Source organism: Paenibacillus allorhizoplanae, from assembly GCF_927798215.1.
Classification (GTDB): domain Bacteria; phylum Bacillota; class Bacilli; order Paenibacillales; family NBRC-103111; genus Paenibacillus_E; species Paenibacillus_E allorhizoplanae.
The window spans coordinates 57,672-100,916 of sequence record NZ_CAKMMW010000029.1; the positions used below are offsets into that span (position 1 = coordinate 57,672).

The 43,245-nt window shown below is 43.4% G+C and carries 40 protein-coding genes and 1 other annotated feature (1 of these 41 cut by a window edge); of the genes, 8 read left to right on the top strand and 32 right to left on the bottom strand.

Annotated features, from left to right (window positions below):
- The 7 genes from L6I86_RS30895 to L6I86_RS30925 all read right to left on the bottom strand — a co-directional run.
- Positions 1-807 carry the 5' portion of an SGNH/GDSL hydrolase family protein gene (locus tag L6I86_RS30895; protein WP_236292429.1) on the bottom strand. Its footprint begins 186 nt before the window's first position, so the window shows 807 of its 993 coding nt (coding positions 1-807); the start codon lies at positions 805-807; its stop codon lies off the left edge, out of view.
- Between the two features lie 20 nt (positions 808-827).
- Entirely contained in the window at positions 828-2,228 is a 1,401-nt protein-coding gene (locus L6I86_RS30900) for a sulfatase family protein (RefSeq protein WP_236292430.1), read from the bottom strand.
- A 51-nt stretch (positions 2,229-2,279) separates the two neighbouring features.
- A complete protein-coding gene (locus L6I86_RS30905; protein WP_236292432.1) occupies positions 2,280-3,923 on the bottom strand; it encodes an ABC transporter substrate-binding protein in 1,644 nt (547 codons plus the stop codon).
- A gap of 14 nt (positions 3,924-3,937) precedes the next feature.
- Complete coding sequence (locus L6I86_RS30910; RefSeq protein ID WP_173109054.1) at positions 3,938-4,831, bottom strand: carbohydrate ABC transporter permease; 894 nt, start codon at positions 4,829-4,831, stop codon at positions 3,938-3,940.
- A gap of 13 nt (positions 4,832-4,844) precedes the next feature.
- A complete protein-coding gene (locus L6I86_RS30915; protein ID WP_236292433.1) occupies positions 4,845-5,819 on the bottom strand; it encodes an ABC transporter permease in 975 nt (324 codons plus the stop codon).
- A gap of 96 nt (positions 5,820-5,915) precedes the next feature.
- Positions 5,916-7,721: a sensor histidine kinase gene (locus L6I86_RS30920; protein ID WP_236292434.1), complete on the bottom strand. Its 1,806-nt coding sequence runs from the start codon at positions 7,719-7,721 to the stop codon at positions 5,916-5,918.
- On the bottom strand, positions 7,721-8,743 hold the full coding sequence (locus tag L6I86_RS30925; RefSeq protein WP_236292436.1) for a response regulator: 1,023 nt from the start codon (positions 8,741-8,743) through the stop codon (positions 7,721-7,723). The genes L6I86_RS30920 and L6I86_RS30925 overlap by 1 nt, the downstream gene beginning before the upstream one ends.
- Before the next feature lie 522 nt (positions 8,744-9,265).
- On the opposite strand from L6I86_RS30925, the gene L6I86_RS30930 reads away from it, so the two are divergent.
- Entirely contained in the window at positions 9,266-10,237 is a 972-nt protein-coding gene (locus tag L6I86_RS30930) for a helveticin J family class III bacteriocin (protein ID WP_236292438.1), read from the top strand.
- A gap of 159 nt (positions 10,238-10,396) precedes the next feature.
- Here the strand turns inward: L6I86_RS30930 and L6I86_RS30935 are convergent, their stop codons facing one another.
- Positions 10,397-11,317, bottom strand: a complete 921-nt coding sequence (locus L6I86_RS30935; protein ID WP_236292440.1) for an NHL repeat-containing protein — start codon at positions 11,315-11,317, stop codon at positions 10,397-10,399.
- Between the two features lie 203 nt (positions 11,318-11,520).
- Here L6I86_RS30935 and L6I86_RS30940 point away from each other — a divergent pair, with 203 nt between their 5' ends.
- Positions 11,521-12,585 (top strand): LLM class flavin-dependent oxidoreductase, encoded by a 1,065-nt coding sequence (locus tag L6I86_RS30940; protein ID WP_236292443.1) that lies wholly within the window; start codon positions 11,521-11,523, stop codon positions 12,583-12,585.
- A gap of 369 nt (positions 12,586-12,954) precedes the next feature.
- On the opposite strand, the gene L6I86_RS30945 is transcribed toward L6I86_RS30940, so the two are convergent.
- Both L6I86_RS30945 and L6I86_RS30950 read right to left on the bottom strand, forming a co-directional pair.
- Complete coding sequence (locus L6I86_RS30945) at positions 12,955-13,887, bottom strand: D-2-hydroxyacid dehydrogenase (protein ID WP_236292444.1); 933 nt, start codon at positions 13,885-13,887, stop codon at positions 12,955-12,957.
- A gap of 175 nt (positions 13,888-14,062) precedes the next feature.
- The gene (locus tag L6I86_RS30950) at positions 14,063-15,130 is read right to left on the bottom strand and encodes a metallophosphoesterase family protein (RefSeq protein WP_236292453.1); all 1,068 of its coding nucleotides are present in this window, start codon (positions 15,128-15,130) and stop codon (positions 14,063-14,065) included.
- Between the two features lie 242 nt (positions 15,131-15,372).
- Between L6I86_RS30950 and L6I86_RS30955 the strand changes: the two genes are divergently transcribed.
- Positions 15,373-15,810, top strand: a complete 438-nt coding sequence (locus L6I86_RS30955; protein WP_236292456.1) for a DUF6376 family protein — start codon at positions 15,373-15,375, stop codon at positions 15,808-15,810.
- A 91-nt stretch (positions 15,811-15,901) separates the two neighbouring features.
- On the opposite strand, the gene L6I86_RS30960 is transcribed toward L6I86_RS30955, so the two are convergent.
- The 7 genes from L6I86_RS30960 to L6I86_RS30990 all read right to left on the bottom strand — a co-directional run bounded on the left by L6I86_RS30960 (position 15,902) and on the right by L6I86_RS30990 (position 22,550).
- Positions 15,902-16,342: an SRPBCC family protein gene (locus L6I86_RS30960; protein WP_236292458.1), complete on the bottom strand. Its 441-nt coding sequence runs from the start codon at positions 16,340-16,342 to the stop codon at positions 15,902-15,904.
- Positions 16,343-16,347: 5 nt separating this feature from the next.
- Positions 16,348-16,845, bottom strand: coding sequence for a MerR family transcriptional regulator (locus L6I86_RS30965; protein WP_236292460.1), 498 nt, complete (start codon positions 16,843-16,845; stop codon positions 16,348-16,350).
- Positions 16,846-16,986: 141 nt separating this feature from the next.
- Complete coding sequence (locus tag L6I86_RS30970; protein ID WP_236292462.1) at positions 16,987-17,505, bottom strand: SRPBCC family protein; 519 nt, start codon at positions 17,503-17,505, stop codon at positions 16,987-16,989.
- 48 nt (positions 17,506-17,553) lie between these two features.
- Positions 17,554-17,895, bottom strand: coding sequence for an ArsR/SmtB family transcription factor (locus L6I86_RS30975; protein WP_236292508.1), 342 nt, complete (start codon positions 17,893-17,895; stop codon positions 17,554-17,556).
- A 157-nt stretch (positions 17,896-18,052) separates the two neighbouring features.
- Positions 18,053-21,220, bottom strand: coding sequence for an ATP-binding cassette domain-containing protein (locus tag L6I86_RS30980; protein WP_236292463.1), 3,168 nt, complete (start codon positions 21,218-21,220; stop codon positions 18,053-18,055).
- Positions 21,221-21,268: 48 nt separating this feature from the next.
- The gene (locus L6I86_RS30985) at positions 21,269-21,799 is read right to left on the bottom strand and encodes a DinB family protein (protein ID WP_420851956.1); all 531 of its coding nucleotides are present in this window, start codon (positions 21,797-21,799) and stop codon (positions 21,269-21,271) included.
- A gap of 16 nt (positions 21,800-21,815) precedes the next feature.
- Positions 21,816-22,550, bottom strand: coding sequence for an MBL fold metallo-hydrolase (locus L6I86_RS30990; protein ID WP_236292464.1), 735 nt, complete (start codon positions 22,548-22,550; stop codon positions 21,816-21,818).
- A gap of 228 nt (positions 22,551-22,778) precedes the next feature.
- Here L6I86_RS30990 and L6I86_RS30995 point away from each other — a divergent pair, with 228 nt between their 5' ends.
- On the top strand, positions 22,779-24,002 hold the full coding sequence (locus L6I86_RS30995; RefSeq protein WP_236292465.1) for an epoxide hydrolase family protein: 1,224 nt from the start codon (positions 22,779-22,781) through the stop codon (positions 24,000-24,002).
- A 58-nt stretch (positions 24,003-24,060) separates the two neighbouring features.
- Here L6I86_RS30995 and L6I86_RS31000 read toward each other — a convergent pair whose 3' ends face one another.
- The 11 genes from L6I86_RS31000 to L6I86_RS31050 all read right to left on the bottom strand — a co-directional run bounded on the left by L6I86_RS31000 (position 24,061) and on the right by L6I86_RS31050 (position 31,521).
- A complete protein-coding gene (locus L6I86_RS31000; protein WP_236292466.1) occupies positions 24,061-24,672 on the bottom strand; it encodes a class I SAM-dependent methyltransferase in 612 nt (203 codons plus the stop codon).
- A gap of 166 nt (positions 24,673-24,838) precedes the next feature.
- Positions 24,839-25,561 carry a DNA alkylation repair protein gene (locus L6I86_RS31005; protein WP_236292467.1) on the bottom strand — a complete coding sequence of 241 codons (723 nt, stop codon included), beginning with the start codon at positions 25,559-25,561 and terminating at the stop codon, positions 24,839-24,841.
- Positions 25,562-25,644: 83 nt separating this feature from the next.
- Positions 25,645-26,121, bottom strand: a complete 477-nt coding sequence (locus L6I86_RS31010; RefSeq protein WP_236292468.1) for a MarR family winged helix-turn-helix transcriptional regulator — start codon at positions 26,119-26,121, stop codon at positions 25,645-25,647.
- Between the two features lie 12 nt (positions 26,122-26,133).
- The gene (locus L6I86_RS31015) at positions 26,134-26,907 is read right to left on the bottom strand and encodes a pirin family protein (protein ID WP_236292470.1); all 774 of its coding nucleotides are present in this window, start codon (positions 26,905-26,907) and stop codon (positions 26,134-26,136) included.
- A gap of 220 nt (positions 26,908-27,127) precedes the next feature.
- Complete coding sequence (locus L6I86_RS31020) at positions 27,128-28,264, bottom strand: NAD(P)H-dependent flavin oxidoreductase (RefSeq protein WP_236292471.1); 1,137 nt, start codon at positions 28,262-28,264, stop codon at positions 27,128-27,130.
- Positions 28,230-28,463 (bottom strand): tautomerase family protein, encoded by a 234-nt coding sequence (locus L6I86_RS31025; protein ID WP_236292473.1) that lies wholly within the window; start codon positions 28,461-28,463, stop codon positions 28,230-28,232. The genes L6I86_RS31020 and L6I86_RS31025 overlap by 35 nt, the downstream gene beginning before the upstream one ends.
- Positions 28,464-28,525: 62 nt before the next feature.
- A complete protein-coding gene (locus L6I86_RS31030) occupies positions 28,526-29,158 on the bottom strand; it encodes a DsbA family oxidoreductase (protein WP_236292475.1) in 633 nt (210 codons plus the stop codon).
- Entirely contained in the window at positions 29,155-29,697 is a 543-nt protein-coding gene (locus L6I86_RS31035; RefSeq protein WP_236292477.1) for an NAD(P)H-dependent oxidoreductase, read from the bottom strand. The genes L6I86_RS31030 and L6I86_RS31035 overlap by 4 nt, the downstream gene beginning before the upstream one ends.
- A gap of 59 nt (positions 29,698-29,756) precedes the next feature.
- Positions 29,757-30,080: an NIPSNAP family protein gene (locus L6I86_RS31040; protein ID WP_236292479.1), complete on the bottom strand. Its 324-nt coding sequence runs from the start codon at positions 30,078-30,080 to the stop codon at positions 29,757-29,759.
- Positions 30,081-30,128: 48 nt separating this feature from the next.
- Positions 30,129-30,872 carry an SDR family NAD(P)-dependent oxidoreductase gene (locus tag L6I86_RS31045; RefSeq protein WP_236292481.1) on the bottom strand — a complete coding sequence of 248 codons (744 nt, stop codon included), beginning with the start codon at positions 30,870-30,872 and terminating at the stop codon, positions 30,129-30,131.
- Positions 30,873-30,942: 70 nt separating this feature from the next.
- Positions 30,943-31,521, bottom strand: coding sequence for a TetR/AcrR family transcriptional regulator (locus L6I86_RS31050; RefSeq protein WP_236292483.1), 579 nt, complete (start codon positions 31,519-31,521; stop codon positions 30,943-30,945).
- Positions 31,522-31,645: 124 nt separating this feature from the next.
- Here L6I86_RS31050 and L6I86_RS31055 point away from each other — a divergent pair, with 124 nt between their 5' ends.
- Both L6I86_RS31055 and L6I86_RS31060 read left to right on the top strand, forming a co-directional pair.
- Positions 31,646-33,031, top strand: coding sequence for a catalase (locus tag L6I86_RS31055; protein ID WP_236292485.1), 1,386 nt, complete (start codon positions 31,646-31,648; stop codon positions 33,029-33,031).
- A gap of 442 nt (positions 33,032-33,473) precedes the next feature.
- A complete protein-coding gene (locus L6I86_RS31060; RefSeq protein ID WP_236292487.1) occupies positions 33,474-34,334 on the top strand; it encodes a phosphodiester glycosidase family protein in 861 nt (286 codons plus the stop codon).
- A 61-nt stretch (positions 34,335-34,395) separates the two neighbouring features.
- Here L6I86_RS31060 and L6I86_RS31065 read toward each other — a convergent pair whose 3' ends face one another.
- Together L6I86_RS31065 and L6I86_RS31070 are read right to left on the bottom strand one after the other, a co-directional pair.
- Positions 34,396-34,839, bottom strand: coding sequence for a cell wall hydrolase (locus L6I86_RS31065; RefSeq protein WP_173109105.1), 444 nt, complete (start codon positions 34,837-34,839; stop codon positions 34,396-34,398).
- Positions 34,840-34,902: 63 nt separating this feature from the next.
- Complete coding sequence (locus L6I86_RS31070) at positions 34,903-36,477, bottom strand: hypothetical protein (RefSeq protein ID WP_236292489.1); 1,575 nt, start codon at positions 36,475-36,477, stop codon at positions 34,903-34,905.
- 116 nt (positions 36,478-36,593) lie between these two features.
- On the opposite strand from L6I86_RS31070, the gene L6I86_RS31075 reads away from it, so the two are divergent.
- On the top strand, positions 36,594-37,436 hold the full coding sequence (locus L6I86_RS31075) for an AraC family transcriptional regulator (protein WP_236292491.1): 843 nt from the start codon (positions 36,594-36,596) through the stop codon (positions 37,434-37,436).
- A 41-nt stretch (positions 37,437-37,477) separates the two neighbouring features.
- Here L6I86_RS31075 and ileS read toward each other — a convergent pair whose 3' ends face one another.
- On the bottom strand, positions 37,478-40,558 hold the full coding sequence (gene ileS, locus L6I86_RS31080) for an isoleucine--tRNA ligase (protein ID WP_236292492.1): 3,081 nt from the start codon (positions 40,556-40,558) through the stop codon (positions 37,478-37,480).
- Positions 40,559-40,640: 82 nt separating this feature from the next.
- Positions 40,641-40,897: a binding site (T-box leader), on the bottom strand.
- A gap of 54 nt (positions 40,898-40,951) precedes the next feature.
- Positions 40,952-41,953: a glycoside hydrolase family 130 protein gene (locus tag L6I86_RS31085; protein ID WP_236292494.1), complete on the bottom strand. Its 1,002-nt coding sequence runs from the start codon at positions 41,951-41,953 to the stop codon at positions 40,952-40,954.
- A 108-nt stretch (positions 41,954-42,061) separates the two neighbouring features.
- Between L6I86_RS31085 and L6I86_RS31090 the strand changes: the two genes are divergently transcribed.
- Positions 42,062-42,928, top strand: coding sequence for a helix-turn-helix transcriptional regulator (locus L6I86_RS31090; protein ID WP_236292496.1), 867 nt, complete (start codon positions 42,062-42,064; stop codon positions 42,926-42,928).
- The last annotated feature ends 317 nt before the right edge of the window (positions 42,929-43,245 follow it).

Genomic DNA, 43,245 nt, shown 5'->3' on the forward strand with positions numbered 1-43,245 from the left:
TTGGATTTCCTTCCTCATTGTAACCAAGTTCATCCCTACTACGTTCTCGTCCGTTTCCCTGTGGGGACAATAGATAGGAGAAAATAAATAGAGTGGCGTGAAGGGATGTTTTTCCCGAATGATCGATACCATGCCAATAATGGCAGAACGAAACGTCCGGATATTTAAAGTATTGCCCCCCATCACATTAATGCCGAGACACAAGGAGATGACGTCAGCTGGAAGATCACGAATGACACGAGCAACCATGGGTTCCAAATGACATTGTCCAGCGAATCCCAAACAAGTCAGATCCCAACTTTTCTGGCGTGCAACGATTGCCGGCCACGTTTGAGCAGGACTTTCTGCTGTGGTGCATTGTGTTATGGAGCTGCCGTAAGTAACCCACCGGGGCTGATTATTCGGCGCGGGAACGGCAGAGGTTCCGACATCGATCTTTATTGCTTTCACCATGACGGCAGCATTTTGCGGGAAATATAATTCAACACGCTTCCTACTACCTGGTAAGTTTGTAAATAAACAACTGTCATCACCTGCAAAAAGAGATTTGGTACCAATGAATTCATCTTCAATAACGATGTCAAATTGTCTATCTTGTTCCGCTGAAGCGACAAGCAGCTCCACTGAGGTGGAATCGGTTAGAAAGGCAAGTCTTACACCCGCTGCTTCTCCAGCTTTCTCCACTACCTTCAATGCAAATAAGTTAAGCAGATTGTGAGGTAAACGCCAAGGCTGAAGTCCGTTTTCCTTCGTTTCAATGGAAACGGCACCCCGAAACCAAGCGTTATTGATTTCAATTGTTTGCATGTTTCATTTCACCTTTCAATCTATACGGGAACTGGAATCACGGGCTTATCTTGCAGAATATCACTGGAAGCATGCATCCATGCTGCTAATTCGGAGGCAAGCCGTTCAATGTGCTCGGCATACTGAGGCTCTGCCGACAAATCTTGCGTTTCCCATGGATCGTCTTGTAGATCGAACAACTGGATTCGTTCCGTCCCTGTGAATGTAATTGGCGAGCGATAATATCGGATCAACTTCCACCTTCCGTCCGTTACCATCCGCTGTAAATCTCGATAAACGGAGCCTACGATTCCACGTTCACCAACGCTGTCTCCTGAAAAGATTGGATGAAGCGAGATGCCTTCAGTTTCTACTGGCAGGTCGACTTCGCATAACCCAGCAACTGTGGGGAAAATATCGATATTACTTGCCAGCGCATGCACCTGCTTGCCTTGCGGTACACCTGGTCCATGGAAAATAAGCGGTATGCGCACGCTATGTTCGTAAAGGTTCTGTTTGCCCATCAATCCGTGTTGCCCGACTGCCAAACCATGGTCCGCCGTATAAACGATGAGCGTATTGTCATAGATGCCCTTCGTTTTCAGCGCTTCGATGACCCTACCAATTTGCGTGTCCAAGTGGCTTATCATCGCGTAGTAATCAGCCATGTGCTGCCGAATTTCGTCCTCGTCCCTCGGCCACCCCGCAAGCTTCTCGTCCCGCACAACCATATCCCCTGTATCGAATGGATGTTCTCGCATAAAATTCGGAGGCAGCGTTATATCAGACTTTTCGTACATACTTGCATACGGTTCAGGTGCGGTTCGTGGATCATGCGGCGCCGTATAAGCGACATACAGGAAAAACGGCTGTTTCTCCTCATAATCCTCGATAAAGTTAACGGCTGCGTTGGTAAATAGCTCGGTAGAGAACGTATGTTCCATATACTCTTGTTCCTTCGGATATAGCCCTGTCGGGTCATAATCATATACAGGAACCTGGGTATGATCGCTCATCCCATGAAAGTGCAGCTTATCTCCCCCTTCGAAACTCCGGGCGAGGCTTGCCTTGTCGTTATGCCATTTGCCAACCGCATGTGAGTGATACCCGGCATCGCGCATCGTCTGCGGCATGAGCCGAACATCCGAGCGAATTACGCTCGAATGTTCCCGATTCGTCATATCCTTGCCGATCGTCGCCCGGAAGAGCGGAATACCGGTATGGACGCATGCTCGGCTCGGCGCGCAGACCGCTCCAGTTAAAGCACCGAATATATGCGTATTCCGACATGCTGTCCCGCTGCTAACAAGCGAATCCAGTACCGGCGTCTGAACGTCTTCAGTGCCAAAGGCTCCGATAGCTTCTCCACGATGATCGTCTGCTATGAGGAATACGACATGAGGTCGTTCAGCTACATGCTTCTTGATGGTTTTCTCTTTCATGTTAAACACTCACTCCTATGCGATAACTTTGTCTATGAATCTGGCTGTGATCTATTTTTTCGCTTTAAATTGGTCATAGGCTTGTTGATAAATTTCCAAATAGCGCTTAATATTCATTTTATCCAGTGTGCTTAAGTAGTTGTTCCATTCCTTCTCAACATCCAGTGAGCCTGTAACTGTTTTGGCAAAAAATTCAGTTCTGTAATCGGTCAATGTCTTCTCAAGCGTAGAAAGCTCCTCGGCCTGTTCGTTGGTGAAAAACAATGGTGGTACAATCTTGCTCGGATTAGTTCCAAAAGGTTCGTACTTTTTCGTTTCATTATATAAGATAAGCTCAAGTGAATTTTTCGGGTCTGCTGCCACGCTTAATCGCAATTCGTTTGTTCGAAGTGACGGCCCTGCCTGCGCCCAATGTATGTTTTGCAGCTTGCCAAACGAAACGATCGGTTTCCATACCGCTTGCTTCCCGTTAACGCCAAGCTCGCCTTGAGCTGGACGCACCCACTCTTGATCTGGTCGTCCCTGTGTACTGCGGAGTGTCGCTTCTTCCGAAAGCAGCAAGTCAGCCATACGGAATGCGGCAGCAGGATTTTTCGCTTTATTCGTGACGACGTATTGACCTGCGGAAACCGCATAAGGATTGTAGGCCGTAGAACGTATTCCCGTCGGCCCTTTAAGAGGAGGTACGGAGACATAATCTTTAAATCTCGCGTTATCAACTTCGACAAATACCGTTTGATTTTGTGACGCAATAGCTCCCAGGATTGGAATCTCCGGGTTCATCCCCATCTGTTTCAGCTGGTTTCTATCTTGTGTAAATGTTTGCGGAGAAATTAAGCCCTCGGCGAACATTTTATTCAAGTACTTCAAAGCTTCTTTCCACTCTGGTTGATTATAGGCAACTCGAACTTTTCCATCCTTCACAAAGCGCAAGTTGAAATCCTTCTCGATAAAAGCGCTAGGCAGGAATAGATCTAACGTCGAGGATGGTCCATTCGTTGCACCAACAAGCGGGATCTCATCTGCTTTACCGTTGCCATTCGGATCTTTCTCTTTAAATGCTTTGAGTACCTGATAAAACTCTTCTGTCGTTTCAGGCATTTTTAATCCAAGCTTGTCAAGCCATGGTTTATAAATCCACATTTTTTGACCAAGCGAGCAATGGTAACAATCATTTACCTGCGGGACGGAATAAATTTTACCATCAGGCATCGTAATCAGATCTTTTACATAAGTGACCTGTTCGAACATCTTTTTCATTTCGACACCATATTTGTCGATATACGGATTCAGTGGAATAAAGACGCCGTCTTTCCCATAAATCGATTGCTGAACCGGCGATACACTCATGTTAAGCAGTACGTCTGGGTAATCACCACTTGCGAGTGAAACGTTAAGCTTCTCTGCAAACGTTTTCTCCGGAGCGACTTCCCAGTCGATATGAATGTTCGTTTTCTCCTCCAGCCACTTGGTGAACTCATTTGTGGCGAAGTTTTCGACAATGCTGGAGCCTTTAACCATAACTTTGAGCGTTGTCTTTTCTTTCGTGATCGGGAATTGCCCAGCTGGCGTTACTTGATCATCGATAATTGCTTCCGTCTGTTTAGCAGCCTCCTTCGATCCGCTGTCCGAACAAGCGCTTAGAAGTACTACAGATGCCGTAATTGCTACTAATGCTTTTAACCCTCTTTTCATGTAAAAACCTCCCTTTAGCCTTTTAATGAGCCAATCATCATGCCTTTGACGAAATGCCTTTGTATGAATGGATAGATGATGAGCACGGGAAGCGTAGACACGACGATAAGGGAAAACTTCAACAACTCCCGCAGACCATCTCTTGCCGCTTGATCAGCAATGTCGGTTATCATCGACGCGTCGACCTCGTTTTGCACCAAAATATCCCTTAACACCAATTGAATTGGGTACAACTCCTGATGTTTCAAATAAAGCAATGCGCTGAAATATTGGTTCCAATGTCCTACTGCGTAGAACAAGGAAATCACAGCTATGATGGGGCCTGACAATGGAAGTACGATCTTTCGTACAAACGTAAAATCACTACAGCCATCCATTTGAGATGCCTCAAGCAATTCTTCGGGAATAGTCGTTTGAAAATACGTGCGGGCAATAATCATATTCATAACACCAAGAGCTCCCGGAATAATTAAAGACCACCTGGTGTCGATCATACCGAGTTCTTTCACAACCAGATAAGACGGGATCAATCCCCCTGAAAACATCATGGTGAATACGAACAACGCCATGACGGCATTGCGTGGCATAAAATCTTTTCTCGACAGCGGATAAGCCGCAATGAGTGTAAACAGGACATTAATTGTCGTTCCTACTACGGTATAAAATACGGAATTCAAGAAGCTCGACATAATCAAGCGATGCTTAAATACCGCTTCATATCCCGCTAGCGTAGGCTCAACCGGATACAACCAGACTTTGCCGGAAATAACCGCGGTCGATGAGCTGAAGGAAGCACTGACAATATAAATGAGCGGATAAAGAATCGTAATGGTAAAAATGAATAGAATGATGTAATTCAGAATTGTAAATAGTCTGTCATCTGCACTTTCCTTTATACTTCCCGTCATTGACGCGCCTCCTTTACCACAGACTGGTTTGCCCTAACTGTCTAGCTATCCGATTAACGAGAACCAGCAGGATCAAATTAATAACCGATTTAAATAACCCGATGGCTGATGAATAGGAATAATTGATTGCAGTTGAAGCCAAACCGACTTTGTACACAAAGGTATCGATGACCTCAGATGAGCTCATATTTAGCGGATTCTGCAACAGCAAGACCTTCTCGAAGCCGATGTCTAACACATGTCCGGTGTTCATGATTAACAGAATCACGGCAACCGGCAGAATACCTGGAATGTCCACGTGCCACATGCGTTGCACCTTATTGGCTCCATCAACAACAGCAGCCTCGTGGAGCGAAGGATCAACGGCTGCAAGCGCTGCCAAGTAAATGATGCAAGAAAATCCAACATTTTGCCAAATACCGGACCAGACAAAAACATGTGAAAACCATTCGGGTATGCCCATGAAATTGATGGTAGGGAGTCCGATAAATTTCATAATCTTCTGAATGAGGCCAACCCGAGGGTCCATCATTTGCAAAATGATACCTACCATAACGACCACAGAAATAAAATGCGGCGCATAGGTGATCATTTGCACGGATTTCTTAAAGAAACGAGAATTGACGTAATTCAGTGAAAGCGCCAGTATGATGGGAAACGGAAACCCCGCAAGTAAACTATAGATGCTGAGCAAGACTGTGTTTTTCATAATCCGAACAAATTCATAAGAATGGAAAAAGCGATCGAAATGCTTCAGTCCCACCCATTCGCTGCCCCAGACACCTTTTGTCGGAAGATAATTTTTGAACGCAATCAAAGCGCCATACATCGGCACATACTTGAAAATGATCAAATAAACAATTGGCAGCAGCATCAGCACGTAGAGCTGCCAATGGTTGCCTGCATTTTTTTTAAGCCTAAACAAGTAATTTTCTTTTTTAACGACAACTGAAGAAAGTGTGTCACTCTTGCTAGCCGATATGTCCATAAATCCCTCCCTATTTCGATGACCATGACTCGGTATGTGTAATGTACTTCTGTATACAGCATACAAAAAGCGAGGTGTGCCGAGCATTGTGTTCATTTACACTGCTATGACTTTTTTTGCACTAGAAGATGGCATGTGAATCGTAACTTTCGTACCGACCCCCTGCTCGCTTTGAACAGAAAGACCATATTGCTGCCCGAACACCATCTGAATCCGGTTATGCACATTGAGCAGCCCGATGCTGCCTTCAAATGTGGGTTGCGAATCCACCAGCTTCTCTTGTCGACTGTTCAGGAGTCGTGTGTTTAATTGCTGTAGGGATTCCGCGTCAATACCGCAGCCATTATCTTGTACCACGACATAGAAATCCGCTTCTTCCTTCCATGCGTCAATAATTATTGTGTGCGTATCCTCGATTCCATAGGGAAATGCATGTTTAAATACATTTTCGACCAAGGGCTGAAGCGTCAAGCGAACCATGCTGTCCAGTAAATAATCCGTAGAGATCCGAACATCAATCTCGAATTCGCGTTGGTTGCGATATTTCATAATCGACATGAAGTACAGAATGTGTTTAAGCTCATTCGCCACCGTAATTTCCTCCAAATCAGTACGGATGGAATAACGCAGCATGTATGACAGGGAACGAACGATGTCTTTGATTTCGCTTGATTTTTGGATGACGGCGTAGCAAATAATAATTTCCAACGTGTTGTACAAGAAATGCGGGTTAATCTGTAATTGCAGCGATTGAAACTCGGCCTGCTGCCGTTTCATTAAATTATCCTGATTGCGCAGCTCGGTTTCGTAAACTCGCTCAACAAGCTCTTCGAGCCTAGAGACCATCGTATTGTAACTGATTATAAGCTGATCCATCTCATCAAGACTTCCAGTGAGAGGTACTCGAGTCCATAACCCTTTTGCCGTCTGACGCATCCCATTCTCTAGTAGTCGAACCGGACGAACAATCGATTGACCGAAACGATAAGCTAGGAATGTGGCCAAGAATAAGGTGATGATACCTACGATTAATATCGTTTGCCGCAAGTCTGAAATAGGTTGACGTTGTTCAGAAATCGACATACTTGCCACTAGTGTCCATCCGGAGTAGTCAGACTTACGACTAAAGAATACTCTCCCCGGTTCTCCGGGCAATTCAAATACTTGATTTGTTTTGGCTTCAACCGTATTGAAATGCATACCATCAAGCTGTTTCCCGACCCGGTTCGAATCCGGATGATACAGTATTTTCCCACGATCGTTTACGATAAAAAAATACCCTGAGTTTCCCAGTTTGATGCCCTTCCAGAGCGTGTTTAACTCCCCTATCTTTAGTTCAAGACCCATAAGTCCTTTAAAAGTAGTTGATGAGGTTCTATCCGCTAATTTGCGAATTAGTGTGAGATGACCGTCCAGAAATCCGGAATCTTTGATCGTCAGCTTCCCATTAATCGTATCGTCTTCCTTCATCTGTTCGACATATTCATCAAAACCTTTGTAATTAAAAGGGACAATGTGTGCATTGAAATCCGTGGCTTGGAACCCGTTATAACCGACGATGTATGTCATTGAGATTTCAGGGTTGTTAATGAGAACGGGTTGAAATACTCCCTTCATCGCCAGTTCGGATGAATAAAACCCAGAAGTGGCATGGAATGGCAGATCTAGCGCCTCTTTAACTACTGGTGAGATTAGAATAGAAAGTGTTGCCCTCTCGTAGCTTTTCAGAAATAGATCAGTTTCATGTAGGACATTATCAACGATTTGAGTCAATAGCCCTTCATACTGCTTCTCCAGTTCGTTGGACGACCGCCAATAGCCGGTAACCCCCACCGTCACCAAGGCTAACGTGATAATGATAACGAAGTAGATGTAAACCTTGCGTACAAGTCTGCTATTCATTACTTGATCCCGAGCAGTCCGCGATATTCGGTGGGGGAATATCCCGTTGCCTTTTTAAATACTCTGGTAAAATGCGGGTAGCTCTCGTAACCAACTTCAGCTACAATGTCGATAATTTTGTAATGAGGTACGGCAAGCAGTTGTTTAGCTCGATCGATTCGTTTGCGCATCCGGTGTTGCACGAAGGTTTCGTTCGTATGTTTCTTAAAATAATGGCTGAAATAGGTCGGCGTTAATCCTAGCTTCCCTGCAACTTTCTCCAGTGAAAGCTCATCCTCGAATAGGTGCTCATCAATGTATTGAATCGCAGCCTCCAATACATCGATTCTCTCATGATTGCGATACTCGCTCAGTCGCTGAATCCAGCTTCTTATTTCGGACTGAAACCTTTCGTACGTAATCGTGATGCCTGTACTCTCCTCTACAAACGGTTTCACCTCAATCCTGTAAGCCCCTCTGGCATTCAGTTTCTTGTGAAGCAGCCTGACAGCGTCGGATACTCTCAGGTGTTGTTGGATCTCCGTATCAACATCGAACAACTCCCGTTTGCCCTCCTCAAGTAATTCATCGACCCGAACCCTGTCCATGATCCAAATCGCTTCCTCTAAATGATCGATCCACTGTTCAAAATGGGTGAAGGAAATAAGTGCAGCTTCCCGCATGGAAAGCATTTTATCCAATATTGGAAAAAGCTCAATTTCAGTAATTGGCTTGAGTAGATATTCCTGTACGCCGTACGACATACATTTTTGTGCATAGGCAAAATCTCCGTATCCGGAAAGCACGACAACTTTGGTGGAGAGCCTTAGCTGCTGAATATGTCGGCAAAGCTCTAGACCATCCATTCGAGGCATTCGTATATCTGTCAACACAACGTCAGGAGGGTTGGCTATAATGTTCGACAATGCTGACTCACCGTCAGTAAATGTATCAATCTCACTAAACCGGCTATATTCCCCGATAAGAATTTTTAGGCCAACACCGATGATAGGTTCATCATCAACAATACAGATTCTAGCCATTCGATTGCCCCCTCGTGTTTCAAAAATGAAAACCCTCGATCGCCTCCGACAAGAGGGCACGCCTTAATTATGTTCCGATATCCTATCCTCTGAATACCCATCAAAACATGAACAACGTCATCAAAATCGAAACAAATAACCTTTACTTATCCGACTGGGTGTTCAAAATACGGACTGACATCTACATTTGAAAGTTATCGAATATATTTTGTGAATGTGTGAACAAACACCTTCGCTATGGCTCGTTGACTTTCTAGAAAGAACCTGTTAGGATGAATTTGTGAGCACTTTGGAAGCGCTTACCATTTATTATTTACTGAATTCTAAATGTGACGGTTGGAGTCCTTGAGAAAACCCGAACAATTTGATTCGCTCGCTTGCGAGCATATCTTATTGTTCGGGTTTTTATTTTTTTACCGGGTCTCTATCAAGGAGGTGGTACTTTTTTACAGCTAAAGGATATGTATCAGGTAACGTTAAATCGAGTTGATATGGTTTGCAAATTAAAGGAGGTATTCCCGTATGATTCAAGGTAAAAACCGATTAAAACTACTCCTTTCTATCTTTCTCTCCTTTCTTATTTCGGCCATGTATGTCGGGCCTGTATTTGCTGCAACGCCACAAAATACGTTAAATGCATCAGCTGCACTTGCTTATAACCTCAAAGGACTTAATCACAACGTCGCTGTTCAAAAAGCTTACATCGCATCAACCTATGTTTATGTAACTCAGCGGTCTGGGGGAACCTGTTATCTTTCAAGATTGCTAATAAACGGAAGTGACGCAACGTATGTTGACGAAATGACCGTGACGAATGCCGGACATTGCCAAACCCTTGATATGTACACATACAATGGTATCAATTATTTTTATTTCAGTTCGAAAGCAGATTCCTCAACTAGTAATTACTGGTCACTCCAAGTAGCTAGACTTCAATACGCAGCCGGCACGACTTATGATTATACCGATTTACACCGCTTCTCCTATATGAATTATGCCAATACAACCGGTACAAGTCTAGGTGAGACATACCGTGTTGATGCCGGCGGCAATAGTACGCATACTGTCTTCCGTGTCCAAACAAAAGAAGGAACCGTTACGTGGTCCATTTATGACACGGTAGCATTGAATCAATTGCTCGATAACAATGAACTCGTACAAATGGACAGTGCTGCAGCAGTAAGCGCCTGTGTTTCCAGCTTTACGCAGTCAGGCACTGCAATCGTGAGACCAAATGATTCTTTCCAAGGTGCTGATATGCTCGATAATACGGAAATATATACGTCTGGCGGCGCGGAAGGTGAGACTCCACAAATCGCTATGATGTCAAACACAGGCACATACAAAACCCTTGTTAAAATCACAAACGTGGGAACACACGAAATCGAAGGTGTACAGACTAAAAACAATAATGTTTATTTTATTATCGTGGCAGACCCTGTTAATAAAACGAATACGCAGAAGCTTTATTACGTGCCTGATAGTATTTTTTAAAAACAATACTACTTGGAGTAAAAGCCACAACCTTAACAAAAAGAAGTGCTGCCTCGATCAAGGCAGCACTTCTTTTTATTTTATTAGCGATAAAAACTACATTTAAAACGCGGTCGCTCATCCTCGAACGACATCGATAGAAGCTTTTCTCATATTTCGTTATACGCGACTTAACTTCGTTATACGGCCATCGATTATCCACTCGGCGACATAGACATCCCCCAATGAATCTACGCAGACGCCATGAGGTGAGCTGAAACGATGATCCCGATAGTATTCCTTGGGCAAATTAGGCCAACCCTGCTGTTTGTAGGCTAATTGATCCTCACCAAGATGAGCGACAAGCGAATCATCCTCCGAGTTGAAAACGGTCACCCTACTATGTAGGTCAGGGAAGAACATGAGCCCCTCATGAAAATAGAAAGAGCATGGCATATCCATATCGTTATCGATAAATCGCTTGAAATCTCCACTCAGAGTGAATACTTGAATGCGATGATTCCCTCGATCAGCAACATAAAGCTCAGGTTCGCTTCCTGTGAGTTTGACTGAAATGCCATGTGGGCATTTCATTAAACCTGGTTCACTTCCTGTTCCACCCCAAGAGTGGATTCGGTCTCCTTGGGCATTATACTGATGAATCCAATGCTGACCGTAGCCGTCTGTTACATAAATGTCGCCATTAGGTGCAACAGCTAGATCTGTTGGCTTATATTTTTTTTCATCAGAATAAATGTCACCTAGATCAGGGGGAGCCAAACGAAGAATGACTTCACCTTTAAGTGTCGTTTTGACTACCGTCCCAAGTCCACAATCCGTCATGTATAAATATTCACCGTCATGCTCTTTATGGAGGTATAAACCGTGTGCATTGGCCTCAATACCTTCTACAGAGAACGATTTGAGCCATTCGCCTGAACGACTGAAAACCGTCATATTCGGCACGCCTGTATGGAGTACATAAATATTGTCTTCCGAATCGGCAACAATGCCATGCGTATAACCAAAAGTCTGACCTTCCGGAAGTCGTCCCCACCCATTTACCACTTCTGTTCGAAACATGCGATTTCCTGTTTGCATACTTAACCTCCTGAGCGATATGTGAATTTGATATACAACATGTATTATCACACATCACTTTGAGACATTTGTAAAGCTTTTTCGATCTTGCAGTACTAGATAACTGGAAATTGTGTTAATTCGGTTATGATATTCGCTTACTTTTGTTGAGTTACAATATATAATATAGTATAATAGCTATAACCTGAAAGGAGCGATTCATTATGTCCAACCATACAACTTCAACTATTGAAATAGGAATAAGTACGTTTCTCGAGGCTGCTCCGAGAGCTAATGGCATCACGCACGCTGAAAGGCTCCGACAAGCGGTAGAGGAAATTAATTTGGCCGATCAGGTTGGCCTAGACGTATATGCCATTGGTGAACATCATCGAGCGGATTATGCGAGCTCAGCGCCGGCCGTTATTCTGGCAGCAGCAGCTTCCACAACCAAACGAATCCGGCTTTCGAGCGCTGTGACCGTGTTATCGTCGGATGATCCAGTACGCGTTTATCAGGCGTTCTCCACATTGGACGGATTATCCAATGGACGTGCAGAAATTATGGCGGGCCGCGGATCTTTTATCGAATCCTTCCCACTATTTGGATACGACTTGAATCACTACGACAGTCTATTTGAGGAAAAACTGGAGCTTCTGCTCGCGATCCGCGAATCGGAGAAAGTAAGCTGGAAAGGCGGCCATCGCCCTGGCATTAACAATTTAGGCGTTTATCCGCGAGCTGTACAAGAGCCATTACCCGTATGGATCGGAACTGGCGGAAATCCGGATTCCGCGATTCGCGCGGGAATGCTAGGATTGCCTGTTGTCTTTGCGATTATTGGCGGCATGCCGGAGAGGTTCGCTTCGTTAGTCAACCTCTATAAAGAATCAGCCGCTAAAGCGGGACACGACGTAAGCAAACTGCAGATCGCGACGCATTCGCACGGCTTCATATCGGATACTAGTGAGAAAGCCGCCGACTTGTTCTACCCGGCAACGGAAGCCATGATGAACACGATTGGCCGTGAGCGCGGCTGGGCGCCCTACACGCGTGACACGTTCGATGCCGCAAGAAGCCTGCGCGGTGCACTGTATGTCGGCGATCCCGAGTATGTCGCGGAGAAGATCGTACTGCTCCGCAAGAACCTCGGCATAACACGTTTCCTTCTGCATGTGGACGTCAGCACCCTGCCGCACCATGAATTGTTGCGCACGATCGAGCTGCTCGGCACGAAAGTCGCGCCAATTGTTCGCAAGGAACTGGAGCGCGAGGCAGCACAAGAGTAAAGTTAATTAAGAATGCCGATTCGTATATCGGGATTCATTAGGCTAACGCAGCACGTAGTTGCTGGTATGCCTTTCTACTTACAAGAAAGAGGGTTTTCCTAGCCAAGTAAATGGCTGGGGACACCCTCTTTGTGCGAATTGGTGGCGTTGATCACACTAAGTATCACATCTCCCTTCATTATAGTGTTGCATACAGGCACGGAGCTTACTCGTCATGAGCCATCTTGATCCAAATAACTGACGGCCCAACTTTTCATAGAAATTCTAATCTAGCCAACGTTAAAAAAGAGCCCTAATTGGGCTCTATTACAAGGTTGTATAAATGTTAGATGGGCTCATTTCTGTGTAGGGATACTCCTTTAATAGGACCTAATATCCTCGCTTTACGTCCACCGATTGGCTAACTTTCTCTTGTCCATTATCCATTTCTCCAAGCACTGCGAGCAGTCCTTCAATTGCTTCATCCACCCCAGTAACAGCTGAAATATGCGGAGTAATGATCACGTTCGGATGAGCCCACAACGGCGAATGCACGGGTAGAGGTTCCTCCCTAAACACATCAAGAACCGCTCTACGCACTTGTCCTTGTTCAAGCGCTTCCAGTAGTGCATTCTCATCCACAGAAGCTCCCCTACCGACATTAATGAAGCCAGCACTCTGTATGCAGCAAAATAAGCGTCTTTCAAATAAACGTTCCGTGATTGGTGTTAAGGGTAAAGTGTTAATGACCCAATCGGCTTGTGGCAACACGGTGTGTACCTCGGTAATCGGTAATACCTTGTTAAAATGAGAGTTCGCTGCGCCGCTGCGAGATATTCCGTATACGTTTACGCCAAAAGCGCTAAGCATCTTCGCCACTTCCTCGCCGATCGTACCTGTTCCGAAAATAACGATATTCAATTCATGCAGCAGTTTCTGCTGCGATGGCAGCCATTGTCTTTGGGTTTGTGCATGCTGGAAATTATCATGACGTTGTAGATCGGCAAGTAGATAACTTAGGCAATATTCCCCTATTTTCCGTCCAAAACTGCCGACCGTACGCGTTAACATGACATCCATTTTCCATTCGCGATCAAATAAAAATGCATCAACGCCAGCTCCAAGCGCATGAACCCACTGCAAGTTACCGAATTGAAACGACGCTGTCGGTTTGAATGCCACATAACCCTCTGCCCAAATGAAGTGATTCGGACGTACTTCCGTCTCTGGTAGAAACAGATACTCCCTCTTCGTGTCCATTGAAGCCAGCTTTTCTAGCTCTTTATACATTCGCCCTGTCACTAATATTCGTTTGATATCCAAGCACAACGCCTCCTCAGAATCCGTAAAACTACGCGATAGTAACTTATTGTACCACGGTAGATAAATAAGAGGAAAACGTCGTTTGGTAGTCATTATTCGCGCAGAGCACGGGATAAAAAAAACATGCCCCATGTGCATGTCCTTTCCCTTAAATGCCATTTATATGGTCATACAACTATGCTTGTTTGGCATGAACCATGGGTACGGTGTATATTGCCGATTCAATCCAGGTCCTATCGGAGAATTCTCGCCCACGAACCACCACTTCATTATTGAAGATCTGGACATACATGCCTTGCGCACAATTAGGATTGTCTGTACTGCGTGTTTTGCCTACAGAAGCATTATTGAACCAGTGAAAGGAATTCTGTGTGTTATAGTGATTCTCTGTTGCAAAGTTACGATGGGTATGCCCGGATAGCACAAAAACATTCTTATAAGGCGCTAATATTGCCCGAAACTCCTTCGCTCTGAGTAACTGAGGCGGTTTCCCGTCCATTTCCGGCGCTGGTAACGGCTGATGGATGAAGATGAAAGCGGGCTTTCCATCCTCATGGGACTTCATACAATTCTCGAGCCATGCAAGCTGCTCATCCGAATACCATGCGCCTTCCCCTACCTCTGGGTTCTCCTGCACATAGGTCTCTTGAGACAACATAATCAGATGCACATCATTCATCCAGACATCCTTATAGGGCTTATCCTTGTAGCCGAAAAACTTCATGAAGCGTTCACGGGACATCGCATCGGTTTTCCCGTTGGGCACCGTTTCAGCGGACCAATCTCCCTTGCTGCTTATCCAAATGTCGTAATAGTCGTGATTTCCCATATTCGCGTATAGCGGCGGAAGTTTGTAGTTGTCTAATACTTTTCGGAAAAGCTTGTAATCTTGATCCCGGCCTACATCCGTAATATCCCCACCGAATACGATTGTATCTACGGGCGATTCAAACCGAGTGATATCTTTCAACGCCGAATGAAGCTTATCAATAATCGTAGTAGTCCCATTGTTGGAAATATGCACATCGCTGAGTAAGAAAAAAGATAGCAATAATTGATTATTGGTGGAGTCAACCGAAACTGGTTGTGCAGAAGCTTGCGGAATGATTTGCTCCTCCGAGGCATCAGCTACCTCTACGTTTGACTCTGGCCCCTTTAGTGCTTGTTTGAGCAGCGCGCCGACACCAGTTACTGCGAACGCCGTTGCAAGCAATCTTTTGATAAACTGTCTTCTTGAAATCATGAACTTTCCCCCCAGGGATGTACCGTCTTTGTAAATTACATTTAACATTTTAATTTTATCATATTGTTGACACTAGTTTAGTAAAATTCTTCGAGATTTTTTCATTAAATTCAAGTTGATTATGGTTCAATTGATTTATTCCGATAAGCCCAGCTACGCTTGAAACCCGCTTTCTAAAAAAACGTAATAAATAACAAGAAAAGTTGATTTATTCTGAAACCGAACCGTAAAGGAGAGCAAATATGAAGAAATTGATGTTTTTACTTTTAGTTTTATCTACGCTCCAATTGAGTGCCTGTACGTTAGTTGAAAAAGTAACTAGTTCCGTGGATTATGCCAATCAAGCTACTGAACACATCAATAAATTGAGTACTTTTGCCCAACAAGCACCTCAAATGATCAAAGATGCGGCTATGAATCCAGAGACAAAACAAGCACTCGAAAATCAATTAATCGGAATAAAAAAAGACATCGAACAATTTAATCTGAAAAGTGTCCCCACGATTGCAAAGGATGTTCATCAACAATTGGTAGATAAGAATAAAGTGTTGCTGGATGAGTTAAATAACGTGTTAGTCAATGGTCATCTAGCACTTGATAAACTTCAAAATTCACAAATACTCTCGACGATTAGCGACATAACCATCTTCATCAATCGCATTCAAAATTTAGGATCTTAAGAACTTCACTCATGTGTGAAGTTTTTTTTCATCATAAATGAACGCAATAAAACCGACCTTTCGGCCGGTTGGTGATACTGATTATTCAAACTTAGAGGTTTTCCAACTGTTTGCCCAGATTGTCCAACATGATCGTAGTCCCATGTTCACGTTGTTCAGGTGTATCATGACCATCTAGGAAGACGCCTTGTTCTGTAAAAATCAGCTTTGTACCCGTACCCTCAGGCTTGAACTCGACAGTTGTCACAGAAATCGACATTCGATTCTTATCCATATCCAATGTGTAGCTATAAACAATGCGCTCGTTTGGAACAATATCTTGATACGTGGCATCGAAGGTGAATATAGGTCCGCCTGGAGGGCCTCCTTGACTCATTTCCTTACCACCAACCCGGAAGTCGAATTCATCCGCTTTGGAAAACCACAGCTCTTTCAGTTTAGGATCCTCCCAAGTAGCAAATACGCGGCTAGGCGAGGCTTTATATATTCGTTCGACGACGAAAGTGTTATGTACGGCAATATGTTCGTTCATGCTTGTCAGCTCCCTTGTTTTGATTCATCGGATTTTCCGTCTAGGAGTTCACCTAGCAGATCTAGGCGGCGTTCCCACGACATCCGACGTTCGATGATCACTTTCTCATGGCTCTTCTTCATGGTTTCCAGTAATTTGGTGAAATCATCTACCGTTACAGGTTCTTTCAACGACATCAGATTGGATACGTACTCTAGTTCGAGCAAAAGATTCTGCTCCATCCGAATATTTTCTTTCAGTCGGGCAATTTGCAACGAAACAATCTCCAGCGGACTGAATTGCTCGCCTGTTAATACGGCCTTAACCTCATCCAGTGATAAACCGAGCTCTTTTAGCGATAAAATTTGCTGCAGCCGCGACAGATCAGCCTCATTGTATAATCTGTGTCCCGATTCGGAATGCGCCGAAGGCGAAAATAAGCTGATTTGATCGTAAAATCGTAATGTTCGTATCGTGAGTCCTGTTAGTTTAGCAAGCTCTCCCACTTTCCAAAGCTGCTTCATAATCATCTCCTTTTTACTGTGCTAGCTGTTTACCGGTAACTATACTATAAAACATGACGTAACGTCATGTGCAAGTGTTGAGGTCATTTTTTTTTCAAAATCACAAGGAAAAGACCGCTAGTTAGCGGCCTCATCTATTATTTATGAACTTTTTTGGATGGACTCCAAGTGTTCAGCAAGTCTGTTCCAAGTATCCGTGATACCTTCCATCATACCCATATCCAGCACCTGTTGTAGGCTTTCAGCTGATGCATATTCTCCGCGGTTAATGAGCTTAGTACCCGTTTCTGTTTCGATGAAGGTCAGCATTACGCGTGTAGATGGCATGTTTTCCGCTTCATTGCCTTCCGCATCAGAGAAAAAGTCTACATACACAATTTTCTCCGGTACAACGATCTCGCTGTAAACGGCCTTGCCCCATGATTCCATACCATAGTAATCGCCTTGATTCTTGTCTTCACACTTCATGCAATAATGCCAAACCCCACCGACGCGGAAATCAACATGACATACTGGAAGTGTCCAACCTCTAGGACCCCACCAATGCTTCAGATGCTCGGCTTGAGTGAATGCCTGGAAAACCAACTCGCGAGGGGCATTGAATTCACGCTCTAGAATAAGAACTTTGTCCTCTACCGTGGAAACCATTTGATTTGTCATGTTTAACTTCCTCCTAGAATGTTCATTATTTGTTTAAAATAGTTCTAATCAATCAGTCTTGCTGTCTTCCTGCAATTGATTGCCCGTAAGCTTCTGTAAATAGTCATCTAGTCGGTTATACCGCTCCTCCCAGATGACGCGGTAGTTCTCCAGCCAGACGTTCATCTCTCGGAAAGGATCAGGCATCAGCTTGTAAATACGACGATTCGCATCTACCCTTACTTCGACGATGGCAGCCTCACTAAGTACACGCAGATGCTTGGATACTTGAGGCTGACGCAGTTGAAGCCTTTCCGCGATTTCCCCTACAGTGAGTGGCCGCTCACGTAAAAGATCAACAATCCTCATGCGGTTAGGCTCTGCCAATGCACTCATGATGTTAGGATCCATGCTCATCATCCGTCCTCTTGCTGTAATTACATGCGTTTCTCTTTGTGTTTGGCTGTTTTTCTTCCTGATTTCAATATACCATATGGGGAATATTCCTTCAAGTGAATATTGAGAGTGACATAAGAAAAGCGCTAACCCGAAGGTCAGCGCTTATTAATCACTTCAAGCTATGATAAACGGCCATCATATCTTGTTTGTTCAGTTCACGAATTCGATTGTAGATCGGTATATCAGCAACGGACTCCGCTACTTTGCTTTTTTCAACAACATCACTTACATTGCCAGTAAGCCATGTTTGCACACTTACGCCATCAACGATTTCCTTACGTCCCTCATCATTGATGCCACTAACATGACAACTCACACAAGGAACGGACAATTTATGTACGCCATCATGGAGTCCATCTTCGGAAATGACTCGCTTACCCCCACAGAATGGGCATGGATGACTCCCCTTGATCTTATTAATTTGGGTAACGATCTTATTGTAACCAAAGGCCTCATAGACATAAGTTAGTTTTTTATATTTTCCATTGGTGAAATACTTATCAATAATGGTTTCTCTTGTCTCCGTAATATCAGCAAAATCACAGATAGTTATCAAGTTTTTACTGCTGATCGCATCCAGATTACCTTTAATCTTGTCCCAGAAAGGCACTGCATTTTGTAAAACCACTTCATATCCCACAAAGCTAGCAAGCTCCAGCTCGTACATTTTAAGCGCAACTTGCGTTTCCCTAGGCAGTAAGGAAACATCTTCCGAAAGTGTGAGGTCACCGCCAACAATGGATTTTAATTTTTCTAATTCTGGCAAGTTGCCTACGCTTTGTATAACCTGATCCAGCGGTTGCTGAATAATCTCGCGAATATCCGAGCCATTAAATTTCAATTTTTTATGATGGTTTAACACGGTTCCATGACATACTGGGCAGGTAATCATTTCTCTTGAAGCTTTCATTGCTTCTTTAATCGTAAGGTTCTTTGAAATAACCATATAACGCCCAAGGATGAGATTAAAACCTTCCCAGGTTCTCGAAGCCTTACCCGCTTTATCATAAAATGACTTTTCCCAATAGCCATATAGGAACGTATTCTTTTCTGCTTCTGTCATTTCATTATAACTTTTACTAATATCATGTCCGAGTTCATTCTTTATCTCTTCGAAAAGGAAATGCAACTTGGCATGCTGATAATATTTCAAGACATCCATTACTTCAGGCAATAATAGGCCATCCCAGAATGGTACTGTTTTATCTTGAATGAGAACATCCATATCAAATCTTTCAATGACACGACGACCCGAGCAACATGGACAATGATTATCTTGATAATAGAAGTCGAAGCTTCTTGTATCTTTATTGGTCGGATGAGAAGCTACAATATGGTTGATCAGTCCACCGATTTCATAGAGAAAACTATATTGACTATACAGGTGTCGTTCAAGATCAATCGCAATCACAGGTGCAATTTTGTCCGATTCGTATTCACCATAGATCAAGCGGGCCATGGAAGATAAGCTTTTCAGGATACCGCCTTTATAAATGTTTTCTGCCTGTTTAAAATAGTTGATCTGATTTTCTTGTACGTATCGAATACCTTGTTGTTGCTTCAGAGCGGAAGAAATATGCAAAGGGGCAGAATGATCTTCCCTATTTGTACGACGATAGTAGTCATCATGAGGGACAACATCAAGATGCCCAATCGGTTCAGGCTTTCTTTTGCCAAAATCAACGATAAAATCCGAGCTTTCCAGCATATAGGCATTATGTTCAATCATCAGGATGGAGACAGATTCATCTTCTAGAATGACTCTAACGCTATCGATGAATTGATTTAAAATATTTTGTGATAAACCCTTAGAAGGTTCGTCAAAAATAAACAGCGTATGCGGGTTTCTTGAATTCGCAAACAACTCCGATACTAAATGCACACATTGAAATTCACCTGTTGATAACGATTGTGTTTTTCTTTCTAATGTCAGATAGCCAAGTCCAAGTTTATTCAATAAACTCAATCGTTTACGAGCGATGTCTTCGTTCGGCAGTTCTTCAATAATATCTTCGATCGAACGTTGGAATATATCATCCTCAGTTTCTTCGTTATATTTGGTAAGTTTCTTCTTAATATCAAGGAAAGTAGCAACGGTTGACCGGCTTGTAATCGATTGGTTGCGATCTTGCCCGACCATGACCAGTTTATCTTTGGGGTAGCGTTTCTGAAAATCTTTGGACATGCACTCATTCACAAGTGTTGATTTACCACATCCTGACTCGCCAGTAAAGGTTACTAGTCTATTCTTGGGAATTTGAATTTCAGCCATTTGAATATTCCGACAGTACAGGTCCATAAACTGATAATATTCAGTTGGTACTGCCTGATTTTGTTCCCAAAGGACTGGTTTAGGACGAGGTGACTCTTCGACAATCTTCCCGCCATATTTGCCGCTACCTGGTCCAAAGAATAATTGCTCATCTGTTGTATCCAGCACCGTATCAGAATGATCAATGAGCCATATTTGATTCTTATAGCCTAATTGTTTAATTTGTTCTAGAATTTTCAAAAGCGTCTCATGGTCAAGACCAACGGAGATTTCATCAATAATAATGACGGTATTCTCACTTGTAGCCATGAATTCAGCCAAATAATGCCGCGTCAATTCCCCCCCTGATAATGTCCCCATAATGCGATTTAATGTTAAGTAACCGATATTCATATTGATCAAATTCTGGAGAATATGTTGCTTCGCTTCACTAATATGTAATTCCTCGGCAAGAGAAAGGATAGTTTCGATGCTTAAGTTATTGATGTCGGAGATGCTATGAGGTTGACTCCTTAACTCCAGCTTGTGCGTCTCAACTTCTGGACTGTAGCGCTTCCCTTTACACTTCGAACATTCTACATTTTGTGTCGTGCTGCGACCTTTACAATCCGGGCACCACCCTAATGCGTTATTAAAGGAAAAAACTTCTGGAGAAAGATTGAATTGTTCGGCCATTCGATCTCGAATCTCTTTGAAAACGCCCGTATGCGTGCCAATGGTTGAGCGAGGATTGGATGAAATCGATGATTTTCCGAGAAAAAGGACGAGAGGCATTTCCTCCATCTTGATGGCGCTGAAATTCGTTTCCATAATCTCAGGAAATAGATATTGATATTCAGCTTTCGGCAATAAAGAAACGAGACGTTTCTTGGATTCTTCCCCAATTGTCTGACAGAAAGTTGTCTTACCTGATCCTGATAATCCAGCAATTCCTAATGATTTATCTACGGGTATTGTTGCATCTAATTTGTTAATGTTGTTCGAAATTAATTGATTTATTTGCATGTGTACATCCTTTCTATTGATTACACGTATTATTCCATATTAGCACATTCACTGTACCTTCACTCTTTTCTTGATCAAATTGATCTGACCTCTATGATTGATTTCATCTTCAAACACATGAAACCACATAAAATAATGATTAGCTTGTTTCTTATACCAGAACTCTTCTTCTTGGTATAACCAATCATCATCGACCGTTTTAAATAATTCGAATGTACGATTCCTGATTTCATTTAGCTTATGTACATAATAGGCCAAATCATTTCCTTTAATCTTTTCCCGACCTTCTGCACCTAAATTCACAGCGGGACCCCAGATTGCCATATCTTCATCATTCAATTCTCTTTTTTCAAAGGTCTCCAATTGATAAGCGTATTCGACCGCCGCGAAATGCATTAACAAGGCGCCAATTGAATTACTTTCCTCATCTAATAGAAAATCTAATTCATGTACGGTTAAGTTTTTGACGGATTCTAGTGTTGTATGCCTGACATAGTTCATCATCGACAGTAAACGACTAATTTGCGGTGTATAACCAGGTATGTCTGTAATGAGATAAATTTGATTCATATTTAACATGCTTTTCCTCCTTATTTTATAGGACGACTTGTAAGCCTAGATCAGCTAAAACAACCTCACCACTAAACATAAGTGCTGCTTCTTCCCTCAATACTTGAATCTCTCCGAAGTGAGGTAAATGTGTTAAAAGTAATTTCTTTACTCCTGCTTTCGATGCTAGCAACCCAGCCTCAGTTGACGTCATATGACCATACCGAGCGGCATCAAAGTTGGCATAGAAGGAAGCTTCTGTGAGAAGTAGATCCGCATCCCTCAAGTAGGGTACTAAAGATTCATCGTATCTTGTGTCCGCCGTATACACCAAATTTTTCCCCTGATAGGAAATTTTCACGCCTAAGCAAAATACATCATGATCCGTTCGAAAGAAAGTTAAGGTTAGGCCATCCTCGAATGTTACGATCGTATCTTGGTTAATTTCTTGTTCAATTGTTCCTTTCAATACAGGAATCGCCCATTCGTCTTTAGAATCCTTGGCAACTAATAAACGCAAGGGTGTATCACGTTGTTTTAAATCCATATCAATTAAACAAGCATATTGAAGAGAACCTAAGTCTGCCATGTGATCGAAATGATTGTGCGAAACAAACACTGCTGTTAATTCATGAAGTTCTATATAATTCTGTAAGACAGACAATACACCGCTGCCACAATCCAGCAAGATTTTATGATTGCCTACTTCTAGTAGAAAGCCAGCAGTTGCTTCTCCTCGCTTTGGATAAGCGCCCCATCTACCTATGACTCTTACTTTCATACAGATGCCCCCATTTCATAACTGAGATACCAATAAAAAAGAGCTGCTTTACTTAGCAACTCCATGTTCACTCCACTTGTTCGATAAAGAGCAACGCTTTTCCTGCATCTTCAATTTTCGTATCCCCCTACAAACCAAGGTACGATTGGATGAAAGCATGAATATGGTGTTATACCCAGTTCTCATTCTTCATCCCATTTAGCCAAATTGATTCAAAGGGAGTACAAAATGATACCAAATAAGACAAGACAACTCAGTTTTGAGGATTCAGCGGATAATAACGTCATTCGAGGGCCATTTCATGTGATTTTTCCGGAAATCGAGCTTGCTCAACTGCGATGTCGCGTAAACGCGGCAAAATGGCCTGATAAGGAAACGGTCGCAGATACCTCTCAGGGTGTACAGCTTTCAACGATTCAAAAACTCGCACACTATTGGACAACAGGTTACGATTGGCGAAAGTGTGAGGCGAAGCTAAACGCATTTCCGCAGTTCTTTACCCATATCGACGGTCTAGACATTCATTTCATGCATATTCGTTCGAAGCACGAAGATGCTTTGCCACTCATCATCACACACGGATGGCCTGGCTCGATCATCGAGATGTTGAAGATTGTTGAACCACTTACGAATCCTACAGCTTATGGCGCGAAGGCATCGGACGCGTTCCATTTGGTCATACCGTCGCTGCCCGGCTATGGGTTTTCTGGAAAGCCAACTACGACAGGTTGGGATACCGTCCGAATAGCACGTGCCTGGGCAGTACTGATGAAGCGACTTGGCTACACGAGGTACGTGGCACAGGGCGGAGACTGGGGAGCGATTATCACCGACATGTTGGCATTGCTGTCACCACCGGGGCTGGTTGGTATGCACACGAATATGCCCGGCGCGGTTCCCCCTGCTATTGACAAGGTGCTCCAAGCCAGCACCCCACTTCCATCTGGTCTCTCAGAAGAAGAAATGCGTGCATGCATGCAGTTGAGTTTTGTATATAAACATATCGGATATGCCCAAATCATGGGTACACGGCCGCAGACGCTAACAGGATTGGTAGACTCTCCTGTTGGTTTGGCCGCTTTCATGCTTGATCATGATGCTTGTAGCTTGGAGCTAATTACACAAGCTTTTAACGGACATCCCGGTGGACTTTCACGAGACGATGTCCTTGACAACATCACGCTGTACTGGATGACCAAAACTGCGATTTCTTCTGGTCGTCTGTTTTGGGAGAACAAGCTTCCCTTCTTTGCTGCCAAAGGTGTCACTATTCCCGTAGCTGTGAGTGTGTTCCCATATGAGCTATATCAAGCTCCATTGAGTTGGAGTAAAATGGCATATCCTAATCTTATCTACTATAACAAGGTCGACAAGGGTGGACATTTTGCAGCCTGGGAACAGCCAGAACTATTCGCTGCAGAAATCCGTGCAGGATTCAAGTCGCTGCGCTAATTCATGTTTTCCATACGAATGCTTAATCAGAAAAACAGGAGAAACAATCGCAATCGACTTACTCCTCTTCCAATGGTTTGTCCCATGAAAGACTATAACGGAAGTAGAATCGTCGTCGAACTTTAGCCCCTGGAAGTATCTGCTGTACAACTTGACGAATCTCCCTAATGCTTTCTGTTGGAGCCGTAATTCGAACATTGGGGTTACGCATCCCACCGTGAAATCGATCCATGATACGGATAGGAAGCAGCAGTAGTCCAGAGAAAACCAAATCCACTAGTGACTTGTCATCTGCTAACCCAATGATGAGGAGTCGACCTCCGGGTGCGAGTACTTGGCGCATGAGCAGCAGTGCGCTTCTCAAATCCATATGATGCAAAGTCGCGACACAGATAACCGTTGCGTAACGATCCTCTAACTTAGGGATTGGTGAAGCAAGGAAGTCATCGTTAATGAGTGTCACATTCGAGATCGAAATAAGTCGCGTTTGTGCAATCTCTATAGCCGTATTATCGGGGTCGATCCCGATAACTTGTTGCACGAACGGCGCGAGTCGTTGGAGAAGTAACCCGTCACCACACCCAATATCGAGTACACGTCCGCCGCGTAGCTTACCGTCTGCAATTAACTCATCGTGAAAAGCTGTATTGTGATTCCAATACGTATCCATTGCTAATTTCACTCCCGTACACTTTCGTCTGTAGACTCCAATAATTTCCAAGGATTGGAACCCTCTCTATAATAGACGATAATTCGGGGATTCTGTTCAATAACAAAAAAAGCCCGCGAAATACTCGGACTTATTCTTAAACTTTAACCGTAAATTTTCACAAGACCTAACACCTTACATGCTTACGCTTGAATCCAATTCGAGCTTTATCTACGGCGTTTTGAATATTAGTCGATGCGCTCAGAAATTTACTCTTCGTTCCGTGCTGAATAATTTCGACGGGACCAACCGCTATTGCCGTCTCAACAGCCTTATCATGCAGCGGCAAATAAGATACAGCTACTGTGTATATGAAATTATTCATCGCATATTTAGCTCGTTCTGGTGCAGTGTGAATCGTATTTTTCACCAATTCAAGCATATCTGATATTTTACTAACGATAAACTCAGTGTCTTTGCGATTCCCCAGAAGCCAACAGTAGCAACTCCACCCCGCTGACATTCTTAATTCCTCGCCGCTCGCGATCCATTTATCCGCAACTTCCTGCGCAATATCCGCTTCCGATAACGTTACAGCAACGACATAGTCGGACAACATATAGAAATACGCTGCATCGATCCAACGATCATAATCCTCTACAGTCATTGCTTTGGGGTCTGCGATGATGCCGGCAAAGTACATAGCGTCGTAGTTCCCTGTTGCATAAAGTTGTTCAGCTAACGGTTGGTTGATTTTGATTTGCTTCACAAGCGGTTTCATCGCTCCTGTTGCCACTCCAAATACAGGTTCATGAGCGCCATTAGATATATACATTTTCTTCATTCGTTCCTTGCCTAGAGTTTCGAGTTCTTGCATGACTGCTTCTGCATGTAGAATGGTTGCTGTCATAATGACTCCTCCCATAATCAACTTTATTATGTCATCATAACTATTCTTGAAGCATCGAGCAATGTTAGCTAACTAATCCGAAGCTACTCAACGCTTTCAGCTTGTCTTTCTTGCGCATTCTTAATCCCATACCCTATCTTCTTAAGCAACTCAATGAGTTGGAGCTTCTCTTCATCCGTTACATAAGACAAATTGTTGGAAATGGTTTGCACATGCTTTGGGAAAATCGTATCGAAGTAGTTTCTCCCATCCTCAGTTAATGCCACATTCGTTTTACGTCGATCTCCTGGAATGGGAAGACGTTCCACGAACGCCTTCTTTTCCAACTTATCAACCACATAAGTAATACTCCCACTTGGAATGGAAAAGGTATCACTTATTTTCTGAATGGGGTGAGGCCCTTTATTGTAGAGTAACTCAAGAATTTGAAAGGTTTCTCTACTGAGCCCATAGCTGTCAATGTCGTGTTCTAAGCTGGCATATAGTACGTTCACCATATTTTTTAGTACGCGTGTAAGCCTTAAATCAAGAGCCTTACCTTCAGCGTCGCGTTCAGTCATGCTTCAACCACCTTATCTAGCTTTATTATACAAAGGATAATCGACTTCAGTAGGAACTTCAATTAGAAATATTCGAAGTGTCTCATCAGCCGAACGAATGATAACATCATCCGCTTGTTCCGTTTGCACGATAGCAAAGTCTTTATTCACAAATGGGACGGGCCCTTGTCCCGCTATTAGGAAGGAACCACCGGTTCCTCTAATCGCTAGACCGGCAAACGTGCGGTTCGGTAATAGCCGATGAACATACGTTGCGCCCGCCTCTACTTCGACGTCTAACATACGTGCATCTGCAACAAGTTGGCTGATAGGTGATCCTTCACCCAGAATGGTCTTTACCTTAACACCTTCCTGGTCTGTCTGAGGGAACTCCTCGTGCTTGAACAATAAATAGGTTGGCTCTCGTCGCACTGCTTCATTCAAGTAAGGCTCCAGCCATATTTGAAAGCTTTCAAATCCAGCTTCAACGCTCTCAGCATGCTGCATACCCGATCCTGCTTGCATAAGTTGAATATCTCCAGCTTGTAGTGTGCTTTCAGTACCAAGTGTGTCTCGGTGAAAGCCATGACCAGCGATGCCATACGATAGAATCTCAAACCCTTGATGAGGATGAAACCCGATCCCTCCTGCCTTCTCTGCTCGTCCCCAAGCCCAATAGAATAGCGGACCCAGTCTCACAGTAGCCGCCCCTTGGCCAGAGAATCCTAATGGTTTCTGCGCCATTATTTTGCCTCCATCAAATTCTTCTTTCCCTTGCAGTTCTGGTCCTAGTATTTGAATATTCATAGGAATATCTCCTTATCTGATCGGATATAATGATTATTTTATTTAATATCCTAATAATATTTATTATAATAATATTCAATATAGACCTATTATAGGAATCAGTCAACATGCAAATATAAGCAAGATTACCACCTTATAATCCCTGCTTTTTCGAGTCCCGTACCACGAGAAAAGGATCCCAATGCCATAATGGCTTTGGGATCCTTTCAATTGAAACATCTTAACCTTTTTTGATTTGTGTGATAATCGTGTGTGCTTGATCGATGGTTTCCTGTATGATACTCCCAGCACTTTGGCCAGCAGTAAGCATTCGCAAACCTTGCCCTGCCCATAATGACATATAATCGGAATTATTTTGCTTTGCAGCAGCATTTCGAATATCTCTTGTTGCCGTGTTTTGGGTCGGAAACGGTAGCGGTTCTACCCCGCTCCGATCCCAGACATTAATAAATTCATTCGTGATCCCTCTTGCGGGTCGACCCGAAAATACCTTCGTGATTACGGTACTCTCCTCGGTACTAGCCAGCAGTTTGTGTTGGTAAGCACTATGAGCTCCCGATTCAATCGAAGTCAAGAATCGCGTACCCATCTGAACCCCCTGTGCCCCGAGTACCAGCGCGGCTATAAGTCCACGACCATCCATAATTCCGCCTGCAGCAATAACGGGAACCTGAACATGGGCAACAATTTGCGGCACTAACGCTATTGTGCCTATATTCGCGCCCCTGGGACGATTGGCAATGTCAAAAGTCCCGCGGTGACCACCAGCTTCACTTCCCTGAGCCACTATCGCGTCACATCCGGCTTGTTCAGCAAGAATGGCTTCATCAACGGTTGTCACCATAGTCACAATTCGAATCCCAGCCGCTTTAGCTTGCTTTGTCATGTGAGGTGGAAGCACCCCGAAAGCGGTACTAATCACCGGTACTTTTTCTTCTAGCAAAACGGTAAATTGTTGCTCAAAATGATCGGGTGTCTTCACCTCTTCTGCCACAACCTGCGGTATACCGAGTTTAGCTCTCATCACATTCAGTTCCTGTTGAACTTCTGGCATTCTCGAATTGTCATCTTGAGCTCGAGTAACAAATAAATTTACGCCAAATGGCGCGTTCGTTAACTTCCGAATTTCCCTGATTGCCGTGCGAATTGCTTCAGGCTCCATATAGGCGGCACCAAGCGTCCCTAATCCGCCTGCATTTGATACGGCAGCCGTCAAGCTGACCGTACCAGGCCCACCTGCCATGCCCGCTAGGAAGATGGGATAACGAATTTCAAATATGCGGCAAAGTGCTGTATTCAGATGTATGATCTTCTGCCTCCATTCACTTTGGAGAGGATCGCTGATTGCGGTATTCAAGTGCAGGTAATCCGCCCCATCCCCAATTGTCCAATTCAACTTCCTCTATAATAACATGAGTTGATTCCAATGGCTTGTTAAGCACGTTAAGGAGAAGCTCGCTGACACCTTTGATAAGCGCTGCCTTTTCTTCTGCTGTGACAGACTGATGCTCTGGGGTGGTTCCTTCACGGGTTACTTTAATTGTAACGACTGGCATAGGTAATGACCTCCTTGAAAAATTGTTAGTCACAAAATCAATCTATCTACTGAAAGGTAAGTTTAAGCTAGTTCGCGCCAAACTTTAATAAATTGTTCAGGCGGTTGCAGGCCAGACAAGCTGACTTGCTCATTAATCACAAAGTACGGAACCCCTCTAATTCCTTGCTTTTGCGCGTTCTTTTGATCTAACTCAACGTTATCAAGACCCTCACCGTAAGTAAGGCGCTTTTTTAACTCCGCAACGTTTGAGAGCCCCACTGCATTGGCAATGTGTATAAGTTCGTCGATATCCCCAATATTTATCCCATTCTCAAAATAAGCCGTATAGATTCGCTGAATCAATTGCTCCTGTAGGTTATCAGGTGTAATAGCGATTAATTGATGAGCTAATGTTGTATTTGGCGTATACTTTACTCGATCCATATTATACGTCAGACCATAAGCATCACCGTATTCTTGATATTGCTTTAATCGTGCCTCGAATTGCGAAGCTCCACCTAATTTGTCTATCATCACTTGCCGATAATCTTCACCTTCAGGTCGAATACCGTAATTGATCTGAAAAGCATGCCAACGGACCGAAACCTTCGTTTCTGGAGGTAATTGTTTCAAAGCACTTAACATACTGGTGGTTCCCATGCGACACCAAGGGCACGTCACATCAATATAGGCGTCAATTAATAAATCACTCATTGGGTAACCAGAACCGGTTTTACGGTTTGAAGATGATGAATGTAATCCTTGCTGCTCTGTGCTAGCCGCTCATCAGTAACTGTAGACGTATCATTTAGTGCAAAGTGTGGCAGATAATTAGCGCTGATAAATTGGGCAAGTGCTTCCATTGGACGCAATATTTCCTCAAGTGTAAAACGATTAGAACCGGTATGCTGATAAGATGCTTCCGTGCCGTATGTCGAAATGGCAACACCGATTTCTTTCCCAGCTGTTTTACTGCCATCTGGACCATAAGCCCACCCATATTGTAAGACGGTATCAAACCACTTTTTAAGTAAAGAAGGCGTACTGTACCAATAGAGCGGATACTGGAAAATAACCCGGTCATGTGCTTCGATTAGCTGTTGTTCTTTGGCAACATCGATATTTTCGTCTGGATATTCTTTATATAATTGATGAATAGTGAAATCACCTTGTTTTTGTAAGGCTTCCAACCAAGCTTTATTCCATTGGGAGTTTTCGATATTCGGATGAGTAATGATGACTAATGTTTTCATAGTAGGTTTGCTCCATTTCTAATTTTAGGATTATTTTGCCGACAGTGTACTGTCCTGTTTCATTTGTTCTCAAAGAAGGCTACATCTTTCATAAATATACTTTCTTGATTGTTAAGATAAGGACCATCCATCTCTGAAATCCGTTTGACTTCAATCCATTCCGGATCGTTTCGGAAACGTTCATAATTTAGATTGCGGCTTTCCATATCATTATGCTCAACAACATAATAGAGCCGATTATTTGCGTCATTGATATCTTCCCAATATCGAATAATCTTCATGCCATGTTTCAAAAATAAATCGATCACATGATCTCTGAATCTTTCATGAAGAGCCTGCATTTTGCCGGGATTAACATGATAAATTCGCAGTTCGTATAACATGTTTCTCACCTCCTTACTTAAGTGATTAAATACCTATCACCTATATTCTTACCATTGACCAGCGTTTTGACCGCCATCGACATGAAGAATCTCACCAGTTACGAACTTTGCTGACTCCAGATACACAATCGCGTCAACAATTTCCTGCACCTCACCCATTCGACCCACAGGATGAACTTTAGCTAAGAAATCATGTGACTCAACCGTATGCATCGGCGTTTTAATCACGCCAGGCGCGACTGCATTCACGCGAATGCCCTTGTCTGCGTACTCAATCGCTAGAGACTTCGTTGCCGTGTTCAAACCACCTTTGGTCAATGCGGCAAGTACGGCAGGTACGGATTTGAGGGGCTGTTCCGCGACACCACTTGCTGTAATGTTGATGATATGGCCAGAGCCTTCCTTCAGCATTTCGGTCACAGCACGCTGGGTGACATGGAAGAATCCAGTCATATTAATAGACATGACAGATCTAAAATCTTCTTCCGTGTAGTCCATAAATGGTTTTGAGATAAAAATGCCAGCATTGTTCACCAGGGTATCGATTCGCCCAAAGCGAGAAAGACCTTCCTTAATTAAACGTTCCGCGATTTGGGGTTCAGAAATATCCCCCGCAACATAAGCTACTCGTGCGCCTGTAGGATCGATTTCTCTTGCAACCTCTACCAATGCATGTTCACGGCGGCCATTAATAACGACTGATGCGCCTTGTTTCGCCAGTCCAATGGCAACTGCCTTTCCAATTCCACTACTTGCACCTGTGATAACGACTACTTTATTTTGAAAACTCATATCTACATCTCCTCTATTTGTCTACCTATTAAAAGGTAGGTATTAGTTATAAAATAATCCGCCTTCTTTTTCAAGTTAAAGCGGATATTAGACCATCGGCAATCTGATCATACTTGCTTACATCATGAAAACTTCTCGATAGTAATTGTGCACCTTGAAGTGCTGCTAGAAATTGGTGAGCTTGTGCATCCGCGGCGCCTTCAAATTTCACATGTCCTTCACGTCGCCCCTCTTCGAGCACGCGTTCCAACCACTCTAGATTGGCAGAGAAGAATTGGGTTAGCCCGATCTGTACTTTGCCTGATAAAGTAGCCAGATCAGTCGAAAGCATAACACTTAGACAAGCGCAATAATCTTGAACAGGCCCACTGTAGAGTAAGATGAATTTGCGTAGCTTCTCTACATTGTTCGGTGTCTCGGCATCGATTCCAGCAACAAATGCTTTAAAATTTCTGAGATAACGTGCAATCAGTGCTTCTCCCAAATCCTCCTTATTCGGAAAGTAATAATGAATACTGGCATTGCGAATGCCTACTTTTTCTGCAATATGCGAATAGCTGAATCCATTAAACCCATATTGCTGAACAATCGCTTGGGCTGTGTCGAGAATAAGTTCTGATGTGTTTTTGTTGTTGTTGTTTTTTGTCATGTCGTCATTCTACCTTTTAGTAGGTAGTATGTCAACTCCTTTTCTAAAACATATGGATTGGCATAAATATGGAATTGCACGCATAACGATCTAAATCAGTGATCTGTGTACAGGAGGTTGAATAATGGAAGATAACAGAGGATTGCCTCAAAAGCCTATTCATCAGAAAGGTTCTTCATCATGGTCAGGAGATGCACCAGCGGAATTTCATTCTCAAACCGTTGGTGATCGAGGACCTGTCCTAGAACAAGATAGCGTCTTACATGAAACTTTAGAAACTTTCATACATACCAAGATTCTTGAAAGACCTGTCCATGTGAAGGGGTATGGTGCTTTTGGATACTTCCAGACTGTGAATTCGATGACTCCCTATACGAAGCTTCACTTTCTGCAAAAACCTGGCCAGCAAGTCCCTGTCACGGTCCGTTTCTCCCTAGCTGTAAGTAATAAAGGTACGCCGGATACGTCCCGAAATGTGCGCGGCTTCTCTACGAAGTTCTATACAGAACAAGGTGTTTTCGATCTGCTATGTAATCATATCCCTGTCTTTTTAGTTCGAGATGCCATTCGATTTCCAGAGTCAATTAAAGCCTTTCTGCCATCGCCAGTTAATAATTTGATCGACCCTGAACGTTTCTGGAGTTTCATTGCCCGCGCACCAGAAGCCACTAACTTCCTTGTCCAATTATATTCGGATGCTGGGACTGTTAAGAGTCTCCGTCATATTCCAGGTCATAGCGTTAACACGTATGTTTGGCGGAATGAGCAAGGTGTGCGTACGTTTGTGAAATATCACTGGTATCCCTTAGCAGGTATACAATATATTGATAGCCGCGAAGCAGCTAAGTTAGCTGGAGAAAACCCTGATTATGCCGGTAAGGATCTCTTCGATACACTGGCTGCAGGCCATACCATCGAATACGGATTGTATGTTCAATTGATGAATCCCGACGATGGAACCAAGATGTCCTATGATCCGCTAGACGATACCAAAGTCTGGGATGAAAAGCAGTTTCCGATGATGCCTGTAGGCCGACTCGTACTAAACCGCAATCCAGATAACTATATGGAGCAAGTCGAGAAAATTGCCTTTTCTCCAACGAATCTATTGGAAGGAGCCGAACTATCTGACGATAAAATGCTGCAGGGTCGTACGAATATATACTGGGATTCACAGCGTCATCGCTTGGGGTCTGATTTTCGGAAGATTCCTATTAATCATCAGCAGAACTGGACCCCTCGTTCACTTGAGACTAGCGGCGAAGGTAGATATGTTGAAGGTCGTCTCGTGCGATCCGATATACCAAATCCGGATAATTTCACACAAGCGGGACAGTATTATAACGCCCTCCCTCCTGTCCAACAGGAACATTTAGTCCAGAACCTTGCTGCTGATCTATCTGGTATATCCTCTGAGATTCAACGTATAGTTCTTACGTATCTATCCCAAGCGTCACAAGAATTAGCCAACAGGGTTTCACAACGGATTCAGCAACCTAACCAAGGTTAATTTTAGAAATTGGCTATCCCTCGGGGTAGCCCTTTTGTGTTTCTTTCTACTACTGTTTAATAGATTTATTTGGCAAGATTGGGTCTATTTACACGGCTTAAATTGAAAGATTTTAAGCTTATTTTCATCTTTGTTACAGGTTCATTTCGTATACTTAAACTAGCTATATCTGATTCAAAATATTATGAAAGTAGGCATTATTATCATGAAGCTAGCAGGAATTACTTACAAACATGAGCAAAGCGTCAGCTGGCTGAAACGTTCATTATTCATATGTCTGATACTTGTGTGTCTATTAGTAAGCTTTCTATTCTTAACTCCACCAGGATCGAAAATTCGTTTGTTCCTTGCGGATACCTTTATTGCTACCCAACATCGGGAGTGGGCTTGGATTTTTGTAGGTGTAAAGAAACGGGATGAAATGATTCAAAACGTTAAGCAAATGAGTGAAAATAACGCCATTGAGAAGCAAGATTTGAATGCGATCACGATTCAGAAACAGGATGGCAAGATCATTGATGTTGAAGATATCGCTGGACGTGGCTGGGTCGGCAAAAAAATGGTTGTTTACGATCCGAGAGCGATTCGTGTCGTTGTTCCAAGTCAAGTAGGTCAAGGTGAAACAATTAGTTCGATGGTGAATCGTACAGGGTCACTTGCTGGCATTAATGGTGGAGGCTTCGATGATCCACAAGGGTTAGGAAATGGGTTTGCTCCAATTGGGGTTATTATGTCTGGAGGTAAGATTTTGTATACGAGCGTTGACGGCACTGTTCCCCAACAAGTCGTTGCGTTTGATAATATGGGGAAATTAATTATTGGGAAATATTCAATTGATGAATTATTAGCTTTGCATGTGACTGACGCTGTATCCTTCTATCCGCGCATTATTGCTAATGGAAAAGCACTCCCTGTCGTTGGAGATGGTCTTAACCCGCGGACAGCCATTGGTCAACGAGCAGATGGCGTTGTTGTTATCATCGTCATTGACGGACGTCAGACCAAGAGTATTGGTGCTTCTTTAAAAGATGTTCAAGACCTTCTACTGAAAGAAGGTTGTGTTAATGCCGGGTTCTTAGACGGAGGTGCATCCTCTGAAATGGTCGTCGGGAACGATCTCATCACGCATCCATCCAGCCGATATGGCGAAAGAAGGCTGCCTTCAGGTCTCCTTATTTTTGAACACCCGGATCAGGTTGATGTGGCGAATATTTGGGAAGGTGTGACCGATATTGATCCTGGTGGTGCTTATGATAATCCAGGTTATCTCGCGGAGCACAATAAAAAGCAGTTAAATAAGTAAAAGAAAAAGAGCTGTCCAGTGGCAGCTCTTTCTTCATGTCTAAACGATTCTATTCAACCAATTAAAACGTATTGTAGACATTTTGACACTCTTTGGCGGTCGGCTCATAGAAACAGTGCTTCTTGTAACGGCCAGCTTTCGGCTGATTATACCAGGTATCTGGACATGGTCCAGGATTGTCGAACGTTCCCGGTCGAAAATACCAGAGTGAAAATTTACCTGGCCAAACCCGCTCCCCATTTACAGCTCTTTGTGCTAAGCGCCGCTCTCTTTCTCTAGCGTTTTGATAGTACAACCCGTGCTGCAACGCTTCAAACGCATGTGGTTGGTTAATCATTTGGGGAATTGTTCGGAGATTTTTAAAATCAGAGCAATTCGCTCTTATTCGATTAATGCCAACATTTCCAACAAGCAGCATACCCGTTTCGCCTTCGGTCTCAGCTTCAGCTCGAAGTAACCTTGCCAACATGTCGATATCCTGCTTTCTAGCTTTTACGACTGCCATTCGCTCACCTCAATTGAGTATATGTCTAGACCCATCATATTGTAGGGGAAGTGGAAATGTGACTTACTTACCGCGAAACGATAATATAATCTGGTTGTTCTTCGCTCGCAGCGAATAGCTAGCATCGAGTGATCCCTCTAACACTTCAAAAGCAGTATATTCAAATTGGTCATAAACCATTTGCAATTTGCTTTCCGTTGCAGAAATGATTTGTGGCAAGCTTTGCGCATTCGTATCATACTTGGTGATCCACACAACTTGATCTGCGTTCATTTCGATCGTGATTGTCATTGAATCCTCAGCTAGTGTCATCGTGATGACTCCAAAGACCGTACCTTTATATGTAAGAATGGCATGGCCCTCTTCTTCCTGATAATCTATCTCTTCGAAAGTTAGCGGCACAAGTTGTCCATCAATGATGTAATACGGATATATTCCCGCGCGGATTTGATTGCCACTCCACCGATAACCATCCATAATGGGCAAATTATTAAACTGAAGTTGGTTGCCTGTACAAACCTCATCCAAGTATCGCTCATGGTAATTTTCACTGAAGAGGTGCATATCCCTAATCCAGAACCGATTGTTCTCCGTGTAAACGTTGATACGATAATATTTGCTGTTGTACCAGACTGATGTGTGCCCTTCTCCCATGAAATCTGTAAAGGCAGCAACAACAGAAGCTGGCGTTTCTTGGTAAGTTTCCTTAAACCAGCATCCGGTTTCGCCAAGTGTTTCTACCTCAAGTTTGCCTTCTTCTTGTAGCTTTTCCAGCTGTTCAAACTGATAGTTCAACCCTTGACTCATCTTCTCCCACCCAAAACTGTTTTCTTGTCCAACCTGTGTGTATCCGAACGAAAGACAGTTTCCACTGAAATTTTCTTTCAAATACCAGTCTGTCCATGCGTTTACGCCACCACCCAGTTCATGATAGACGGGCTCAAGCGTGATGACAGGCTGATGAGCAGGGGCACCCGTTTCTAGGTTCAAGCCAACATCGTATTGGTGAATTGGATCGGAACCCAGCATACGCAGGATTGGAATGTTAATCTGTTGTTCGGAGGTTTGTGCTGGACTGAAATAGTTGTTACGACTAGGATAATATCCTTGATTATAATAGCCTCCCCACAAATTATATCCATCTGTTCCCCACTGATCCTTACAAATACATAAGGCGTCAATGTCATATTTTTCAGCCAAATAATGGATCGTGTGGGCATCAAGTGTCCATGAACCAATGGACTTAGGGTAACGATGAAATAACGAATAAAAGTCATTCATTAGGATATCTATCATTCGCTCACGCTGTTCCCGTGTATATCCAACAGTAAACCCGCAATGTGCATGCCAATCCCACGCATAACGACCTTTCCAAGGGATTCCTGCTTTTGTAACGAGCGGTTCAACTACTTCTAGCCATAGCCCAAGCTCTATGTGATCCGTGTTTACACCATCGAACAGTGCTGTAAATACGGGGTTAATCAAGGCATCATATTGAAATAAAAAGGTTCCTTTCAGCTCATGTTTCTTGAGTAGCTTAATTTGTTCCTGCACAGGTTTAACTAAATTAATATCTTTGCCCGGCCTCGGCTCAACAGCACGAATAAAGTTAATAATGTTGACAATTTGCCTTTTCAAAAGAAACCCTTCTCTCTTCAAATGTGTGATTGATATAATTCATCATATACCTTACACTGCTTTCTAGGGAGTAAGATTCCAACTACAAATGTGGACAAATCAACGGGAGTGAAGTTGTGAAGCAACAAGCTTATTATCGTAACATTCAAGATAATGACAATGATTACGCCGTTACGGATACCTATCTCATTGTAAACTGTGCCGGTTGCCAGGTTATGCAAAAACACTATGTGGCCAATTCTGTTCGAAATGATTATTTCTTATTGTATATGGTGAAAGGGAGTATTAGCGTACAAGCTGGAAAAGTTTCAGCGATCATGACACCAGGAGAATGTATCATTTTCACACCTCATATTCCGTTCTACTTTGAACGTGTTGAGCATACCGAATTGGTGTATGTATGGGTGCATTTTTCTGGAAATGCGGCAGCAGAAGTGTTGAAATCATGTGGATTATCAACGGGGTTGATTCTGCAAGCCCCCAGTATCGATCATGTCGTCGAGAAATTTCAGATGATATTTCAAACATTTTCACATAGGGACTCCTTTTTACAATTGGATGCGATCCCCAACCTAATTTCATTGCTGGCACTAATCGGACGTAAAGTACAGCAATCCAAATCACCTTTGTCTACCCATCGCAATCGAATGGAAAAATCTTTACAATACATCCACGAACATTTTCATTCTCAATTAACACTACAGCAACTGGCTGACATGGAACATCTGAGTATCAGTCATTATCGGACCGTCTTTACTGAAATCTTGGGAGTCTCCCCTTATGAATATATTCTTCTTCAAAGAATGAATCGTGCCTGCGACTTGTTACGCCATTCCCTTCTAAGCTGTGCGGAAATAGCAGAAATGATCGGTTATGAGGATCAGCGCTATTTCAGTCGATTATTTAAAATCAAAATGGGTATGACGCCACAGTTCTATAAGAGTCGTAAACAAGAATAAAGCAGGCGCCGCTGGCGTCCTGCCTTACTCTTACTTTCTTTTTACACGATTAGCAAACTGAACTTGCTCTCTCCATACGAAACGGTCTCCATATTGGGCTCTGAAGCATACCGAACACTCTTCAGTAACACATGTTCTTGTAGAACATGGTCAAACCGTACTAATGCAGTTTGTAATGGTGCGTCTACATCTAGAACAAGATCGACGCGTTTTTCGATCGGGAGCCCTATTTTTTTACGATAATCTTGAATAGCTCGAATAACCTCTCTAACCATGCCTTCCTGTTCTAACTCTTCCGTCATAGTTGTGTTTAAGGCAACGGTCATTTGGTATTCTGAAGCCGAAGCGTATCCTTCATTCGCTTGTTTCTCGATAAGTAAATCCTCTAGCCGAATGTGCAGGACTTCCTCATCGATCTTCATATCCAGGAAGCCGTTCTCTATGACTGCTTTAGCTTCTAGAGCAGATAACTGCTTCAACTGGGCTTGCACGGGTCCCACTAATTTCCCGAACTTCTTGCCAGCTGCTTTCAAGTTTAACTTAAAAGTGAACCGAACGAAGCTGACATCGCTAGATACGATTTGGATCGATTTCACATTGATCTCATCTTGGATGATGTCTTCGAATCCTCCAATGTTACACGCACTGTCAAACGAAACGTATAACTCCGACAGCGGCATCCGTGTTTTGATCCCTGTTTCATTCCGTATATTGCGAGCTAATTCCACGATTTGCCTCACGGTTTCCATCTTTTTCTCTAACGATACATCGTGTAACGTTTCATCCATTGTCGGATAATCGGTCAGATGTACACTTCCCTTGCCTCCCAAATTCGCATATAAATCATCTGCAAGGAATGGCGTATAAGGAGCAATCATTTGTGATAGTGTTAGCAGAACATGACGTAAGGTTTGATAAGCTGCAATTTTATCTTCGATCCATTCGCTTCCCCAGAACCGATCTCGTGAACGTCTGATATACCAATTGCTAAGTTCATCTACGAAAGCTTCCATTTGTTTCGCGGGATTCAAGAAATCGTTGATTTCTAATCCTTTTACTACATTGTGCAAGGTGCTGTTTAATCGAGATAAAATCCATCGATCCAACACATTTACGGAGTTTATTTGCGGATAATCAGCTGGGTGATACTGATCAATTTGTGCATACAACGCATAGAAGGCATGTGTGTTATTGATCGTGTCAATGACTTTGGATTTTGCCTCGGCGACAATTTGCTTAGAGAACCTCTTACTGCTCCAAGGTGCGCTGTCGGATAACAATGCCCATCGGAATGCATCGGTGCCAAATTCGTTAATGATTTCCCAAGGATCAATCCCGTTACCCTTGCTCTTTGACATTTTTTGGCCATTTTCATCCAGAACATGCCCAGTTGAGACTACAGATTTATAAGGGATTTGCCCATTATATAGGGTAGAAACCGCCAACAAGCTGAAAAACCAGCCGCGCGTCTGATCAATCCCCTCGCAGATCATATCCGCGGGGTACTGCTCTTGGAACAGTTCCTTGTGTTCAAATGGCTGATGATACTGGGCAAATGGCATGGAGCCGCTATCGAACCAGACGTCAATGACTTCCGAGGTTCTATGCATAGTACCGCCGCAAGCGCAGCGCAGCTTTACTTGATCCACGTAAGGCTTATGCAGCTCAAGGCTTTCCTCGATCGGATCTATTGATTTATCACGAAGATCCTTATGGCTGTGTGGTGCATATTCTGTGTTGCAGCCTTCGCAGATCCATACATTGAGTGGCGTTCCCCAATAGCGATTCCTGCTGATATTCCAATCAACGAGTTCTTCTAAGAATTTACCAAATCGGCCTTCTCTCAGGTGGGAAGGATACCAAGTGATTTTACTGTTGTTTGCGATCAACTGATCTTTAATAGCCGTTGTTTGGATGAACCAACTCTCCGTCGCGTAATAGAGAAGCGGCGATTTACAACGCCAGCAGAATGGATAGCTATGCTCATATCGCTCCTTGGTAAACAACAGACCACGCTCAGCTAAGTTTTTAACGATATCGATATCACAATCCTTAACAAAACGACCGGCAAAATCGGAGATTTGATCGAAGTAACGACCTCTCGCATCAACAACATTCACGAAATCCAATTCATGCTGGCGTACTGTTCGGTAATCGTCTTCCCCATGAGCTGGCGCAATATGGACAATCCCCGTCCCACTAGTGTCGCTAACATAGTCCGCGTCTACGACGGTATGTCCTTTCGTTACTTGTAAATAATTAAACGGTGCCACGTAAGGAGTTCCCACAAATTCAGAACCTTTATGCGTGGATAGGAGCTCATACTCCCCTTTCATAACGCTATCGACAAGGTTGCTTGCTACAATGTAGACTTCGCCATGCTGTTTAACTTTGACATAATCGACATCTTTATTTACAGCTAAAGCGACATTGGCAGGCAACGTCCATGGTGTAGTCGTCCATGCAAGAAAATGTTCATCTGCGATCTTGCTTGTGAATTTCACAGTGGCACTCAAATCTTTCACATCTTCATAACCTTGGGCAACTTCATGTGAGCTAAGTGTCGTTTGACAATCCGGGCAGTACGGGCTTACGCGATGACCTTTGTACAGATGCCCTTTCGCATGAATCGTGGATAAAATGTGCCAAACACTTTCGATATAATCATTGGTTAGTGTGACATAAGGGTTCTCCATATCCGTCCAGTAAGCGATCGCTTCGGTCATTTCACGCCACTGCTTCTCATATTCGAAAACGCTGCTCTTACACGCCTCCACGAATTTGGCGACCCCATAGGATTCGATTTCCTGTTTGCCAGAAATACCAAGCTTTTTCTCTACGCCAAGCTCAACAGGAAGCCCATGTGTATCCCAACCTGCTTTGCGTATGACACGGAAGCCTGACATCGTTTTGTAGCGACCGATGAAATCTTTGATTACTCGTCCCAGCACGTGCCCGATATGCGGCTCGCCATTCGCTGTTGGGGGACCTTCATAAAAAACAAAGTTGGGTTTTCCCTCTCTATTTTCAATCGATTTTCGAAATGTGTCATTCTGTTTCCACTGTTCTAGAACACGGAGTTCTCGCGTTCTTGCCTTCTCTTTCACATCCACTTTTCTCATGGGTCTCATCCTCTCATTTCGTCCAACTTCACGTTCGTTCCTTGACGAAAAGGTTCATTGAAAACACAAAAAATCCCGTCCCATAAGGGACGAGATTTCATCTCGCGATACCACCCTAGTTCCGTATAGATTATGACTACCATAATCCTACGACGCCTCTAACTACGTACCATCATACGCATCCTTAGTAACGGCTGGAACCCGGGTCAGCTTACTTACCTACTTCAGCTTTCCTTCTCGGAGAGGATTTTCTATGAAGTCTTGAACATTGGCTCTCAGCGTATGCCAACTCTCTGTGGAACAAGGGCTCCTTATACTCTTTCTCGTCAATGAATTTAATCGAACATTCAGTTAACTTATTCTTACATCTTCATCAGCAAAAGTCAACAGGCGCTATTTATTTCCTTCCAAACATAACTTCACCAAATCATCCACATGTGCAGTTGCCAAACATTCAACGGTATCCGCTGCCCCATAGTAGATTTTCACTTCACCATCATCTTCTAGAATCATACCGCCTGGGAAAATGACATCATTACGGAAGCCTCCATCAGTTTCATAGCTAACTTCTGGCGCTAGTAATGGCTCCTTATAAAGTCCGATAACCTTCTTCGGGTTATCCAAATCAAGCAGCATAATGCCTGCTGTATAACGTTTTTTCCACGTTGGCTCCCAACCATTTTTACCACGGTTTGCATCGATATCAACGGCATGGATCGTCGTTAACCATCCCTTGGACGTACGAATTGGTGGTGCGGCAGGACCAATTTTGTCATTCGCATAAGGCACATGCTCAACACCTAGGACGAGGTCCGTGTCTCCCCAGTATTTGAGATCAGGCGACTGCGAAAGCCAAATATCAAATTGATCTTTCCCACGGCTGTAAACCGGGAAAGGACGCTCCAGACGGACATAATTACCATTAATTTTCTCAGGAAACAATACCATATTCCGGTTGTCTGGTGCTGACATGGACAAAATTTCAAACTTATCAAAGTCATCCGTTACCGCAATCCCGCCTCTAACTCCGTGACGCGTATCTACTGCGAAGCACATGTAAACACGTCCGTCCATCACCGTTAGTCGAGGGTCATATACGCGTGTGATTTCCTCATCATACAGCTTCCAACAAGGTTTCGACTGTACATCCCAATGAATGCCATCTTTGCTGTAGGCAAGGCCTAGATCTGTCGTATGCGAAGGCTCTAACGTTTGATTTTTGACAGAGCCGTGGTCATTACGGAATACCATAATATATTGGCCTTGGAATTTGGTAACTCCAGCATTGAATGTAAGCGCTGTAGGATAGGGCACGGAATCTGCCGTGAGGATTGGGTTGGCTGGATGTCTTGTTATTACAGAACTAGATGTTAATGAACCGATGGTTAATGTCATGAGAGTTCCTCCTTCATTCTTATCTATCAATAGGTTACAATAGGTGTGCGAAGGTTACCTATCAATCCTTGAACAAACCTCTCATTTCTTGAATAGGCAGTGATTCTCATGACATTTCCCATTAATAAGCAATTATCGGATTATCCCAATATCGGAGCATTTCCCTTTCATTTATCCATTAATCGGGTTGATCATCATTTTCCCAGCCATCGTCATGATTTCTTGGAATTCTCTTTGGTTGTTGAAGGCTATGGGTACGAAACCGTTAACGGACAAATGCATCCCATGCAGCCTGGAACCTTCACCCTTCTGCTTCCCTATCAAGTGCACGAAATCACTGCGAACCCCGGAAGTCCGCTCATTCTGTACAACTGTATGTTTGGCTTAGAGCTGCTTGGAGATCCAGCGGAGCGCTTGCTTCTCTCGGATCACAATCCGTTCCTAACTCACTACGACTTGAGTGCTGAACAATCTGAGCTCGTAAGACAGAAACTGCAAGGGATGCTTCGTGAATATGAACAACCCGCTGATATCTGGCAGTCTCTTCTCTTGAAAGGAGAGCTCCAACGTATACTTGCGTTTCTTTACAGGCTCCATCCCAGCGGCTCAGACGCACTGCCGAATGTTTCCGAATTGACGTCCAAAACCGCATTACCTTGGGCCATACTTCGCTATATTCATACTCGCTATCGTGACCCGCTCACGCTGGAGCTGATCGGCGCTCATTTCCATTGTCATCCTTCTAGGGTGACGCAAATCTTATCTCAACATCTTGGCGTGACCTTCGTAACCCTTCTGCAGGAAACTCGGGTTCGACACGCCTGTAGTTTGTTAGCTACAACCGAAATGAAGGTAACGGATATCGCGTTTGAAGTCGGTTACGAATCATTTGCAAGCTTTAGTCGTAATTTCCTAAAACTTGTAGAGATTTCACCGACCATGTATAGGGCCTCTATGAGGGTACAGTTAAAGTGAAACAGAAATACCCGACTGAGCTAGTGCTCGGTCGGGTATTTTTACATGCCAGAATTAAGTGCGAATTACTCAAGTCTCCTGTGCGCCTGATGGATAAATGGATTTTCTACAGGTACATAGTGGGATTTTCTGAACAAACGCAGAATAAATGGAAAACCTGCAGTTCATTTTGGCCATTTTATCCAAAATGAACAAAAATGCTATATCTACCTACATGTTTGGACCTCTGTCAAGAAAGTAGACACCTATTAAGAGAATTAACTAACTTCTTTGTAGTAGTTTTCTTCATATTGAACTGGTGAAAGGTAACCTAAAGA

What these genes read in the sequence shown, in the direction of transcription:
- L6I86_RS30900 (WP_236292430.1), bottom strand. Translation starts at nt 2,228, where the DNA reads ATGAAAGAGAAAACCATCAAGAAGCATGTAGCTGAACGACCTCATGTC.
- L6I86_RS30905 (WP_236292432.1), bottom strand. Translation starts at nt 3,923, where the DNA reads ATGAAAAGAGGGTTAAAAGCATTAGTAGCAATTACGGCATCTGTAGTA.
- L6I86_RS30910 (WP_173109054.1), bottom strand. Translation starts at nt 4,831, where the DNA reads ATGACGGGAAGTATAAAGGAAAGTGCAGATGACAGACTATTTACAATT.
- L6I86_RS30915 (WP_236292433.1), bottom strand. Translation starts at nt 5,819, where the DNA reads ATGGACATATCGGCTAGCAAGAGTGACACACTTTCTTCAGTTGTCGTT.
- L6I86_RS30920 (WP_236292434.1), bottom strand. Translation starts at nt 7,721, where the DNA reads ATGAATAGCAGACTTGTACGCAAGGTTTACATCTACTTCGTTATCATT.
- L6I86_RS30925 (WP_236292436.1), bottom strand. Translation starts at nt 8,743, where the DNA reads ATGGCTAGAATCTGTATTGTTGATGATGAACCTATCATCGGTGTTGGC.
- L6I86_RS30930 (WP_236292438.1), top strand. Translation starts at nt 9,266, where the DNA reads ATGATTCAAGGTAAAAACCGATTAAAACTACTCCTTTCTATCTTTCTC.
- L6I86_RS30935 (WP_236292440.1), bottom strand. Translation starts at nt 11,317, where the DNA reads ATGCAAACAGGAAATCGCATGTTTCGAACAGAAGTGGTAAATGGGTGG.
- L6I86_RS30940 (WP_236292443.1), top strand. Translation starts at nt 11,521, where the DNA reads ATGTCCAACCATACAACTTCAACTATTGAAATAGGAATAAGTACGTTT.
- L6I86_RS30950 (WP_236292453.1), bottom strand. Translation starts at nt 15,130, where the DNA reads ATGATTTCAAGAAGACAGTTTATCAAAAGATTGCTTGCAACGGCGTTC.
- L6I86_RS30955 (WP_236292456.1), top strand. Translation starts at nt 15,373, where the DNA reads ATGAAGAAATTGATGTTTTTACTTTTAGTTTTATCTACGCTCCAATTG.
- L6I86_RS30960 (WP_236292458.1), bottom strand. Translation starts at nt 16,342, where the DNA reads ATGAACGAACATATTGCCGTACATAACACTTTCGTCGTCGAACGAATA.
- L6I86_RS30965 (WP_236292460.1), bottom strand. Translation starts at nt 16,845, where the DNA reads ATGAAGCAGCTTTGGAAAGTGGGAGAGCTTGCTAAACTAACAGGACTC.
- L6I86_RS30970 (WP_236292462.1), bottom strand. Translation starts at nt 17,505, where the DNA reads ATGACAAATCAAATGGTTTCCACGGTAGAGGACAAAGTTCTTATTCTA.
- L6I86_RS30975 (WP_236292508.1), bottom strand. Translation starts at nt 17,895, where the DNA reads ATGGATCCTAACATCATGAGTGCATTGGCAGAGCCTAACCGCATGAGG.
- L6I86_RS30980 (WP_236292463.1), bottom strand. Translation starts at nt 21,220, where the DNA reads ATGCAAATAAATCAATTAATTTCGAACAACATTAACAAATTAGATGCA.
- L6I86_RS30985 (WP_420851956.1), bottom strand. Translation starts at nt 21,799, where the DNA reads ATGTTAAATATGAATCAAATTTATCTCATTACAGACATACCTGGTTAT.
- L6I86_RS30990 (WP_236292464.1), bottom strand. Translation starts at nt 22,550, where the DNA reads ATGAAAGTAAGAGTCATAGGTAGATGGGGCGCTTATCCAAAGCGAGGA.
- L6I86_RS30995 (WP_236292465.1), top strand. Translation starts at nt 22,779, where the DNA reads ATGATACCAAATAAGACAAGACAACTCAGTTTTGAGGATTCAGCGGAT.
- L6I86_RS31000 (WP_236292466.1), bottom strand. Translation starts at nt 24,672, where the DNA reads ATGGATACGTATTGGAATCACAATACAGCTTTTCACGATGAGTTAATT.
- L6I86_RS31005 (WP_236292467.1), bottom strand. Translation starts at nt 25,561, where the DNA reads ATGACAGCAACCATTCTACATGCAGAAGCAGTCATGCAAGAACTCGAA.
- L6I86_RS31010 (WP_236292468.1), bottom strand. Translation starts at nt 26,121, where the DNA reads ATGACTGAACGCGACGCTGAAGGTAAGGCTCTTGATTTAAGGCTTACA.
- L6I86_RS31015 (WP_236292470.1), bottom strand. Translation starts at nt 26,907, where the DNA reads ATGAATATTCAAATACTAGGACCAGAACTGCAAGGGAAAGAAGAATTT.
- L6I86_RS31025 (WP_236292473.1), bottom strand. Translation starts at nt 28,463, where the DNA reads ATGCCAGTCGTTACAATTAAAGTAACCCGTGAAGGAACCACCCCAGAG.
- L6I86_RS31030 (WP_236292475.1), bottom strand. Translation starts at nt 29,158, where the DNA reads ATGAGTGATTTATTAATTGACGCCTATATTGATGTGACGTGCCCTTGG.
- L6I86_RS31035 (WP_236292477.1), bottom strand. Translation starts at nt 29,697, where the DNA reads ATGAAAACATTAGTCATCATTACTCATCCGAATATCGAAAACTCCCAA.
- L6I86_RS31040 (WP_236292479.1), bottom strand. Translation starts at nt 30,080, where the DNA reads ATGTTATACGAACTGCGAATTTATCATGTTAATCCCGGCAAAATGCAG.
- L6I86_RS31045 (WP_236292481.1), bottom strand. Translation starts at nt 30,872, where the DNA reads ATGAGTTTTCAAAATAAAGTAGTCGTTATCACAGGTGCAAGTAGTGGA.
- L6I86_RS31050 (WP_236292483.1), bottom strand. Translation starts at nt 31,521, where the DNA reads ATGACAAAAAACAACAACAACAAAAACACATCAGAACTTATTCTCGAC.
- L6I86_RS31055 (WP_236292485.1), top strand. Translation starts at nt 31,646, where the DNA reads ATGGAAGATAACAGAGGATTGCCTCAAAAGCCTATTCATCAGAAAGGT.
- L6I86_RS31060 (WP_236292487.1), top strand. Translation starts at nt 33,474, where the DNA reads ATGAGTGAAAATAACGCCATTGAGAAGCAAGATTTGAATGCGATCACG.
- L6I86_RS31065 (WP_173109105.1), bottom strand. Translation starts at nt 34,839, where the DNA reads ATGGCAGTCGTAAAAGCTAGAAAGCAGGATATCGACATGTTGGCAAGG.
- ileS (WP_236292492.1), bottom strand. Translation starts at nt 40,558, where the DNA reads ATGAGAAAAGTGGATGTGAAAGAGAAGGCAAGAACGCGAGAACTCCGT.
- L6I86_RS31085 (WP_236292494.1), bottom strand. Translation starts at nt 41,953, where the DNA reads ATGACATTAACCATCGGTTCATTAACATCTAGTTCTGTAATAACAAGA.
- L6I86_RS31090 (WP_236292496.1), top strand. Translation starts at nt 42,062, where the DNA reads ATGACATTTCCCATTAATAAGCAATTATCGGATTATCCCAATATCGGA.